37 protein-coding genes and 1 pseudogene are annotated in these 41,490 nt (G+C 63.4%); 26 read left to right on the top strand and 12 right to left on the bottom strand.

Annotated features, from left to right (window positions below; translation table 11 throughout):
• Window positions 1-401: AraC family transcriptional regulator (locus AAHB08_RS19835; RefSeq protein ID WP_342059866.1), on the bottom strand; the 401-nt coding region annotated here is incomplete at its 3' end.
• A gap of 118 nt (window positions 402-519) precedes the next feature.
• On the opposite strand from AAHB08_RS19835, the gene yqhD reads away from it, so the two are divergent.
• The 6 genes from yqhD (at window position 520) to AAHB08_RS19865 (ending at window position 9,785) form a co-directional block, all read left to right on the top strand.
• The gene (yqhD, locus tag AAHB08_RS19840; RefSeq protein WP_342059867.1) at window positions 520-1,683 is read left to right on the top strand and encodes an alcohol dehydrogenase; all 1,164 of its coding nucleotides are present in this window, start codon (window positions 520-522) and stop codon (window positions 1,681-1,683) included.
• Between the two features lie 506 nt (window positions 1,684-2,189).
• Window positions 2,190-3,716, top strand: a complete 1,527-nt coding sequence (gene pntA / locus AAHB08_RS19845; protein ID WP_342059868.1) for a Re/Si-specific NAD(P)(+) transhydrogenase subunit alpha — start codon at window positions 2,190-2,192, stop codon at window positions 3,714-3,716.
• Between the two features lie 11 nt (window positions 3,717-3,727).
• On the top strand, window positions 3,728-5,212 hold the full coding sequence (gene pntB, locus AAHB08_RS19850) for a Re/Si-specific NAD(P)(+) transhydrogenase subunit beta (protein WP_139437938.1): 1,485 nt from the start codon (window positions 3,728-3,730) through the stop codon (window positions 5,210-5,212).
• A gap of 322 nt (window positions 5,213-5,534) precedes the next feature.
• The gene (locus AAHB08_RS19855; RefSeq protein WP_342059869.1) at window positions 5,535-6,827 is read left to right on the top strand and encodes an L-cysteine desulfidase family protein; all 1,293 of its coding nucleotides are present in this window, start codon (window positions 5,535-5,537) and stop codon (window positions 6,825-6,827) included.
• Between the two features lie 156 nt (window positions 6,828-6,983).
• Complete coding sequence (locus AAHB08_RS19860) at window positions 6,984-8,384, top strand: L-cystine transporter (protein ID WP_342059870.1); 1,401 nt, start codon at window positions 6,984-6,986, stop codon at window positions 8,382-8,384.
• A gap of 72 nt (window positions 8,385-8,456) precedes the next feature.
• On the top strand, window positions 8,457-9,785 hold the full coding sequence (locus tag AAHB08_RS19865) for a CoA-disulfide reductase (RefSeq protein ID WP_342059871.1): 1,329 nt from the start codon (window positions 8,457-8,459) through the stop codon (window positions 9,783-9,785).
• 114 nt (window positions 9,786-9,899) lie between these two features.
• Here AAHB08_RS19865 and AAHB08_RS19870 read toward each other — a convergent pair whose 3' ends face one another.
• Entirely contained in the window at window positions 9,900-10,655 is a 756-nt protein-coding gene (locus AAHB08_RS19870) for an outer membrane protein assembly factor BamD (RefSeq protein WP_162852238.1), read from the bottom strand.
• A gap of 116 nt (window positions 10,656-10,771) precedes the next feature.
• Here AAHB08_RS19870 and rluD point away from each other — a divergent pair, with 116 nt between their 5' ends.
• The 4 genes from rluD to AAHB08_RS19890 all read left to right on the top strand — a co-directional run bounded on the left by rluD (window position 10,772) and on the right by AAHB08_RS19890 (window position 16,229).
• On the top strand, window positions 10,772-11,752 hold the full coding sequence (rluD, locus tag AAHB08_RS19875; RefSeq protein ID WP_005324417.1) for a 23S rRNA pseudouridine(1911/1915/1917) synthase RluD: 981 nt from the start codon (window positions 10,772-10,774) through the stop codon (window positions 11,750-11,752).
• Between the two features lie 109 nt (window positions 11,753-11,861).
• The gene (gene pgeF, locus AAHB08_RS19880; protein ID WP_342059872.1) at window positions 11,862-12,599 is read left to right on the top strand and encodes a peptidoglycan editing factor PgeF; all 738 of its coding nucleotides are present in this window, start codon (window positions 11,862-11,864) and stop codon (window positions 12,597-12,599) included.
• A 172-nt stretch (window positions 12,600-12,771) separates the two neighbouring features.
• A complete protein-coding gene (clpB, locus tag AAHB08_RS19885; protein WP_342059873.1) occupies window positions 12,772-15,345 on the top strand; it encodes an ATP-dependent chaperone ClpB in 2,574 nt (857 codons plus the stop codon).
• A 59-nt stretch (window positions 15,346-15,404) separates the two neighbouring features.
• On the top strand, window positions 15,405-16,229 hold the full coding sequence (locus AAHB08_RS19890) for an MBL fold metallo-hydrolase (protein WP_342059874.1): 825 nt from the start codon (window positions 15,405-15,407) through the stop codon (window positions 16,227-16,229).
• Window positions 16,230-16,556: 327 nt separating this feature from the next.
• On the opposite strand, the gene asnA is transcribed toward AAHB08_RS19890, so the two are convergent.
• Complete coding sequence (gene asnA / locus AAHB08_RS19895) at window positions 16,557-17,549, bottom strand: aspartate--ammonia ligase (RefSeq protein ID WP_139437918.1); 993 nt, start codon at window positions 17,547-17,549, stop codon at window positions 16,557-16,559.
• Between the two features lie 153 nt (window positions 17,550-17,702).
• Here asnA and asnC point away from each other — a divergent pair, with 153 nt between their 5' ends.
• Window positions 17,703-18,164 carry a transcriptional regulator AsnC gene (gene asnC, locus AAHB08_RS19900; RefSeq protein ID WP_139437917.1) on the top strand — a complete coding sequence of 154 codons (462 nt, stop codon included), beginning with the start codon at window positions 17,703-17,705 and terminating at the stop codon, window positions 18,162-18,164.
• Between the two features lie 8 nt (window positions 18,165-18,172).
• On the opposite strand, the gene AAHB08_RS19905 is transcribed toward asnC, so the two are convergent.
• Entirely contained in the window at window positions 18,173-18,928 is a 756-nt protein-coding gene (locus AAHB08_RS19905) for a substrate-binding periplasmic protein (protein ID WP_446699553.1), read from the bottom strand.
• Between the two features lie 92 nt (window positions 18,929-19,020).
• Between AAHB08_RS19905 and AAHB08_RS19910 the strand changes: the two are divergent.
• Window positions 19,021-19,498 (top strand): annotated as a pseudogene (locus AAHB08_RS19910) (DUF2301 domain-containing membrane protein).
• Here the strand turns inward: AAHB08_RS19910 and AAHB08_RS19915 are convergent.
• Window positions 19,495-19,899 (bottom strand): CBS domain-containing protein, encoded by a 405-nt coding sequence (locus AAHB08_RS19915; RefSeq protein ID WP_342059876.1) that lies wholly within the window; start codon window positions 19,897-19,899, stop codon window positions 19,495-19,497. The pseudogene AAHB08_RS19910 and the gene AAHB08_RS19915 sit on opposite strands and share 4 nt — an antisense overlap.
• Before the next feature lie 129 nt (window positions 19,900-20,028).
• Between AAHB08_RS19915 and AAHB08_RS19920 the strand changes: the two genes are divergently transcribed.
• Window positions 20,029-20,733, top strand: a complete 705-nt coding sequence (locus AAHB08_RS19920; protein ID WP_342059877.1) for an SDR family oxidoreductase — start codon at window positions 20,029-20,031, stop codon at window positions 20,731-20,733.
• Between the two features lie 71 nt (window positions 20,734-20,804).
• Here the strand turns inward: AAHB08_RS19920 and AAHB08_RS19925 are convergent, their stop codons facing one another.
• A complete protein-coding gene (locus tag AAHB08_RS19925; protein ID WP_342059878.1) occupies window positions 20,805-21,353 on the bottom strand; it encodes a 2-amino-4-hydroxy-6-hydroxymethyldihydropteridine diphosphokinase in 549 nt (182 codons plus the stop codon).
• A gap of 125 nt (window positions 21,354-21,478) precedes the next feature.
• On the opposite strand from AAHB08_RS19925, the gene cydH reads away from it, so the two are divergent.
• From cydH to AAHB08_RS19945, 4 genes are all read left to right on the top strand, one after another.
• Window positions 21,479-21,571 carry a cytochrome bd-I oxidase subunit CydH gene (gene cydH, locus AAHB08_RS19930; RefSeq protein WP_106885551.1) on the top strand — a complete coding sequence of 31 codons (93 nt, stop codon included), beginning with the start codon at window positions 21,479-21,481 and terminating at the stop codon, window positions 21,569-21,571.
• A gap of 102 nt (window positions 21,572-21,673) precedes the next feature.
• Window positions 21,674-23,086 carry a sensor histidine kinase gene (locus AAHB08_RS19935; RefSeq protein WP_342059879.1) on the top strand — a complete coding sequence of 471 codons (1,413 nt, stop codon included), beginning with the start codon at window positions 21,674-21,676 and terminating at the stop codon, window positions 23,084-23,086.
• Window positions 23,087-23,189: 103 nt separating this feature from the next.
• Window positions 23,190-23,699, top strand: coding sequence for a hypothetical protein (locus tag AAHB08_RS19940; protein WP_247627517.1), 510 nt, complete (start codon window positions 23,190-23,192; stop codon window positions 23,697-23,699).
• Between the two features lie 61 nt (window positions 23,700-23,760).
• On the top strand, window positions 23,761-25,041 hold the full coding sequence (locus AAHB08_RS19945; protein ID WP_139437902.1) for a sigma 54-interacting transcriptional regulator: 1,281 nt from the start codon (window positions 23,761-23,763) through the stop codon (window positions 25,039-25,041).
• 43 nt (window positions 25,042-25,084) lie between these two features.
• On the opposite strand, the gene AAHB08_RS19950 is transcribed toward AAHB08_RS19945, so the two are convergent.
• Window positions 25,085-25,567: a DUF1097 domain-containing protein gene (locus AAHB08_RS19950; protein ID WP_247627516.1), complete on the bottom strand. Its 483-nt coding sequence runs from the start codon at window positions 25,565-25,567 to the stop codon at window positions 25,085-25,087.
• A gap of 370 nt (window positions 25,568-25,937) precedes the next feature.
• On the opposite strand from AAHB08_RS19950, the gene msrP reads away from it, so the two are divergent.
• Window positions 25,938-26,942, top strand: coding sequence for a protein-methionine-sulfoxide reductase catalytic subunit MsrP (msrP, locus tag AAHB08_RS19955; RefSeq protein ID WP_342059880.1), 1,005 nt, complete (start codon window positions 25,938-25,940; stop codon window positions 26,940-26,942).
• Between the two features lie 171 nt (window positions 26,943-27,113).
• Window positions 27,114-27,752, top strand: coding sequence for a protein-methionine-sulfoxide reductase heme-binding subunit MsrQ (gene msrQ / locus AAHB08_RS19960; protein ID WP_342059881.1), 639 nt, complete (start codon window positions 27,114-27,116; stop codon window positions 27,750-27,752).
• 45 nt (window positions 27,753-27,797) lie between these two features.
• On the opposite strand, the gene AAHB08_RS19965 is transcribed toward msrQ, so the two are convergent.
• Complete coding sequence (locus AAHB08_RS19965) at window positions 27,798-28,046, bottom strand: PepSY domain-containing protein (protein WP_005332668.1); 249 nt, start codon at window positions 28,044-28,046, stop codon at window positions 27,798-27,800.
• Between the two features lie 63 nt (window positions 28,047-28,109).
• On the opposite strand from AAHB08_RS19965, the gene AAHB08_RS19970 reads away from it, so the two are divergent.
• The 4 genes from AAHB08_RS19970 to AAHB08_RS19985 all read left to right on the top strand — a co-directional run bounded on the left by AAHB08_RS19970 (window position 28,110) and on the right by AAHB08_RS19985 (window position 31,151).
• Complete coding sequence (locus AAHB08_RS19970) at window positions 28,110-28,442, top strand: PepSY domain-containing protein (RefSeq protein ID WP_319917425.1); 333 nt, start codon at window positions 28,110-28,112, stop codon at window positions 28,440-28,442.
• 81 nt (window positions 28,443-28,523) lie between these two features.
• The gene (locus AAHB08_RS19975; protein ID WP_025328630.1) at window positions 28,524-29,180 is read left to right on the top strand and encodes a response regulator transcription factor; all 657 of its coding nucleotides are present in this window, start codon (window positions 28,524-28,526) and stop codon (window positions 29,178-29,180) included.
• A 37-nt stretch (window positions 29,181-29,217) separates the two neighbouring features.
• A complete protein-coding gene (locus AAHB08_RS19980; protein WP_139437893.1) occupies window positions 29,218-30,567 on the top strand; it encodes a sensor histidine kinase in 1,350 nt (449 codons plus the stop codon).
• A gap of 122 nt (window positions 30,568-30,689) precedes the next feature.
• A complete protein-coding gene (locus AAHB08_RS19985; protein WP_139437891.1) occupies window positions 30,690-31,151 on the top strand; it encodes a hypothetical protein in 462 nt (153 codons plus the stop codon).
• A gap of 137 nt (window positions 31,152-31,288) precedes the next feature.
• Here the strand turns inward: AAHB08_RS19985 and torA are convergent, their stop codons facing one another.
• Window positions 31,289-33,769 carry a trimethylamine-N-oxide reductase TorA gene (gene torA, locus AAHB08_RS19990; protein ID WP_342059882.1) on the bottom strand — a complete coding sequence of 827 codons (2,481 nt, stop codon included), beginning with the start codon at window positions 33,767-33,769 and terminating at the stop codon, window positions 31,289-31,291.
• A 22-nt stretch (window positions 33,770-33,791) separates the two neighbouring features.
• Window positions 33,792-34,922 (bottom strand): NapC/NirT family cytochrome c, encoded by a 1,131-nt coding sequence (locus tag AAHB08_RS19995; protein WP_342059883.1) that lies wholly within the window; start codon window positions 34,920-34,922, stop codon window positions 33,792-33,794.
• Window positions 34,923-35,269: 347 nt separating this feature from the next.
• Between AAHB08_RS19995 and AAHB08_RS20000 the strand changes: the two genes are divergently transcribed.
• The gene (locus AAHB08_RS20000; RefSeq protein WP_342059884.1) at window positions 35,270-37,240 is read left to right on the top strand and encodes a DNA topoisomerase III; all 1,971 of its coding nucleotides are present in this window, start codon (window positions 35,270-35,272) and stop codon (window positions 37,238-37,240) included.
• Window positions 37,241-37,320: 80 nt separating this feature from the next.
• Here AAHB08_RS20000 and AAHB08_RS20005 read toward each other — a convergent pair whose 3' ends face one another.
• Both AAHB08_RS20005 and AAHB08_RS20010 read right to left on the bottom strand, forming a co-directional pair.
• Window positions 37,321-38,676, bottom strand: a complete 1,356-nt coding sequence (locus AAHB08_RS20005) for a TrkH family potassium uptake protein (RefSeq protein WP_265435007.1) — start codon at window positions 38,674-38,676, stop codon at window positions 37,321-37,323.
• The gene (locus AAHB08_RS20010; protein ID WP_042650608.1) at window positions 38,673-39,326 is read right to left on the bottom strand and encodes a potassium channel family protein; all 654 of its coding nucleotides are present in this window, start codon (window positions 39,324-39,326) and stop codon (window positions 38,673-38,675) included. Before AAHB08_RS20010 ends, AAHB08_RS20005 begins: the two co-directional genes overlap by 4 nt.
• Before the next feature lie 125 nt (window positions 39,327-39,451).
• On the opposite strand from AAHB08_RS20010, the gene murB reads away from it, so the two are divergent.
• A complete protein-coding gene (gene murB, locus AAHB08_RS20015; protein ID WP_342059885.1) occupies window positions 39,452-40,489 on the top strand; it encodes a UDP-N-acetylmuramate dehydrogenase in 1,038 nt (345 codons plus the stop codon).
• A complete protein-coding gene (birA, locus tag AAHB08_RS20020) occupies window positions 40,486-41,451 on the top strand; it encodes a bifunctional biotin--[acetyl-CoA-carboxylase] ligase/biotin operon repressor BirA (protein WP_265435005.1) in 966 nt (321 codons plus the stop codon). The genes murB and birA overlap by 4 nt, the downstream gene beginning before the upstream one ends.
• Window positions 41,452-41,490 lie beyond the last annotated feature (39 nt).

Consider the following 41,490-nt stretch of genomic DNA (forward strand, 5'->3'; position numbering starts at 1 on the left):
CCCCCCCCCCCCCCCCCCCCCCCCCCCGGGGCGGCATCCCCCATCTCCAGCAGCAGGGCCTGCAGCGCCGCCACGTCGATCTCCACCGAGAGCCCCACCAGGGGGGCTTCGGGGGAGGCGAAGCACTCGCACTCGCAGGGCAGCGGCAGTGTCATCATCAGGTAGTGCTCGGGGTCGTAGCGGAAGGTGAAGTCCGAGAGATAGCCCACCTTGTGCCCCTGCAGGATGATGATCATGCGCGGCCGGTAGAGCACAGGGATGCGGTCGTGGTGCTCGGTGGTGTAGATGAGGTGCACGCCGGGCACGGGGGCGGCGGTGATCCCCGGGTGTGGCGCCAGGGCGGCGAGGCGGCTGGCGAGGGCGGACTGGTGGGTCGCCGCGACGGGCTGATTTGTACTCATTTATCCAGGCTCAGTAGAAATAGGCAAGAAATCGGCAGAAAGCTCCCTTGATGGTAGGTGGTTATAAGAGAAAAATGCAACCCATACCTTACCGACTACGATCATCCCAGGAGATCCCATGAACAACTTCATCCTGTACACCCCCACCAAGGTGCTGTTCGGCAAGGGCCAGGTGGCCCAGCTGCGCGGCCAGATCCCGGCCGACGCCCGTGTCCTCATCACCTACGGCGGCGGCAGCGTGGTGCGCAGCGGCCTGCTGGCGCAGATCCGCAGCGAGCTGGCGGGCCTGACCCTGTTCGAGTTCGGCGGCATAGAGCCCAACCCGGCGTACGAGACCCTGATGGGCGCCGTCGAACTGGCTCGCGCCGAGCAGATCGACTTCCTGCTCGCCGTCGGCGGCGGCTCCGTGCTGGACGGCACCAAGTTCATCGCCGCGGCCGCCCACTACGATCTGGCCAGGGAGCCCTGGCACATCCTCGAGACCGTGGGGGGCGAGGTGGCTTCCGCCATTCCCCTCGGTGCCGTGCTGACCCTGCCGGCCACCGGCTCCGAGATGAACATGGGGGCCGTCATCACCCGCAGGAGCACAGGGGACAAGCAGCACTTCTTCTCCCCCTTCGTGATGCCGCGCTTCGCCGTGCTGGATCCCGTGCTCACCTACACCCTGCCTGCCCGTCAGGTCGCCAATGGCGTGGTGGATGCCTTCATCCACACCCTGGAGCAGTACCTCACCTACCCGGTGGACGCCAAGGTGCAGGATCGCTTCGCCGAAGGGCTGCTGCTGACCCTGATCGAGGAGGGCCCCAAGGCGCTGGTGGAGCCGGAAAATTACGACGTGCGCGCCAACATCATGTGGAGCGCCACCCTGGCGCTCAACGGCCTGATCGGGGCCGGCGTGCCCCAGGACTGGGCCACCCACATGCTGGGTCACGAGCTGACCGCCCTGCACGGCCTGGATCATGCCCAGACCCTGGCGGTGGTGCTGCCCGCCCTGCTGCAGGCCAAGCATGAGCAGAAGCGTGCCAAGCTGCTGCAATACGCCGAGCGGGTCTGGGATCTGCGCAGCGGCAGCGAGGCCGAGCGCATCGACGGCGCGATCAAAGCCACCCGCGACTTCTTCGAGCGGATGGGGGTCAAGACCCGGCTGCGTGACTACGGCCTGGCCGACGCCAATATCGACACCCTGCTGGCCAAGCTCGAAGAGCACGGCATGACGGCGCTCGGGGAGCACGGCGACATCGACCTGGTGCAGAGCCGGCATATTTATGAAGCCGCCTGGTAAGAGGCGAGAGACCAGTTCCGGCCTTGTCCGGGGTTGAATCAGGGGGCCCGCTCCCGCCTTGTGGCGGTGGCGCGGCCCCCGAGTCGTTACAAAACGGTTACTTTTTCCCCTTTCATCTCATCTGATAAGCCAACGGCAGATTTCATAAGAACAAAAAACGCTAAGGTAGAGGCTCGGCAAAACATTTTTTTTGACTGGTTGGATCACTTTTTTCAGCGCATTTTGCTGGTATAAGCCACTAATTTGGTTTGTTTTTTTTAATCATGAGCCGGGATGGGCTGAATTCTGTACCCGCTCGCCCGGGGTCGTGGTTGTAATAAAACTCCAAAATTTGATACTAATCACCTTCGCGCCTGAAAAGCGGGGGCCTGACCATGACAGGAGGTTGAGGTAAAGCCTGCTGATTTTCATAACAAAGGGCCCGTGACCTGCACTTTGATCATGCCTTGTCCCCTCAGACATGAGAGACTGGGCAATGATTGTTTATTAACCATCAGGGAATAGTCATGCAGATTGGAATACCGAGAGAGAGTCTCGCCGGTGAGACCCGGGTCGCAGCGACCCCGGCCACCGTCGAGCAGCTGAAAAAGCTCGGCTTCGAGGTCGCCATCGAGGCCGGTGCCGGCCAGCTGGCCAGCTTCGATGATGCCGCCTTCGAGGCTGCCGGTGCCAGCGTGGTGCCGAGCGTCTGGCAAGCCGACCTTGTCTTCAAGGTCAACGCGCCGACCGATGCCGAGATCGCACAAATTAAGGATGGTGCCACCCTGGTGAGCTTCATCTGGCCTGCCCAGAACCCCGAGCTGGTCAAGAAGCTGTCCGAGCGCAACATCAATGTGATGGCGATGGACATGGTGCCGCGGATCTCCCGTGCCCAGTCCCTCGATGCCCTCTCCTCCATGGCCAACATAGGTGGCTATCGCGCCGTGGTCGAAGCCGCCCACCAGTTCGGTCGCTTCTTCACCGGTCAGATCACCGCCGCCGGCAAGGTTCCGCCCGCCAAGGTGCTGGTGATCGGTGCCGGTGTGGCCGGTCTGGCTGCCATCGGGACTGCCGGTTCCCTCGGCGCCATAGTGCGTGCGTTTGACACCCGCCTGGAAGTGGCCGAGCAGATCGAGTCCATGGGTGGGCAATTCCTCAAGCTGGACTTCGGCGGCGAAGATGGCGCCTCCAGCGACGGTTATGCCAAGGTGATGAGCGAAGAGTTCATCAAGGCCGAGATGGAGCTGTTCGCCCAGCAGGCCAAGGAAGTGGACATCATCATCACCACCGCCCTGATCCCGGGCAAGCCGGCACCCAAGCTGATCACCAAGGAGATGGTGGACAGCATGAAGCCGGGCTCCGTCATCGTGGACATGGCGGCTCAGGCCGGCGGCAACTGCGAATACACGGTACCGGGTGAACTGCATGTCACCGACAACGGCGTCAAGGTGATCGGTTACACCGATCTGCCGGGTCGTCTGCCTGCCCAATCCTCCCAGCTCTACGGCACCAACCTGGTGAACCTGATGAAGCTGATGTGCAAGGAGAAGGACGGCAACGTCGCCATCGACTTCGAAGACGTGGTCCAGCGCAACATGACGGTGATCCAGGCCGGTGAAGTGACCTTCCCGCCCCCCGCCATCTCCGTCTCCGCCGCACCGCAGAAGCCGGCCGCCGCCAAACCGGCAGCCAAGAAGGAAGAGGCCAAGCCCTCCAACAAGAAGTTCGTGTTCGGTGCCCTCGGCATCGCCGCCTTCGGTTGGGTCGCTGCGGTGGCACCTGCCGCCTTCCTCTCCCACTTCACCGTCTTCATCCTGGCCTGCGTGGTCGGTTACTACGTGGTGTGGAACGTCTCTCACGCCCTGCACACGCCGCTGATGTCGGTCACCAATGCCATCTCCGGCATTATCGTGGTCGGTGCCCTGCTGCAGATTGGGCAAGGGTCGACCCTGGTCACCGTATTGGCCTTTATCGCCGTGCTGATTGCCAGTATCAACATCTTCGGTGGCTTCACCGTCACTCAGCGCATGCTGAAGATGTTCCGTAAGGATTAAGGGGGTTTAACGTGTCTCAAGGACTGGTAACAGCATCCTATATCGTTGCCGCCGTGCTCTTCATCCTCAGTCTCGCGGGACTGTCGAAGCAAGAAACGGCCAAGCATGGCAACCTGTTCGGTATCGCGGGGATGGCCATCGCCCTGCTCGCCACCGTCTTCAACCCGGAAACCAGTGGCGTGCACTGGATCATCCTGGCCATGGTCATCGGCGGCGCCATCGGCGTGCGTCTGGCGCTCAAGGTCGAGATGACCGAGATGCCCGAGCTGGTGGCCGTGCTGCACAGCTTCGTGGGCATGGCGGCGGTGCTGGTGGGCTTCAACAGCTTCATCGACTTGCACCCCTCAGCACCCGCTGAGGTGGTCGTCTCCGTCGGCTCCAACCTGGATGCGACCCTGGCTGCGGCCCGGGCGGCGTTCGAGCAGGCGGCCAGCGTCGCCCAGGTCGAGCACCTCTCCGGCGCCATGCTGAACATCCACCTGGTGGAAGTGTTCCTGGGCGTCTTCATCGGTGCCGTGACCTTCACCGGTTCCGTGGTGGCGTTCGGCAAGCTGCGTGGCCTGATCTCTTCCAAGCCGCTGATGCTGCCGCACCGCCACAAGCTGAACCTGCTGGCCGTGGTGGTCTCCATCGCGCTGATGATCCACTTCGTCAACGCCGGTGGCTCCACCTTCGCCCTGCTGCTGATGACCCTGATCGCCTTCGCCTTCGGCTGGCATCTGGTCGCCTCCATCGGCGGCGCCGACATGCCGGTAGTGGTCTCCATGCTGAACTCCTACTCCGGTTGGGCGGCGGCGGCGGCGGGCTTCATGCTCTCCAACGACCTGCTGATCGTGGTGGGTGCCCTGGTGGGTTCCTCCGGTGCCATCCTCTCTTACATCATGTGCAAGGCGATGAACCGCTCCTTCATCTCCGTCATCGCCGGTGGCTTCGGCTCCGACGGTGTGGCCTCCACGGCCGATCAGGAGATGGGCGAATACCGCGAGACCAACGCCGAAGACGTGGCCGACATGCTGAAGAACGCCAGCTCCGTCATCATCACCCCGGGCTACGGCATGGCGGTGGCGCAGGCCCAGTACCCGGTTGCCGAGATCACCCACAAGCTGCGCGAGCGCGGCGTCAAGGTGCGCTTCGGTATCCACCCGGTGGCAGGTCGTCTGCCTGGTCACATGAACGTGCTGCTGGCGGAAGCCAAGGTCCCCTACGACATCGTGCTGGAAATGGACGAGATCAACGAGGACTTCAGCGACACCGACGTGGTGCTGGTGATAGGTGCGAACGACACCGTCAACCCGGCCGCCATGGAAGATCCGGGCAGCCCCATCGCCGGCATGCCGGTGCTGGAAGTGTGGAAGGCGCAGAACGTCATCGGCTTCAAGCGCTCCATGAACACTGGCTACGCTGGCGTTCAGAACCCGCTGTTCTTCAAGGAGAACACCCAGATGCTGTTTGGCGATGCCAAGGCCAGCGTCGAGGCCATCCTGAAGGCGCTCTAAGCGTCGATGGGATGAGACAAGAGGAGGCTTCGGCCTCCTTTTTTATTGCCCGCTTTTCACGGGGGCGGGCAAGACATTGATGACAAAGGGCCTTGGCCGGGAGGGGGGATCCGTTGCCGGCGGCAGGGCAGCAATCCGGTGACGTTGCCCTCGCTGGAAGGCATAATGGCGGCAAAAGGCGAGGGGGCTCAATTTTATTTGAGGCTCGTGCCACTAGAATCAAATAAAGTGACATGGACGGGGTGGCCCGGCGGGCGGCCCTCCAGATAGCACCCATACCCTCATACGATGCCTGCGGCACAGTGAACCAGAGAAACCACAGATGAAAGCACAATGGACCGACTTTATTACTCTGCTCAAGCGTGAAGTGGTGCCGGCCCTGGGCTGCACCGAGCCCATGTCGGTGGCGCTGGCCGCCGCCAACTGCCGCAAGCTGCTGGGGCAGGATCCGACCCGTATCAGCGTCTGGGTCAGCGGCAACCTGTTCAAGAATGGCATGGGGGTCGGGGTCCCCGGCACCGGCATGATAGGCCTGCCGGTCGCCGCCGCCGTCGGCATCACGGGGGGCAACCCGGATGCGGGTCTGGAGGTGCTCAAGACCCTCACCCCGGCCCAGGTGGACGCCGCCAAGGCGCTGCTGCCCATCATCAAGGTGGATGTGAAGGACGTGCCTGACGTCCTCTACGCCGAGGTGCTGGCCGAGGCCGACGGCCACAGCGCCCGGGTGGTGATCTGCACGGATCACACCCGCATCGTGCTGCTGGAGAAGGATGGCGAGGTGCTGATGGAGCAGGACAGTGCCCCCGGGGTGCAGATCCAGCCCGCGAAATCCGACAAGCCCGCCATGACGCTGCGGGAGATAGTGGAATTTGCATTGCAGGCGCCGCTGGCCGAGATCGCGTTCATCCGCGAGGCCGCCACCATGAACCAGGCGCTGGCAGATGAAGGTCTGCAGGGCTATGGCCTGCGCATCGGCAAGATCCTCACCGAGCAGGTGGAGCGCAAGCTGCTCTCGGACGATCTGATGACCCTGGCCATGCGCCTCTCTTCTGCCGCGTCGGACGCGCGCATGGACGGCGCCATGCTGCCCGCCATGTCCAACTCGGGCTCCGGCAACCAGGGCATAGCCGCCACCATGCCGGTGGTCGCCGCCGCCCGCTTCCTCAAGGCCGACGACGAACAGCTGGCCCGGGCGTTGGTGATGAGCCACCTGGTGGCCATCTACATCAAGGCCTACCAGAACAAGCTGTCGGCCCTGTGCGCCGCCAGCACCGCCGCCATGGGCTCGGGCGCCGCCATCACCTGGCTGCTGGGAGGCCAGTTCGAGCAGATCAGCCACTGCATCAACAACATGATTGGCGACGTCTCCGGCATCATCTGCGACGGCGCAGGCAGTGCCTGCTCCATGAAGGTGTCGACCTCCACCTCGGCGGCGGTCAAGTCGTCGCTGATGGCCATCAACAACCTGCACGTGCCCCAGAGCGAGGGCATAGTCTCCGACGACGTGGACCAGACCATAGCGAACCTGGGCCGCCTCTCGAAACAGGGGATGCTGGACACCGACATAGAGATCATCAACATCATGCGGGCCAAGCAGCAGGGCAAGGCTGTCTGATGAGGGGGGCGGCACTGGCCGCCCCCGGTTTTTGCAGATATCGACGTCACCCCGAACGGGGGGCGTGCCGCCACGATGCGGCCGGTTTCGGGGCGAGGTGCAGGGTGCGCCCGTCCATTCATCTTGGGCCTCGCCCGTTTATTTTTGGGGAATATCATGACTCTTAGCGTTATCGGTAATCTGGCCATCCTGGTCATGTTGCTGCTGTTTCTCTACCGCTTGCAGCAGACCCACGTCAGCTTCACCCGCCGCGTCTTCTCGGGGCTGGGGCTCGGAGTCCTGTTCGGCTGGGCCTTGCAACTGCTGTACGGTGTCGGCTCCGAGGTGCTGGTCCAGACCGGCGACTACCTGGATCTGGTCGGCAGCGGCTATGTGAAGCTGCTGCAGATGATCATCATCCCGCTCATCATGGTCTCCATCATAGGCGCCATCCTCAAGCTCTCCGGCGGCAGCGCCCTCGGCAAGATCAGCGCCCTGACCATAGGGGTGCTGATCTTCACCACCATGATCGCCGCCGGGGCCGGGATACTGATGTCCAACCTGTTCGGCCTGAGTGCCGAGGGGCTCACCGCTGGCGCCGCCGAGACCGCCCGTGGCGCGGCCCTGCAGACCAGCCTCGGCAGCGTCGAGAGCATGTCCCTCGCCAAGATGGTGCTGGAGTTCATCCCGGCCAACCCCTTCCTCGACATGACGGGGGCGCGCAAGACCTCCACCATAGCCGTGGTGATCTTCTCCATCTTCATCGGCCTCTCCGCCACCGGCATCGCCCGCAAGCAGCCCGAGATCTTCGCCAGCTTCGAGCGCTTCATGGGGGTCGCCCACGCCATCGTCATGCGGATGGTGACCCTGGTGCTGCGCCTCACTCCCTATGGTGTGCTGGCGCTGATGGCCAAGGTAGTGTCCGGTTCCAACTACGGGGACATCATCAACCTGCTGAACTTCGTGCTGGCCTCTTACGGCGCCATCGCCATCATGTTCCTGGTGCACCTGCTGCTGGTGAGCCTGGTGGGCATTAACCCGCTGCGCTTCCTCAAGAAGATCATGCCGGTGCTGGCCTTCGCCTTCACCTCGCGCACCAGTGCGGGCTCCATCCCCATGAACGTGCAGACCCAGACCCGGGCCCTCGGCATCCCGGCGGGCATCGCCAACTTCGCCGCCTCCTTCGGTGCCACCATAGGCCAGAACGGCTGTGCCGGCATCTACCCGGCCATGCTGGCGGTGATGATAGCGCCGACCGTGGGGGTTGATCCCCTGGATCCCGGCTTCATCATGACGCTCATCGCCATCATCACCGTCAGCTCCTTCGGGGTGGCCGGTGTGGGAGGCGGCGCCACCTTCGCGGCGCTGATCGTGCTCTCCGCCCTGGACTTCCCGGTGGCCCTGGCGGGACTGCTCATCTCCATCGAGCCCCTCATCGACATGGGCCGTACCGCCCTCAACGTCTCCGGCTCCATCACGGCTGGCACCCTCACCAGCCGGCTGATGGGACAGACCGACATGGCCGTCTTCAACGGCGATGCCGAGGTAAGCCTGGACGGGGAAGAGTCCAGGGTCTGACCTGGCCTCATCTTCTGATTTGTGTATGAAAAGGGGAGGCGAAGCCTCCCCTGTCGTGACTGGAGTCAAGCTATGCGTATTGTGATCATCGGTGGCGAAGCCGCCGGTATGAGTGCGGCGGCCAAGGCGCGCCGTCTGGCCAGGGACGCCGAGATTGTGGTGTATGAAGCCTCAGAGGTGATCTCCTTCGGCGCCTGTGGTCTGCCCTACTTCGTGGGGGACGATTTCCAGGAGCCCGGCTACATGGCCGAATTTACCCCGGAGCAGTTCGCCGCCAAGGGGATCGAGGTGAAGATTGGCCACAGGGTGCTGAGTCTGGATGCGGCCGCCCAGACCCTGGTCGTCGAGCACAAGGGCGACAGCTTTACCGATAGCTACGATCGGCTGATGATCGCCACCGGTGCCCGTGAACAGATGCCCCCCATCCCCGGCTTGCAGCTGCAGGGGGTGTTCGGCCTTCGCCGCATGGCCGACGGTCTGGCGCTCAAGGCCGCGGTGCAGGATCCGCGCAGCAAGAAGGCGGTCGTGATCGGCTCCGGCTTTATCGGGCTGGAGGTGGTCGAGGCCCTGGTCCATCAGGGCAAGGAGGTGCGTCTCATCGAGCTGGCCGAGCGGGTCATCCCCGAGGCGTTCGATGGCGAGATCACCCAGCACATCGAGACCGAACTGCGGGAGCAGGGCGTCTCCCTGCATCTCGGCGAGCGGGTCCAGGCCTTGCTCGGTGAAGGTCGGGTAACCGGCGTGCGCACCAACCAGGGTGAGTACGAGGCCGATATCGTCGTGGTCTGCACCGGGGTCAGGCCCAACACCGAGTTCCTGGCCGACAGCGGCATAGCGCGGCTCGGCAACGGCGCCATCAAGGTCGACCGTCAGGGGCGCAGCTCGCTGGCCAATGTCTGGTCGGCGGGGGATTGTGCCAGCGTCTGGCACAGCGTCAAGCAGCAGCAGGTCTATGTGCCGCTCGCCACCATAGCCAACAAGCTGGGGCGCATGGTGGGGGAGAACCTGGCGGGGGCCGAACAGGAATTCCCGGGCACGCTCGGCTCGGCGGCACTCAAGGTGCTGGGACTGGAGGCGGGCCGCACCGGTCTTTCCGAGCAGGAAGCCAAGGCGATGGGCATCGACTATCGCACCGTGGTGATCAAGGACAAGTGCCACACCAACTACTGCCCGGGCCAGTCCGACATCCACGTCAAGCTGGTCTATGAAGCGGGCAGCAAGCGGCTGCTGGGGGGCCAGATCCTGGGGCGCAAGGGGGCGGTACACCGCATCGACGCGCTGGCGGTGGCCATCACCATGGGAGTGACCACGGATCAGCTCGGCATGCTGGACTTCGCCTACGCGCCGCCCTTCTCCCGCACCTGGGACGTGCTTAACGTAGCGGGCAACGTGGCCAAGTAGCTGAATGAAGATGACGGCGCATGCAGGGCGCCGTCATGGGAGGCGCACTCTGCGGGCAGATTGCAGCCATAAAAAAACCGATGCCTTGGCATCGGTTTTTTGTATCCGTCATGCTCAGCCGCGGCCGAGGCGATTGTCCGGGTAGTTCTTGGCCAGCACTTCGCGGGCGTGGCGGGCCAGGGTCGGCATCTTCAGGGTATCGTAGGCGTTGACCATGATCTCCAGTGCCTTCTCTGTCTCCACTGTGTCGGGATAGGTCTCGACCACCAGCTTGGCGCGGTTGGCGGCGGCGATCAGGGCATCACGCTTCACGTAATACTCGGCCACCCCCAGATCGTAGCGGGCGAGGCGGGTCTTCAGACCGACCATGCGGGCACGGGCATCGGCCGCATACTGGCTGTTCGGGTAGTTCTGCAGCAGGGTCTTGAAGTCCTGGAAGGCCTGACGGGCGTAGGAGGGGTCCTTGTCGTCCCGATCGATGCCCAGGAAGTCCTGGAAGAAGTTGTAATCTGCCGCCATGTTGGTCAGACCGCGCATGTAGAACACGTAATCGATGTTCTTGTGCGCCGGGTTGAGGCGGATGAAGCGGTCGATATTGGCGATCGCCTGGGCGGTATCATCCTGCTTGTAGTAGGCGTAGATAAGATCGAGCTGCACCTGGTTGGAGTAGGCGCCGAACGGATAACGAGAGTCCAGCGCTTCCAGCAATTCGATGGCATTCAGGTAGTTGCCTGTGTCCAGTTTGAGACGGGCTTTCTGGTACAGAACTTCCGGCGGTTCGTCGGGAACCTTGGGTTTGGTGCTGGAACAGCCAGTGATCAGCGTAGCGACCAAGGCGAGCGACATCAGCAGGCGAGACTTCTTTCCCATCAACAACATCCGGTCCATTTCCACGAAATTGGCAAAGTATCCGTTATGCTTGGCTAAAAGAAAAGCTAGAATACCCGGATTATTTCGAATTGATACCCCCGCTCAAGAGACCATACATGAGCCAGCATATTGAACTGACAGGCGAATTTCAGGATCACCAATTCGGGCAGCGACTCGACCAGGCCCTGGCCGAATTGTTTCCAGACTACTCCAGAACCCGCATCAAGGAGTGGATTTTACAGGACAGAGTGACCCTGGACGGTCAGGTTGCCAATACCCCGCGCGAGAAAGTGGTGGCCGGGCAGCAGGTACATGTAGATGTCGAGTTGGAAGATGACACCCGCTGGGATGCCCAGAACATCGACCTCAACATCGTCTATGAAGATGAACACATTCTGGTGATCGACAAGCCGGCCGGTCTGGTGGTCCACCCGGGCGCCGGCACGCCGGACGGCACCATACTGAACGCCCTGTTGCACCGCTACCCCGGCATCGCCGAGGTGCCCCGTGCCGGCATAGTGCACCGTCTGGATAAAGACACCACTGGCCTGATGGTGGTTGCCAAGACGATCCCGGCCCAGACCCATCTGGTGGAGGCGCTGCAGGCGCGTCAGATCACCCGTGAATACGAGGCCGTCGCCATAGGTCACATGACCGCAGGCGGCACTGTGGATGCCCCCATCGGTCGTCACCCGACCCAGCGTACCCACATGGCCGTGGTGCCCAATGGCCGTCCTTCCGTGACCCACTACCGGGTGCACGAGAAGTTCCGTGGCCACACCCGTCTGCGTCTGCGTCTGGAAACAGGTCGTACCCACCAGATCCGTGTCCACATGGCGCACATCAAGCATCCGCTGGTGGGGGATCCCGCTTACGGTGGCCGTCTGCGCCTGCTGCGCAATGCGACCCCTGAGCTGACCCTGGCCCTGCGCAACTTCAACCGCCAGGCGCTGCACGCCACCATGCTGAAGCTGGCTCACCCCATCACCGGCGAAGTCATGGAGTGGCACTCTGCCACGCCGCAAGACATGCTGGATCTGATGGAAGTGCTGCGTGCTGATACGCTCGCCAATCCGGACGATTTAGTCTGGAGCTGATGCAATAGGGCCTGCGTCGGTTTCTGCCGTCGTCCGGTCCGAAGAGATGACAAACGGGGTTCCCTTTCAGGAGCCCCGTTTCTATATCCGTGAATGGAAGGAGTCACAGATGAACTGGATTGAACCCGACTGGCCCGCTCCTGGCAATGTCAGGGCCCTGTCGACCACCCGGGATGGTGGCCTGAGCGAAGCGGTCTTCGCCGGTCTCAACCTGGGTGCCCATGTGGGGGACGAGCCTGCGCGGGTCGAAGCCAACCGTGCCCGCCTGCAGCAGGCGGCGCAGATCCCCGGGCCCCTCAACTGGCTCAACCAGGTGCACGGCATCGCAGTCCATAGGGTCGGCAGCGACTATGAAAAGGCGCCGGATGCCGACGCGGCCTGCGCCCACGAGGCCGGGCAGGCCTGCATAGTGATGACGGCCGACTGTCTGCCGGTGCTGTTCTGCGATCGGGCTGGCACAGTGGTGGCTGCCGCTCATGCCGGCTGGCGTGGGCTGAAAGAGGGAGTGCTGGAGGCGAGCATCGCCGCCATGGGCTGCGAACCGGGGGAGATCCTGGCCTGGCTCGGCCCTGCCATCGGCCCCGCGGCCTTTGAAGTGGGGGGCGAGGTGCGCGAGGCCTTTATGGCGGAGCAGGGCGAGGCGGCTGCCGCCTTCGTGCCTTCCAGCCATGAGGGCAAGTGGCTGGCGGATATCTACCAGCTGGCCCGATTGCGTCTGGCCCGCGCCGGTGTGAATGCGGTCTATGGCGGTGAATACTGCACCTTCAGCGACGCTGAACGGTTCTACTCTTATCGCCGCGACGGCCAGACCGGCCGCATGGCCTCCCTTGTCTGGCTGACGCCTTGACGAATCTCCCGCCCTGCATCTTGCAAGGGTGGGGATCCTGCCAGCGCCCCTCGTTGCAGAAAAAATAACCAGGTTCGCCCCTTGAAATAGCCCGTACGGGCCTCATCTTTCATCTCAGAAAGTTATGTTGTTTGCCGCGCAAGCGGCGTGTCTGTTTCAAAGGGGGAGTGCAATGCGCCTCGATCGCCTGACCAGCAAATTCCAAGTCGCTATTTCCGATGCCCAGTCTCTCGCACTGGGTCGTGACCACCAATTCATCGAACCCGTCCACCTGATGACAGCCCTGCTCAATCAGGATGGCGGCTCCATCCGCCCGCTGCTGACCCTGACCGGGATGGACATCAATGCCCTGCGCTCCCGTCTCGGCGAGGAGCTCGACCGCCTGCCCAAGGTGAGCGGCGTCGAAGGGGACGTGCAGCTTTCCAACGGCCTCGGCCGTCTGCTCAATGTCTGTGACAAGCTGGCCCAGCAGCGCAAGGATCAGTTCATCTCGTCCGAGCTGTTCGTGCTGGCAGCCCTCGACGAGAAGGGCAACCTGGGGGAGCTGCTGCGCGCCCAGGGGCTGACCAAGGAAAAAATCGAGCAGGCCATTGACAAGGTGCGTGGCGGCAAGAAGGTGGATGACGCCAACGCCGAGGAGAACCGCCAGGCGCTGGAGAAGTACACCATAGACCTCACCGAGCGGGCCGAACTCGGCAAGCTCGACCCCGTCATCGGGCGGGATGAAGAGATCCGCCGCACCATCCAGGTGTTGCAGCGCCGCACCAAGAACAACCCCGTGCTGATCGGTGCCCCCGGCGTCGGCAAGACCGCCATCGTCGAGGGGCTGGCCCAGCGCATCATCAACGGCGAGGTGCCTGAGGGGCTCAAGAACAAGCGGGTGCTGTCGCTGGACATGGGGGCCCTGGTGGCCGGTGCCAAGTATCGCGGCGAGTTCGAGGAGCGGCTCAAAGCTGTGCTCAGCGATCTCGCCAAGGAGGAGGGCAGCGTCATCCTCTTCGTGGACGAGCTGCACACCATGGTCGGCGCCGGCAAGGGCGAGGGGGCCATGGACGCTGGCAACATGCTCAAACCCGCCCTGGCCCGTGGCGAGCTGCACTGCGTCGGTGCCACCACCCTCGATGAATATCGGCAGTATGTGGAGAAGGATGCCGCCCTGGAGCGCCGTTTCCAGAAGGTGCTGGTGGAGGAGCCCTCGGTGGAGGACACCATCGCCATCCTGCGTGGCCTGAAGGAGCGCTATGAGCTGCACCACCATGTGCAGATCACCGACCCGGCCATCGTGGCGGCGGCCCAGCTATCCCACCGCTACATCGCGGATCGCCAGCTGCCTGACAAGGCCATCGACCTCATCGACGAGGCGGCGGCCAGCATACGGCTGCAGATCGACTCCAAGCCGGAGTCCCTGGACCGCCTCGAGCGGCGCATCATCCAGCTCAAGCTGGAGCAGCAGGCGCTGATGAAGGAGGACGACGACGCCAGCCGCAAGCGGCTCGATCTGCTCAACCATGAGCTGACCGAGAAGGAGCGGGAATACAACGAGCTGGAAGAGGTGTGGAAGGCCGAGAAGGCTGCCCTTGCCGGTACCCAGCACATCAAGGCGGCGTTGGAGCAGGCCCGTCAGGATCTCGAGGTGGCCCGCCGGGCCGGGGATCTCGGCCGCATGTCCGAGCTGCAATATGGCCGCATCCCCGAGCTGGAGAAACAGCTGGATCTCGCGACCCAGGCGGAGATGCAGGAGACCAGCCTGCTGCGCAACCGGGTCACCGATGTGGAGATCGCAGACGTGCTGGCGCGCTGGACCGGGATTCCGGTGGCGCGGATGCTGGAAGGGGAGCGCGACAAGCTGCTGCGGATGGAAGATCAGCTGCACAGCCGGGTGATCGGCCAGGAAGAGGCGGTGGACGCCGTCTCCAACGCCATCCGCCGCTCCCGGGCCGGGCTCTCCGATCCGAACCGCCCCATCGGCTCCTTCCTGTTCCTGGGGCCCACCGGGGTGGGCAAGACAGAGCTGTGCAAGGCGCTGGCGGAGTTCCTGTTCGATACCCAGGACGCCATGGTGCGCATCGACATGTCCGAGTTCATGGAGAAGCACAGCGTGGCCCGTCTGGTGGGGGCGCCTCCGGGATACGTGGGCTACGAGGAGGGGGGTTATCTCACCGAGGCGGTACGCCGTCGCCCCTACTCGGTGATCCTGCTGGACGAGGTGGAGAAGGCGCACCCGGACGTGTTCAACATACTGTTGCAGGTGCTGGACGATGGCCGCCTGACCGATGGTCAGGGCCGCACCGTCGACTTCCGCAACACCGTGGTGATCATGACCTCCAACCTCGGCTCGGATCTCATCCAGGAGCACTACGCCGAGAAGGACTACGAGGAGATGAAGTCCCTGCTGATGGAGCTGCTGACCCGCAGCTTCCGCCCGGAGTTCATCAACCGGATCGACGAGACTGTGGTGTTCCATCCGCTCGGCGAGGATCACATCAAGTCCATCGCCCGGATCCAGCTCAAGAGCCTGATGGGTCGTCTGGAGTCCCAGGGCTTCGAGGTGGAGGTGAGCGAGGAGCTGCTGACCAAGCTGGTCCATGCTGGTTTCGATCCCGTCTACGGGGCGCGTCCCCTCAAGCGGGCCATTCAGCAGAAGGTGGAAAACCCGCTGGCCCAGGCCCTGCTCAGCGGTCGGGTCATCCCCGGCAAGCGGTTGCTGCTGGGTGCCGACAGCAACGGGCTCACCATGACCCAGTGATGGGTTGTCGACTCAAAACGCAGGCCTTGTGCCTGCGTTTTGTTTTCAGGGGGATTGAGATGCTGAAGTTTTCCGTCTTGGTGGATGATGAGGTTCATCTGCTTGGTTGTCTGCCCGAGCGAGGGTTGGCGCTGCTGCTGGAGTGTGACGGCCTCAGGGTGCTGTTCGACAGTGGTCGGGGCCGGGCGCTGCGCCATAACGCCGCCGTGATGGGGGTCGATCTCGGCTCCCTCACCCACGTCGTGCTGTCCCACGGTCATTACGACCATGTGGGTGGCTTAGGCTCCCTGCCCGTCTACCCCGATCCCATCCCGCTGATCGCCTGCCCGGATGTGTTCAATGAGCGGGGCTACTTCCTGCCGTTGCTGCCCCGGCGCTACAACCTCTACCGCCTCTCGGGCGATCTGGATCCGCAACAACTGGCGGCGAGAGGGCTGCTCCCTCACTGTTCGGCCGAGCCGGTCTGGCTGTCCGAGCGGCTGGTGTTCCTGGGATCCATACTGCGACGGGATCAGGCCAGACCCTCCTTGCTGGGTTACATGGTGCGAGGCGGGCGAGTGGAGAAGGATCTTATCAGCGACGACTCGGCGCTGGTCTACAAGAGCGAGCAGGGCCTCATCGTCTTCATCGGCTGCGGCCATGCCGGGGTCGAGAACATAGTGCAGCGGGCCAGGGAGGTGTGTGCCGACGATCGGGTGCACGCCGTCATCGGCGGCCTGCACCTGAAATTTTCCGGCCTGCGGCGGGCGGCGGCGCTGGGGTCCTATCTGCAACGGGAAGGGGTCGGCAGCCTCTTTGCCTGCCACTGTACCGGCAAGCGGAAGGTGGGGCTGCCACGGCAAACCAACATAGGTGCGGGGTTCGCATATGTATTCCCGCCATAAAAAAACGGCAATCCGAGGATTGCCGGGAGGAATGTATTCGATGCGACCTTGCGTGGGTTGAGCGGGTCGCAGGGGCAGGCCCCGGTTTCGCAGAGGGGTATCCAGGATGCCCCTCTCCTTACAGCCTGTCCGGACTGCGCTCTTTCAGTCCGTACCGCCACACACCTTCAGCATCCGGCATGGGTTGCCGGATGCCATCAATCTGCTTACAGCATGCCTGGGACGGCAGCCTTCATCTCGGATGGCCAGACGCCGACCTGTATCTGCGGGTCTATGTGCTCCTCTGTGCCGACCCGAGATGACCCTATGCCCATGACCCTGACCTGCTTACAGCATGCCCGGGATGGCGGCCTTCATCTCGGATGGCCAGACACCTACCTGCACCTGACCTATGTGCTCTTTTTGCAGCAACAGCATGGCCAGACGGGATTGACCTATGCCGCCGCCTATGGTTTGGGGCATCCGTGCGGCCAGCAGGTCCTGGTGCCAGTCGTACTGCAGGCGATCCTCGTCGCCGGTGATGGCGAGCTGGCGGCGCAGGGCCTCTGCGTCCACCCGGATCCCCATGGAGGAGATCTCGAAGCTGTCTTCCAGCACAGGGTTCCACACCAGAATGTCACCGTTTAGACCGGCCAGACCCAGTTCGCTCTCGCTGCTCCAGTCGTCATAGTCCGGGGCGCGCACGTCGTGGCGCTCGCCGTGGGAGAGGGCGCCGCCGATGCCGATCAGGAACACGGCCCCCAGCTCCTTAGCGATGGCGCGCTCGCGCCCCTTGGCGTCGAGATCCGGGTAACGGGTCAGCAGCTCTTCGCTGTGCAGGAACTGGATCTCCGCCGGCAGGAAGGGGGTCAGCTCGTGCTCGGCGCAGACCGCGCGCTCTGTGGCCTTGATGGCGGCCCAGATGCCGCGCACCGTCTCCTGCAGATAGGCCAGATCCCGGCGCTCGCCCGGCATCACCTTCTCCCAGTCCCACTGATCGACGTAGACGGAGTGGATGGGGGTCAGCCTGTCCTCGTCCGGACGCAGAGCCTTCATGTGGGTGTAGATGCCCTCACCCGGGCCGAAACCGAAGCGGCCCAGGGTCTGGCGCTTCCACTTGGCCAGGGAGTGCACCACTTCGTAGCTGTGCTGCGGCAGGGTCTTCACCTTCACTTGCACCGCATTCTCGTGGCCGGAGAGGTTGTCCTGAGTGCCATCACCGACCCGGCTCAGAATGGGGGCTTGCACCTCCATCAGGCCCAGTTGCTGGGCGAGCTGGCGGGAGAACATCTCTTTGACGAAGCTGATCTGTTGTTGGCTGCGAATGTAGTGCTGTTTCATGGGAAATACCTGTTTCAAACCCGTTGGATGTGGCGATTCTTCAACAGATTGCGCACTAAATTCAATATTCGATAATAGAAATAGGCTTTGCGTATTTTTTTGTTCAAAATGTCCGGGATTTTACTGATATATCGTCAACGGGAGTGCAAAAAAGTGTCGGAAAATTATCGGATCGATAATCTCGATCAGGCCATCCTCACCGCCCTGATGGAGAATGCGCGTATTCCTTACGCCGAGCTTGCAAAACAATTGCTGGTCAGCCCGGGCACCATCCATGTGCGGGTGGAGAAGATGAAGCAGGCGGGGATCATCGAGGGGACCCGGGTACAGGTGAACCCCAAGAAGCTGGGTTACGACGTCTGTTGCTTTATCGGCATCAATCTGAAGAGTGCCAAGGATTACCCCTCGGCCTTGGCCAAGTTGCAGGCGCTGGACGAGGTGGTGGAGGCCTACTACACCACGGGCCACTACAGCATCTTCATGAAGGTGATGACCCGCTCCATCGACGAGTTGCAGACCGTGCTGATCCACAAGATCCAGACCATAGACGAGATCCAGTCCACCGAAACCCTGATCTCCCTGCAAAATCCCATTCTGAGAGACGTGAAGCCCTGACCGACTGATCAGGGTGCGATATAGGGGATGCCGTACTTGTGGTAGAGGGCCTTGAGCCGGCCATCCTGTTTCATGTGCAGCAGTTCGGCGTCATAGGCCGCCATCAGGGCCGGGGTGTCGGCATCGGCCCGGGAGCGGGTCCAGACATTGAAGTAGGGGCTGGTCTTGAGGGGTTTTGGAAGGTAGCCGAGCCTGCCCTCCAGCCCCTCTTCTTTTATCTGGGTGAAGGCGGTGACCAGGGACATGGGAACCAGATCGATGCGCCCGGCGATCAGCTTGCGCAGCTGCAACTGGTTGATGGGGATCTCCTGGAAGCGATAGGCCGGGTCGGCCATGGCCGCCGTGAGCGCGGGGGTGTAGGAGAAGTCCCTGGTGACACCGATACGCCAGGGCTTGAGATCGACCAGGCTATCGTAGTGGATCTTCTCCATGTCGGCCTTGCGCACGAAGAAGTGCCAGCTATGGAGCATATGGGCCTGCTTGGGATAGAGCAGATAGGCCTCCCGCTCCGGCTTGTAGGAGTGGCTCAGCAGCAGGTCATAGACGCCGCCCTCGGCGTTGCGGGTGAGTCTGGCACCGGAATCGAGCAGCTCTATCCTGATGGGGACCCGGAGGACGCCAAAGATGGTGGTGACCAGATCCACATCCAGCCCTCGTGGCTGCCCTTTCTCATCCAGCCACTTCAGGGGGGGCTCAAGAAGGCCGCCAATGACCAGCTCCCTGGCCGACAGCCAGCAGGGCAGCAGCAAGCAGAACACGAGCAAGATTCGCAAATCACATCTCCTGAACACTCGGGGCTGGTTTATGCGCAACGGGGTATAGTGACCAGCAGATACCTGACAAGAGACGACCCCGGATGGCAAACCCTGAAGTAGAAAGCGAACTGGATGGCATCGACAGGCTCTCTGTCCGTCTCTATCGTCTCGGTCTGAGTCTGACAGCTTTGCTGCTGTTGTGTCGAGGGGTTGGCTTGCTGGGGGGACCGGTGCCCCTGTCTCCCTCCGTCTGGCTGACCATGCTGGTTCCTGCAGGGGCTGGCCTGGGGCGGCGTGATGCTGGCCGCCTGCGGCGCCCCCGCCATCCTGGTGCTGGGGGCGGCCCTGGCCACCCTCAGTGGCCTGGCGTTCAAGGAGCAGTTCTGTTTCGCCATCCCGGGCATCAGGCTCTTGCCTCTGTTGTTACCCCTGCTGTGGCTGCTGGAGTGGACCCGCTTAGCCTGGGCCATGGCCCTGGTTGCCCTGGCGAGCGGCCTGCTGCTTGGCCTGCTCAGTCTGGCCAAGTGGCGCATGCCCCTGCATTTCGATATCGGCGATCGGGGACGCTATCAGCTCTAGGTGGCCTGGCACTGCTTCATCTGCGCGTTGAGGGCCTGCATCACCTGCCGACGGTTGATGATGCCGATCACCTTGCCCCCTTCCAGCACCGGATAGACCTTGGGCCTGGCCCCCGTCATCTGGCGGGCGAGATCCAGGATGCTGTCGTCCGGGCTGACGAACAGCGGGGTGCGGCTCATCAGTTCCTCCACCCTGGTGCGGCTGTCGCAGTGATAGCTGCCGGTGAGCAGGCTGGGGATGCAGTCCTGCTCGGAGAGGAATCCGATCAGCCGTTTCTGGCCATCCAGCACCGGCAGGCCGCTCGCGTCAGCCTGATGGAGTCTGTCGAGGGCCTCGGCCAAGCCGAGTTGCGGGCTGAGGAAGTGGGTCAGGCGACTCATGTGATTGCGGATCTGCAGCATCTGGGTGGCTCCAAAAGGGTTAAAGTGGTGTCACTATGTCCGCTGGACGGCGGACGGGGCCAATGGCTTGTGCCGTGGAGATTGATAGGCAGGGCCCCGGGTCGGCAAGCACTGACAAAAGGAGAGGTTATGCGTGCATTGGTAACGGGCTGTGGCCGTCGGCTGGGATTCTACCTGTGCGAACAGCTGGTGGCCACAGGCTGGCAGGTGACGGGCAGCTATCGCAGCGAGCGGCCCGAGTTGGCCCGCTTGCGGGATCTGGGGGTGGAGCTGGTGCAGGCGGATTTCGCCCTGGAAGGGGATGTGGCCCGCCTTGTTACGGCGCTGGGTGCCCATGACGATCTGGCATTGATCATCCACAACGCTTCGGCCTTTGAGCCGCAGGCCGGTGAGCCGGCGGCGCAGCTGGCGCAGTTCGAGCAATTTTATCGGGTGCATATGGCGGCCCCTTTCCAGCTGAACCGGGCCCTGGCCCCCAAGCTGGCAGGCAATCCCAACGCCAGCATCATCCACATCACCGACATCTACATCCACGCACCGGCGCCCCAGTTCGCCGCCTATGTGGCCACCAAGGCGGGGGCCCATTCGCTGGCCATGAGCTTTGCCCGGGAGCTGGCACCCGAGGTGCGGGTCAACACCATAGAGCCCGGCCCCATACTGTTCCTCGATGAACATGGGGACGCCTGGCGCCAGCAGGTGCTGGCCCGGACGCCGCTGGCGAGGGAGGGGGGGCTGGAGCCCATCTGGCAGGCCGTCAGGCTCTTGATGGCAAACGACTATATGACGGGAGCCAGCATCCGGGTGGACGGTGGCCGGGCCCTCGCCGTCATCTAGATGTCATGGGAGGGCGATGGCGCGGGGTCGGCGGTGGCCTGTCCGGGCGCTCGCCGCCCTGTGCCGGGTGACTAGTGGTGGCGAATGGTCGCCTGATGGGCAGGCAGGTCCGGGTGCACGGCGGCCAGCTCCTGACGCTGTTCGGCGGGTTGGCGCAGGGTCACGGGCTGCTGGCCGAAGTTCAGCGGCGCAAACACCTTGCTGGTCTGCATACGCAGCGTCACCTTCTGGGCGCCGACCCGCCCTCTCTCATACATCTCGGCCAGCAGATCCCCGAGATAGGCATCCACCCCGACCCCGGCGAAGGCATCCCTCTCGTGGCTGGCCAGGATGTCGATGTCGAGGGGCCTGTCCGTCACCTTGCACAGGGGATTGCCGCGATCCCGCCCATGGGCCAGCTCCATGGTGACGAATTCGGCTTTCAGCTGGGCGGCGGAGAGCTCGCTCTGGACGACGAACAGGCAGTTGAGAAAGTCATGGCGCGACTGCATTCCCACCGGTTTGGTCTGGATCACCGAACTCAGACGCAGCTGGCCGAAGCGGGCCAGCAGCTCTTCCACGGCCTGGCTGACGTGTTGGGTGGGGTCTAGGTTGGATCCAATGCTGCAGAGGTAAAACATGGTTGCCATTCCTTGGGTTGGGCTCGTCTGAAATATATACGCAGCTCACGGTTATCGGATTTACTATGAATTAACATGCCGTTATCTGTTGTGATCCAACTCTGATTGGCAGAAAGGAGGTTCATATGAGTGTGGAAATGAAGTGGGCGCTGTTGACCGCCTCAGGTGCCCTGGCAGTGATCCTGATAATCTGCCTGGCGTCCGTCGGTCTGGCGTGAACCCGGACCCCGAGTGCAATCAAACCGGCCCCCTGGCCGGTTTTGCTTTTTCATGGAGTGCGGATATGCTGGCCCACCCATGACGAATCGAGACAGCAGAAGATGACCAAGGTTCGGCCCCGTTCCCTGCTCCAGGTGGTATTGATGGGCTTCGTGCTGGTGCTGATGCCCCTGGGGGGCATGATCTGGCACGACAGCCAGGCACTCTCCCATCTGGGTCAGCTGACCAGCGACGAGATGGAGCGCGCGGTGCGGGATACCCGCCGGGCGACCCTGCTCACCACCCAGGCCATCGATCTGGAGCGCACCTTGCGCCGCTATGCGGTGCTAGGGGACGAACGCATCCTCGGCAGCTATCAGCAGCAGCTGGCCCGCTATCGCGAGCTGCTCGCCACCCATCGGCAGTCCATCCCGGATGCCGCCGCCTACACGGATCTCGAGGCCACCCTGGCCTGGCTGGATGGCTTGCAGGATCTGCGCAAGGCCAGAGAGGAGGCGACCAGCCCCAAGTTCACCCGGTTCAATGAGCTCAACCAGCAACTGGAAGTGGTCACCCGCAGCCAGGTCGATGAGCATGTGGCGGGCATGCGGGCGGCCATCGCCGAACTGAGGAAGGAGATCTGGTGGGTGAGCGGTTTCGTGGCGGGGCTCAGCCTGTTGCTGGTGCTGCTGTTTACCTACCTCATCATCCACCCCGTGCGTCAGATTGAGTCGCGGATCCTGAGTCTGGGAGCCGGTGTCGAGCCGGACAAGCGCCCGGTGGATGGCCCCGCCGAACTGGTGCTGCTGGGAGAGCGGATTGGCTGGCTGCACGACAAGCTCAAGGAGCTGGAACAGCAGAAGTACCAGTTCCTGCGCCACGTCTCCCACGAGCTGAAGACCCCTCTCGCCGTGCTGCGGGAGGGGGCGGATCTGCTCTCCGAACAGCTGGTGGGGCCGCTCAATGGGGATCAGCAGGAGATCTGCCAGATGCTGGAGGAGAACAGCCGCCGGCTGCAGACCCTGATCGAGCGCCTGCTCGATTTCAACCGCCTCAGCCAGCAGGAGGTGTTCAGCCTGACGGCGGTGCCGTTGACCCCCCTGTTGTCAGAATTGTCTGCAGAATACCGGCTGGCGCTGGAATCCAAACAAATCAGTGTACACTTGCCGCCCGAGCCCATCAGCCTGCAGGCCGAGCCCTATCGTCTGCGACTCATCCTCGACAACCTGTTTTCCAACGCGGTCAGTTATGGCGCCAAGGGTGGCCAGATCTGGATCCGTGCCGGCCAGGATGCCAACGGCAGCTGGCTGGAGGTGGCCAACGAAGGGCCCGTCATCCCGCCAGACGAGCGGGAGCGGATCTTCGAGCCCTTCGAGCAGGGCAGCATAGTGCGTCAGGGGTTGTTGAAAGGATCCGGAATGGGCCTCTCCATTGCCCGCGAGTCGGCGATGAGTCTGGGGGGCGAGCTTAAATTAATAGAGGATAAACAGGCCGATGTCTGTTTCCGGCTGGATTTGAACGTGCGGCCAAGCTGACGGGCGCGGTGGCCACCCCGCAGGTGCGGCGGCGCCTTGACACAGAATATGAGAGGAACGGGCAGGTGCCTGTTCCCCACCAGGATCTGAAGTGACATTCAAGATGAAACGATTCGTTGTACCCGTATTGATGATGAGCCTGCTCGCAGGCTGCTCCCTGCTGCCATCGCGCAGCCTGACAGAGCCCTCCGAGCAGGTTCTCGCCAAGCGGATGGAGTTCGCCAACAAAGAGATGCAGGTGCGCCTGCAATACTCCGACTGGCTGCTGGCCAGCCGTCCCCAGCAGCGGGCGCAGGAGCGCGAGCGGCTGGCCGGTGCCACCGATCTCGAGAGCCGGGTCAGCCTGGCCATGGTCAACACCCATCCGTCCGAGTCGGTGGCGAGCCGCCGGGCCGGGTTGGACAAGCTCAAGGCCCTGCTGCCCGAGCTCGGCCTGGATGCCCAGGCCTTCCTGCGCAGCTGGATAGCCCTCGGCGAGGAGCTGCTGGCCCGTGACAGTCGCCGCGACGATCAGAGCCAGGAGGTGCAGCGTCTGCGCCGCCAGATAGAGCAACTCTCCGCCATCGACGAACAGCTCAACCAGCGCAAGCTCAATGGGGGCGCCCAGCCATGACGTGCCGAGGGCGTGCAAGGCAGGGAACAACAACAGGTCTTCAGGGTAAAGGGGTGAGAGCATGAGTCGCATTCTGCTGGTGGACGACGATGCCAGCCTGCTCAAGCTGATGAGCATGCGCCTGCGTAGTCAGGGTTACGAGGTGGATACAGCCGACAGTGCCGAGGGGGCGCTGGACAGGTTGCGCCAGCAGCGGGCCGATCTGGTGCTGAGCGACCTGCGGATGGGGGGCATGGACGGACTGGCGCTGTTCGAGCGGATCCAGTCCCAGTGGCTCGGCATGCCGGTCATCATCATGACCGCCCATGGCACCATCCCCGACGCCATCCAGGCGACCCGTTCCGGGGTGTTCAGCTTTCTCACCAAGCCCATCGACAAGGACGAGCTGCTGGTCACCATAGAGCACGCCCTGAGTCTGACCCGCCCGAAACAGCAGCATGAGTGGCAATCCCTCATCCAGACCCGCAACCCCCAGATGGAGCAGTTGCTGATCCAGGCGAGCAGCATCGCCGCCATGGAGGTGCCCGTGCTGATCCTGGGCCCTTCGGGCTCCGGCAAGGGGGTGATGACCCAGGCGCTGCATCAGGCAAGCCGTCGCCGTGACCAGCCGCTGCACACCATCAATTGTGCCGCGCTGCCCTGGCCTGTGCTGGACTTGCAGCTGTTTGGCGAGGATGGACAGTCCGGCCTGTTCGAGCAGGCCAAGGGGGCGACCCTCTTCCTCGACGAGATAGGGAATCTGTCTGAGTCGTTGCAGGCCAAGTTGCTGCAGGTGCTGGCGGAATATGGTCAGGGCACCCCCGAGGTGAGAGTCATCAGCTCCAGCCATCAGGATCTGGTCACTGCCATGGAGGAGGGGCGTTTTCGGGAGGATCTCTTCTACCGCCTCAACGTGGCCAACATCACCTTGCCGCCCCTCAGTGCCCGCAGCGAGGATATCCCCCTGCTGGCGCGCCAGGCGCTGGACGACTATCGCAGTCGTCACGACAACTGCGCCGCCCTCGGCTTTTCGCCGGAGGCGCTGGCCCTGCTGGCGGCGGCGGCCTGGCCCGGCAACGTCCGTCAGCTCTATGGGGTGGTGGAGCAGCTCGCCAGCCTCTGCTGCAGCCCGGTGATCGGCGCCGCCATGGTTGAATCGGCCCTGAGCGGTGGCGTCGGCGGCATTCCCTCGTTCAACGAGGCGCGCGCCGAGTTCGAGAAGGAGTATCTGATCCGGCTGCTGCGCACCACGGAAGGGAATGTGACCCTGGCGGCCAACATGGCGGGAAGAAACCGCACCGATTTCTACAAGTTATTGAATCGGCACGGTATCGAGGCGGCAAACTTCAAATCGAAGGGATAAGCGAGGCGGGGGCGACCGGTCAGCGACTTGCCGCTCCCCTTGTTCAGGCCGGATCGGTCACGCCGGTGCTTGCCTGGGCCTTCCGGGTTTTGTGGGAGAGCCAGAGGCCGCTCGCCTTCATCAGGTAGCCAAAGAGCGCGCCTATCACCAGGGAGGGCAGGATGAGCCGCCACTCCCCCGCCGCCCCGAAGGTGGCGCAGCAACCGGCGAAGGTGCCGGGAATGTAGCCCAGCCACTGCTGCCTGGCTTGCACGCACATCAGGGTTGCCACCACACCCGTCATCAGATAGCCCGCCATGCCGGCCCCCCACCAACCTTCGCCGTGGATCAGCAGCAGTGCCCACAGCATGCCGCTGGCATTGCACAGCAGGGTCTGCAGCAGCGCCTTGTAACCGCCGCTCGAGGCGAAATAGCTGGTACAACCGAGGAAGCCGACCCAGGAGATGAGGCCAAGGGCGGCGGCCAGTCCGCCCCAGACGGCGGAGAGGATCCCGGTCGTGATGGCGATGGCGATCAATGGGCTCATGGCATGACTCTCAGTGGTTGAATTCGGAAAAGGAGGCAGCCTACCCTTCGGCAAGGGGGCGGCAAGCAGGGGCCGGATTGTGTGTGATCTCCGTCACTCTTTTCAACTCGGGAATACGCTTGCGCTCGCGAAAAAAATTCATTGGAGGCGTCCTTGGCCTTCGACCATAGTTAGAGGCCCTGTCCTGCTCATGGAGTGAGTCTGATGGTGCCAAACGTGATAGTCCCCCTGCTGGTATTCATTCTGCTGTTCCTGGTCGGCACCATGGCCAAGGCGCTGCCTCTTTACCAGCCCATGTAAATTTGTGTGAAATAAAACTCGGCCGGGGCGGGTCTTATGGTTGTCAGCCTCATCGCCCCGGGAGTTTTTCATGTTGATCAAGCGCCGTTCCTCTCATCACCTCACCGAACAGGATGTCACGCCGGAAGCCGTCTATCAGGATCGCCGACTCATTCTGAAAGGACTGGGACTGAGTGCCGCCACCCTGGCATTTCCCACCCAGGCCAGCCTGCTGGATCTCTTCTCCACCGAGGAGTCGACCCCGGCACCTGCCACCAAACCACTCAATTACAAGGCTGCGACCCGGCAGGACGGATTGACTCTGACGCCGCTGGAGAAGGCGACCAGCCACAACAACTTCTATGAGCTCGGCACCGACAAGGGGGATCCGGCCCGCAACGCCCACTACCTCAAACCCGAGCCCTGGACGCTCAAGGTGGAGGGGGAGGTGGCCAACCCCTTTACCCTGGATGTGTGGGATCTCATCAACAAGAGTACCCTGGAGGAGCGGATCTACCGGCTGCGCTGCGTGGAGGCCTGGTCCATGGTGCTGCCCTGGAGCGGCATCCCGCTGGCGGATTTGATCCGCCGTGCCGAGCCCAACAGTCGCGCCAAGTTCGTGGCGTTCGAGACCCTCTATGATCCCGAGCAGCTGCCGGGACAGGCCTCCCGCTCCCTCGGCGGCGGTATCGATTATCCCTATGTGGAGGGCTTGCGCCTCGACGAGGCGATGCACCCGCTCGCCTTCCTGGCGATGGGGCTCTACGGCAAGACGCTGCCCGCCCAGAACGGGGCGCCCATCCGGCTGGTGGTGCCCTGGAAGTACGGCTTCAAGAGCATCAAGAGCATAGTCTCCATCCGTCTGGTGGAGGAGATGCCTCCCACCACCTGGAACCTCTTGGCACCGAATGAATATGGTTTCTATGCCAACGTCAATCCCGAAGTGGATCATCCGCGCTGGAGCCAGGCCAGCGAGCGTTTCATCGGCGAGGGAGGCATCTTCGGCGCCAAGCGCCAGCCGACCCTGATGTTCAACGGCTATGGCGACGAGGTGGCCTCCCTCTATCAGGGGATGGATCTGCGCAAATGGTATTGAGAACCCGTGCACGATCTTGCTGCGAGGCCGTGATCAAGGCTCATGTGCTGCTCGGAATCCTCACGTATATCTATACGCTCCGGTTCCTGCGCTGCTCTTTACCTTGCTGACGACCTCTCGCGACAGATCGTGAGCAGGTTCTGAGAACGGACATAGGAGGAGATTGAATTCATGGCTCTGAGACTGACCACGCGCCATATCACCCTGCTGCGGGCCCTGGTACATCTGGGGGCGCTGGGGTGCCTGCTCTGGCTGGGCTATGCGGTGCCGGCCGGGTTGCTGGGGGGGGATCCGGTGCAAGGGCTGACCCACTACCTCGGCAAGGGGGCACTGCACCTGCTGCTGCTCACCCTGCTGGTGTCGCCGCTGGCCAAACGCTGGCGCCAGGGGCAGCTCATCAAGCTGCGCCGCCCCCTCGGGCTCTGGTGCGCGACCTGGGCCGGTTTGCATTTCATGGTGTGGCTGGGGCTGGATCTGCAGTTCGACTGGGGGCTGATCGGCGGCGAGCTGGTGAAGCGCAGCTACATAGTGGTGGGCATGGTGGCGCTGTTTTTGCTGCTGGCGCTCAGCATCACCTCGATCCCGGCCCTGCTGCGGGCCATGGGGCCAAGCTGGCAGAAGCTGCACAACTGGATCTATGCGGTGGCCCTGCTGGTGCCGGTGCACTACTGGTGGTCGGTCAAGAGTGGCTGGCAGGAGCCCCTCATCTACCTGTTGCTGGCGGGGGGGCTGTTGTGGCCGCGGCGGGAGAAGCTGCTGCGCCCCTGGCGCCAGCGCCGGCAGCAACGTCAGAAACTGAAAGAGGCGTGACTGGCCACGCCCTCATCCCCGCGCAGCGCACCTGGCAAAAGAGGCCTAATCGGCCTCTTTTTTGGTGATCTCTCCGCTGTAGGCATCGACCTGCAGCTGCACTCGCCTATCGTCGGCATCCAGGGTTTCCACCTCGAATTTGTCCCCTTCCAGCTCGACTTCCCGAATGTCGTGGTACCCTTGTGCCAGCAACAGCTTGACCAGGGCCGGCATGTCGAGACGCGCCTGAGCCGCCCAGCCAAGGGTGGAAAAAAGGCAGAGGATCAGCAGGATACTGCGTGGGATCATATTCATTCCGGATTCATGGCTGGCACACTATAAACGGCATTATGTTAGGTTTTGAGAGATGAATCACCCATGAATAGCGCGCTGCCCCTGCTTGGATTGCTGCTGCCGATGCTGTCCCAGGCGGCCCAGCCGAACGAGGCCTTGCTGCAACAGGCGGTCAGCGAGGGGCGGATCCGGCCTTTTCATGAGTTGATGGAGGTGGCTTCCCGCCTGCCGGTGCGCGTACTGCGCGTCGATCTGGGGGAGGAGGACGGGGTCTGGCTCTACGAGCTTCGGCTCATCGACGACGAGAACAGCGTCATCAAGGTGGGCTATCGCGCCGACAACCTGGAGATGGTGTGGCTCAAGGGTCATCATCTGGAGCGCCTGTTCGAGCCTCGCCCGCCCCCGGAAGAGGAGTGATCCGCCGCATGCTCCCCGCCTTGATGACTCGTCCCCCAATCGCCGCCGCGACAGGCGCAACTCTGCTTTGGATACCCATTTATGCGAATTCTGATAGTTGAAGATGAAAAGATCCTGGCGGGCCAGCTGGCGGAACAGCTGCGCCTGTCCGGGTTTGTGACCGATCTCTGCCACGATGGCAACGAGGCGGGTTTTCTCGGCGAGACCGAGCCCTACGACGCCATCATCCTGGATCTCGGCCTGCCGGGTCGCGATGGCCTGAGCGTGCTCAAGGAGTGGCGCAGCAAGGGGATAGACACACCTGTGCTGGTACTGACTGCCCGTGGCCAGCTGCACGAGAAGATAGAAGGGCTCAACGCCGGGGCCGATGACTACCTCACCAAGCCGTTCCAGGTCGCCGAGCTGGTGGCCCGGGTACAGGCCCTGGTGCGGCGGGCGGCGGGCAACGCCAGCTCCATCCTGGAGATTGGCGGGGTGCGGCTCGACATGGCGGCGTCTCAGGTATGGTACGAAGGGACCCCCATCAAGCTCACCGCCCACGAGTTCCGGGTGCTGGGTTATCTGATGCAGCACAGGGGCAAGGTGGTGTCCCGCAGCGAGCTGATCGACCACATCTATGCCCAGGATTTCGATCGCGACTCCAACACGGTCGAGGTATTCATCGGCCGGATCCGCAAGAAGACCCACGCCGATCTGATCGAGACGGTGCGCGGCCTCGGCTACCGGATCAACGAGTGAGACGGGCGTTGATGCCAGCACGGCTGGGGGGCGGTGAATGAGGCTGGTGCGTACCCTGAGGGGACGGTTGGTGGCCATAGCACTGGTCTGGTGCGGGCTCTTCCTGTTCGCCACCGGCTTCAGCCTGCAGACCATGATGCGCAACTACTGGCAGGAGGCGGAAGCCGACGGCCTGCGGTTGCAGCTCTACGATCTGCTCTCCCGCCTCGAGATCCAGCCCGACGGCCTGCCCGTGGTCACCGAGCCCATGGCGGACCCCCGTTTCCGCCAGCCCTATTCCGGCTATTACTGGCAGCTTGAGCTGGGGGATGCCGTGGTCAGCCGCTCCCGCTCCCTGTGGGATGTGCACCTGAGCGCCCACGGCCTGAAGTCGGCCTTCGGGGATCCGGATCTCTTCGTCGGCAAGGGGCCCAACAAGGAGCCCTTGCTGATCATGACCCGCACTGTGCTGCTGCCGGGCTCTGACAAGGTGTTTACCCTGGTGATGGCCAAGGACAGCAGCGCCCTGACCCAGACCCTGAAGAAGACCCGGATCAGCCTCTTCCTCGGTCTCGGCTTCGCGGCCGCCGGTCTGGTGCTGGGCTTCATGTTCCAGATCGTCTACGGCCTGAGGCCGCTCCACCTGCTGCGCCGCGAGCTGGGCCGGGTCCATCAGGGCCATCAGGAGGGGTTCAGGCTGCGCTATCCGTTGGAGATCCAGCCGCTGGTGGAAGACATCAACCGCCTGCTGCACCACTACGGCGAGCTGCTGCAGCGAGCCCGCTCCCACACCGGCAACCTGGCTCACGCCCTCAAGACGCCGCTCAGCATAATGCGCAATCAGGTGGCCCAGCTGCCCCCCGAGGATCAGGCCGCCATCGGCGAGCAGCTCGACCAGATCCAGCGCCACATCGACTATCACCTCGGCAAGGCACGGGTCACCGGGGCCGCCAAGATCCTCGGGGTCTCGACCCCGGTGCGGGCGCGGGTGGAGTACATCTGTCGCGCCTTCTCCCGTCTCTACCCGGGTAAGACGGTGGACCTGCAGGTGCCGGCCAACCTGGCGGTCGGGGTGGAGGAGCAGGACTTTGACGAGATGGTGGGCAACCTGCTGGAGAACGCCTTCAAGTGGTCCGCCAGCGAGCTGCGCATCTCCAGCGCCGAGCTGGGGGGCTGGATCACCCTGCGTATCGAGGACGACGGCCCCGGCATGAGCGAGGATCAGATCGCCAAGGCGGTGCTGCGCGGGGTGCGCCTCGACGAGAAGGTGCCGGGATCCGGGCTCGGCCTCAACATAGTCTCAGACCTGGCCGAAGCCTATCGTGGCAGCCTCATCATGGGGCGCGCAGAGCTGGGAGGGCTTGCCGCCTCCCTCTCCCTGCCCAAGGTGGCCAGGGTAGACGGTTAGCACACGTATGAGCGAGGCGGCCCGGCATGGGCCGCTCGGGCCCGGGTCGTCCTCCGAGGTAGCATGGGGGGCGCACCAGGCATAAGATAGAGTCCTTAATTCAAGTGGTAGGAAGGGTAGCAATGACTGACGATCCATGGGCGCTGTGCCATCTCGATGATTCGTTCGATGCCTCCGTGCTGGGTACCAAGGGGGCCCAGATCCAGTGGTTTGAGGACAGGGAGTCCCTGATCCAGTTCCTGCTGGAGGACTTTGTCGATCTGCTGGCCGATGTGGGCGAGCTGGACGAGGATCAGACCGAGAGCGCCCGCGAGCGCTTCACCCTGCTGGTGGAGCAGAGTCAGGACGATCGCACCCTGATGGATGCCATCAACGATCTCGCCTCCGGCCTGCGCCGCATCGCCTGGCTGGGGCCGCTCTCCGAGCTTGCCGAGATCAGCGACGACTTCGCGAGCGGCCTGCGCGCCTTCTTCTGGACCCAGTATGATGGGGATGAGGATGACCCCGAAGCCTGGGTGCCGGAAGAGCTCTGGCCCCAGCTCGTCGAGTGTGCGGAAGAGTACATGGTTGAGGGAGACTTCTGATCTATCTTGGCTGCGCTCTGGCGGCAAGGCGGTGGAGTGTACGGAAGAGTACATGATTGAGGGAGACTTCTGAGTCACATCGGAAACCACGATAAAAAAACGGCGCCTTATGGCGCCGTTTTTGTGTTCACCCGGGATCAGGCGTTGGCCGGTACCTCATGGGCTGTGTTGACGAGATCTGGCCCGCTGTATTTCTCGATCTGCAACTGGGCCATGTGACCGCAGTTGCCTTGCGCCAGGCTGGAAGAGCCCTCGTCGAAGGTGAGGCAGTTGACGTTGCCGTTCTTGCAGATGGCGCCCACCTCGCCCGGCTTGGCCGGATCGAACCAGGCTCCTTCGCAGATCCGCACCACGCCGGGGCGAATGTCTTTCGAGAGCAGCGCCCCCACCAGGATCTGGCCGCGCTCGTTGAAGGCGCGCACCAGGTCCCCGTCCTGGATGCCGCGGCTCTTGGCGTCGTCCGGGTGGATCAGTATGGCCTCCCGATCGGCGATGGCGAACTTGTCCCGCAGGGGGGTGTTGTCCAGCTGGGAGTGCAGCCGCTGGGTCGGGTGGGAGGTGTTGAGCGACAGCGGATAGCGCGCCGCCACCTCGCTCTTGACCCACTCCTTGGGCTCATACCACTTGGGGTGACCGGCGCAGTCGGCATAGCCCATGCCGGCTACCGTGTTGGAGAAGATCTCTATCTTGCCGGACGGGGTGCCGAGCGGGTTGAGCAGCGGGTTCTCGCGAAAATCGGCGTGACGGATCCACTGGCGGTTCGCCTCCGGGATCGGGAAACGGATGTAGTTGTTGGATTCCCAGAACATGCTGAACGGCGGCAGCGCGACCCGGGCACCCCGGGCCTGGGCGGCCATGCCGTCGTACATCTGCTTGAGCCACAGCATCTCGTCCTTGCCCTCGGTATAGGCCTCCTGCAGGCCCAGCTTGGCGGCGATGGCGCTGAAGATGTCAAAGTCGTTGCGGGCCTCATGCTGGGGCGGCACGCACTGGTGCATGGGGAACACATAGCGCTGGGAGTAGTCGCCCCCCATCTCCAGATCGTTGCGCTCGTAGCTGGTGGTGACCGGCAGCACTATGTCGGCGTGCTTGGCGGTGGCGGTCCAGTAGGGCTCGTGGACTATCACGGTCTGCGGCTTGCGCCAGGCCTGCAGCAGGTTGTTGGTGTCCTGGTGGTGGTGGAAGGGGTTGCCCCCCGCCACGTAGACCAGCTTGATGTCCGGATAGGTCACCTTGCGGCCGTTGAAGTCGATGGTCTTGCCGGGATTGGCGAGGCAGTCGGCGATGCGCGCCACCGGAATGGGGGCCGGGCTGTTCTTGGGGGCGTTGCCGGCGGAGATGCCCGCCAGAATGCCGCCCTTGGCGGTGGGGCTGCCACCGGAGGAGTAGTGATAGCTGAAGCCGTAGCCGCCCCCCGGCAGGCCGATCTGGCCCAGCATGGCCGCCAGGGTGACCAGCATCCAGTTGGGCTGCTCCCCGTGGTGCTGCCGCTGCATGCCCCAGCCGGCCATGATCATGGTGCGCTTGGCCGCCATGTCGAGGGCCAGCTGGCGAATCACCTTGGCCTCGACGCCGCAGACGGTGCTCGCCCACTCGGCGCTCTTGGGCTGACCGTCGTCCTGGCCGAGCAGGTAGGCGAGGAACTTGTCGAAGCCGACGGCGTAGCGATCGAGGAAGGCCTGATCGTGCTTCTTCTCGCTATAGAGGGTGTGGGCCACCCCCAGCATCATGGCCACGTCTGTGTAGGCGTTGGGGGCTATCCACTCGGCGTTGGCCAGCTTGGCGGTCTCGTTGTAGACGGGGTCGATGCTGATGACCCGGGTGCCTTTCTCTTTCAGCGCCTTGAAGCCTGCCTGACCCTCGTGATCCGGCATGTTCCAGCTGTTCTTCAGGGTGACCTGAGCGTTGACCCCCCAGAGCACCACCAGTTCGGCGTGCTCCACCACGTTCGGCCAGGCGGTCTGCTGCTCGTACACCTCGATGGAGCCCATCACGTGGGACATGATCACCTGGGCCGCGCCGGTGGAGTAGTCCCCGGCATAGCCGGTGAAGCCCCCGGCGAGGTTCATCAGGCGGTGCAGCAGGGTGCGGCTGTTGTGGAACATGCCCACACTCTTCCAGCCGTAGGAACCGGCGTGGATCGCCTGAGGGCCGACGTCGCGCTGGACCCGCTGGATCTCGCCGGCCACCAGTTCGATGGCCTGCTCCCAGCTCACCCGCACCCACTCGTCAGCGCCGCGCAGCTCGGGCTTGGCGCCCGGGCCGTGCTCCAGCCAGCTCTTGCGTACCATGGGGTACTTGATGCGGTTCTTGGCATGGACCTGGAACGGCGCCATGTCGATGAGGTCGTTCGGTGCCGGATCATCGGCCACCGGCTGGACCCGCACCATGCGGCCATCGGCGACTATGGCCTCGAAGGCTCCCCAGTGGGCGCCGGTCAGTATGCCCTTCTGGGCGGGGACCAGGGTGGGGAACTGCTCCAGCGCCGTACTGATGGCCTGGGCCAGGGCGTGTTTCGGGAACAGGGCACCGAGCAGGGGCAGGGCGGCACAGGCCCCCATGCCCTTGAGCAGGCTGCGGCGGGACAGATTGGTCTGTTGATCATTGAAAAAAGTCATATCGAATTCCTCTGTTCCAGCCTTAGTGTGCCGCGTTCATGTCACTGGCGTGTTTCTGCACGTATTGGGTCAGCATGCGAGCCTGCTCCGGGGTGAGGGAGGTACGGGACTCCATGCCCTTGATGACGCCTATCCACTGGTTGGCATTGAAGTGATCCAGCGCGGTCAGACCGTGGCAGCCGGTACAGTTGTTGGACATCAGGGTGGAGGCGTATTGCCACAGCTTGCCCTGATCGCCGATGAGCTGGTTCTGATCCACCCAGGCGGTCAGCTTGACCTGATGCCAGGTGAGGTTGGTGGCGCTGTCGGTCTCGCTCTTGCCGGTGACCAGCGCCTGCTTGGCGGCATCGCCGACCAGCACGCTCAGGATGCGCTTGCCGGGGGCGGCGTAGAACACCTCGCTCACCCCGTCCTGCTGCCAGCCCTCGATCTGCACCTGGGCGCGGCCGTTGTCGTTGGCCAGGATCTCGACCTGGGTTGACGGCATCAGGGTGCCCTCGTCCGTGGTGGCCTTGGCATCGAGGAACAGGGGGGTGGTGGCGATGGCGTAACGGGTGGTGACGCTGGCCGGGGTCTGGGCCGCGGCGGCAGCCAGTTCACTGGCACCGGCGGCAGCCAGACCGCTCATGTCAGGCATGATGTGGGCGACGCCGCGGTGGCAGTCGATGCAGGTCTGGCCCTCCTTGATGGCGACCGGGTGCTCGGCCCGGGCATTGGGGCGCTGGGCCAGGATGTCCATGGCGGCGTAGCTGTGGCAGCTGCGGCAGGTGGCGGAGTCGTTGGCCTTGAGCTGATCCCAGACCGTCTGGGCCATGCGCAGCTTTTGGGCCTCGTATTTTTCGGGAGTGTCGAGTGTGCCGATCGCCTCGTGATAGATGTCCTTCACGGCGCGGATCTTGGTCCAGAGGTAGGAGGCGGGCTCATTGGGAATGTGGCAGTCGGCGCACTCTGCGCGGATCCCCTTCACGTTCTGGAAGTGGACGCTGCCCTGATACTCGGCGAGCGGTGTCTGCATGGAGTGACAGGAGACGCAGAATTCGGTGGAGCTGGTCTTGTGCAGCACTGTGACTGTCACTCCCAGTGCCGCGACGCCCAGCAGGGCTCCGAGCAGCAGGAGCCAGAACCAGGTCTTTCTCAACATTTTTCCAAGCATGGCGCAGTGTCCTTCGAATCTGGTATTACCAATATAGTAGTAGTCTTGGTGGGTGAGGGGTTGACCTCGGTTATGCTTTTTATTCTTTAAATTGGTTTTTTTTGGTTTTAAGTTTCACCAAAACACCTTTGTTTGAATTTAAATCAAATTCAGAGGGTTAACTCTGTCAGTTTAGCCTTATTTGGCTCTCTTTTTGTCATCATATCCGCACTAATCATGCTGGAAACGGCGCTGTCGCGACGTTTTGCGCTCCAGTGCGACGCTCTGGTTCTGAATGGGCCTGTGTTGGGCTTTATGAAAGGCTCGATATATACTGTTTGCATATACAGTGATCAGGTTTGTCAGTCATGCGACTCTTTATTGCCGAAAAGCCCAGCCTTGGCCGCGCCATCGCCGATGTTCTGCCCAAGCCCCACAAGAAGGGGGAGGGCTTCATCGAGACGGCGCAGGGAGACGTGGTGACCTGGTGTATCGGCCACCTGCTGGAGCAGGCGGAGCCCGATGCCTATGATGCCGCCTACAAGCAGTGGCGCATGGAGCAGCTCCCCATAGTGCCGAGCCAGTGGCAGCTGGTGGCCAAGCCCAAGACCAGGAGCCAGCTTGCCGTGATCAAGCGGCTCATCAAGCAGGCCGACTGCGTGGTCAATGCCGGTGACCCGGACAGGGAAGGGCAGCTGCTGGTGGACGAGGTGATCGACTTCCTCGGCTACCCCAAACTCAAGCCGGTGCAGCGCTGCCTCATCAGCGATCTCAATCCCCCCGCGGTGCGCCGCGCCCTCGATAAACTCAGAGACAACAAGGAGTTCGTGCCGCTGGCGGTGTCGGCGCTGGCCCGCAGTCGGGCCGACTGGCTCTACGGCATCAACATGACCCGCGCCTATACCCTGCTCGGGCGCAAGGCCGGTTGCAGCGAGCTGCTCTCGGTCGGTCGGGTGCAGACACCGTTGCTGGGGCTGGTGGTGCGGCGGGATCTCGAGATAGACGCCTTCGTCCCCAAACCCTTCTACGAGGTGTTGGCCCATGTGGTGACGGAGCGCAACGAAAGGTTCGGCGCCAAGTGGCTGCCCTCCGAGGCCTGTGCGCCCTGGCAGGACGAGGAGGGACGGGTGCTCAACCGGGCACTGGCCGCCAAGGTGATGGAGCGGATCCAGGGCCTGCCAGCCCGGGTGGAGGAGGTGGAGGAGCAAGCCCGGAAACAGGCGGCGCCACTGCCTTACAACCTCTCCAGCCTGCAGATCGATGCCGCCAAGCGGTTCGGCATGGACGCCAAGCGGGTGCTGGATGTCTGCCAGAGCCTCTACGAGCGCCACAAGCTCATCACCTACCCCAGATCCGACAGCCGTTATCTGCCAAGCGATCACTTCAACCGGGCGCCCCAGGTGCGGGATGCCATCGCCGCCACGGCCCCGACGCTGGCCAGCGCCGTGGCCGAGGCGGACGGCAAGATCCGCAGCAAGGCGTGGAATGACGGCAAGGTGGATGCCCATCACGCCATCATCCCCACCGAGAAGCATGGCAACCTGGCCAGCCTCTCCGCCGACGAGGGCAAGCTCTATGGCCTGGTCGCCCGCCAGTACCTGCTGCAGTTCTATCCCCCGTTCGAGTACAACGACAGCCGGGTGTTGCTGCGTATCGCGGGCGGCCTGTTCCAGGCCAAGGCGCGGCGCATCCTCAAGGCGGGCTGGAAGGCGTTGCTCGGGGTCGAGGAGGACGATGAGGAGGAGGCCGGCACCCTGCCTGCGCTGCGAGAAGGGGATCAACTGTCGTGCGAGCGGGGCGAGCTGCTGGAGAAGATGACCCAGGCGCCCAAGGCATTCACCGACGCTACCCTGCTGGCCGCCATGACGGGCATAGCCCGCCATGTACAGGATCCCGAGATCCGCAAGATCCTGCGCGAGACCGATGGCCTGGGCACCGAGGCAACCCGGGCCGGCATCATAGACCTGCTGTTCAAGCGGCGCTTCCTGGTGCGGCAGGGCAAGAGCATCAAGGCGACCCCGACCGGACGGGCCCTGATCCAGGCCTTGCCTGCCACCGCCACCACGCCGGACATGACGGCGCTGTGGGAGCAGCACCTGGGCCGGATCGCCGAGCGTCACGCGAGTTACCAGCAATTTATGGGGCCGCTGACGGATCAGTTGCATGCCTTGATCGAGGGTGCCAGGCAGGATTCGGGGGCAAGTTTCAGCGCCCTGCCCAGGGAGGCGCCGGGGGCCAGCAAGCGGCGCTTCAGCCGCAAGCGCTCGGCGGCCAGTGGCACAGGTGCGGCGCCCCGCAAGGGGGCGGGCAAGCGCCCGGCCAGAAGCAAGGCGGCCTGAGTGACCCGGGATCATGGCGGCGACTTGAGGCGCAAAAGCGAGAGGGGCTCTGGGCCCCTCTCGCTTTATCTGGCATTCGATCAGCCGGTGTAGACGTTCTCTTCCGGGTAGCGGATCCGGGTCTCGCTCGGTCTGGAGAGCATGATGGCCAGGGTCAGCGGGCCGAGACGGCCGCAGATCATCACCAGCACCAGGATGAGCTTGCCCGGTTCGCTCAGGGAGGCGGTGATGCCGGTCGAGAGGCCGACGGTGGCAAAGGCCGAGACCGTCTCGAACATGATCTTGTCGAAGGGCTGTGACTCGGTGAGCATCAACAGGAACATGGCCAGCATCAGCACCATGGTACTGACGATGATGATGGCCAGGGAGCGGGTCACTATCTGGGGTGACAGGGTACGGCCGAAGGCGGTGACGTGGGGTCGCTTGGTCAGAAAGGCCCTGGTGGCCAGCAACACCACGGCGAAGGTAGTGACCTTGATGCCGCCACCGGTCGAGGTGGTACCGGCGCCGATGAACATCAACATCATCATGAACAGCAGGGAGGCGGGCACCATCTGGCCTATGTCCACAGTGTTGAAGCCAGCCGTGCGCGCCGTGGCGGACTGGAAGAAGGCCGCCAGCAGCTGGCCGCCAGGCCCGGCGTTGCCGAGGGTGGCGGGATTGTTGTGTTCCAGCAGCCAGAACATCAGGGTGCCAAGCAGCAGCAGGGCGGGGGTCATCAGCAGCATCAGCTTGCTGTGCAGCTTCAGCTTGCGCCAGCGATGGTTGCGCGCCAGGTCGACGATGACGGTAAAACCTATCCCGCCGAGGATGAGCAGGGCCGGTATGGTCAGGCTGATGATGGGGTCGTCTCTGTAGTCGATGAGGTTGTTGGCAAACAGCGAGAAACCGGCGTTGTTGAAGGCAGAGACCGCGTGGAAAAAGCTGACGTAGAGACCATGGCTCCACCCCATCTCCGGCACCCAGCGAATGGCCATGATGGCGGTGCCGATCAACTGGGCTATCAGGGCGAACAGCACTATGCGCTTCACCAGCTGGATGATGTTGACCGAGCCCTCCTGGCCAAGCGCCTCCTTCGCCAGTATCTGCTGGCGCAGACCGACCCGCTTGCTGAACATGGCGATGAGCAGCAGGGTCATGGTCATCTGGCCCAGGCCCCCTATCTCCATCAGCATCAGCAGTATGATCTGCCCTTGCAGGGTAAAGGCGGTGCCGGTATCCACCACCCCGAGTCCGGTCACACTGATGGCCGAGGTCGCGGTGAACAGGGCATTGATGAAGGTGACCTCGCCCTTGTGGCTCGAGGGCTGCACCAGAAACAGGGTACCGACCAGCAGGATGATGAGAAAGCTGCCCAGGATCAGCCTGGCTTCACTCCAGCGGGATTCGGTATCCCGATGCAGGGCGAAGGCGTAGTTGCTGCGCCAGTTGATCATAGGGTGTCGAGCCAGTGATCGATGGCGTGCTTGTTGCCGGCCAGGATCAGGATGTCACCGAGTTGCAGCTCCATCTTGCCGGTCAGCACGTTGTGCAGCACCTCGCCGCGCTTGATGGCCAGCAACTGGAAGTCGTTCTGTTGCAGCAGATTGAGATCGGCCAGGGTGCGACCGTTCTGTTGCAGACCGATCACGAACTCGGTCAGCACCATCTCGTGCCCCAGCTCCAGGTAGTCGAACAGGCGGTTGTCCAGCATGCTCTGGGCGACCCGGCGCCCCATGTCCCACTCCGGGTTGATCACCTTGTCGGCCCCCACCTTTTGCAGGATCTTGGCGTGGAACTTGTCGCGCGCCTTGACCCACACCTTCTTCACCCCCGCCTCCTTCAGCACCAGCGTGGTGAGAATGCTGGTTTCGAGGTTGTCGCCGATGGCCACGAAGACGATGTCGAAATTGGCCAGTCCCAGCTCGGCGACCGTGGCCTCATCGGTGGCATCGGCGACGATGACGTGATTGCACAGAGTCGCGATCTGGCGGGTCTTGCTCTCGTCGATATCGATGGCCAGCACCTCGGCATTCTGCAACTGCAGCTCTTCACACAGTGCGCTGCCGAACAGGCCGAGGCCGATGACGGCGAATTGATTGTTCATTCATGCTTCCTCAACGGGCTGAAGGGCTTACTTTACTCCAGCGGTTTGAGTCCGAACAGTACCCGGGTTTTTCGTCCCGGGGGATCTGGGGTAAACTGCGCCCTTGTCCTTGTCGGAACACGCAGATGAAACTCACTCCCCATGCCCCCCTGTCGGCCCTCAATACCCTGGGCCTGGACGCACACTGCCTCTGGCTGGCCGAAGTGGCCAGGCTGGATGATCTTTGCCAGTTGCGGGCCGATCCGGAGCTGAGCGTCTTGCCGCGCCTGGTGCTGGGTGGTGGGAGCAACATCTTGTTCTGCAATGATTTTGCCGGTCTGGTCGTGCTCAATCGAATGAAAGGCATCGAACTGCAGGATGACGACAGCCACTGGTTGCTGCACGTGGCGGCGGGGGAGGAGTGGCACCAGCTGGTGTGCCATGCCCTGCAACAGGGCTGGCACGGGCTGGAGAACCTGGCGCTGATCCCGGGCACAGTCGGTGCGGCCCCGGTGCAGAACATAGGCGCCTACGGGGTCGAGCTGGCCCGGTTCTGTGCCTATGTGGAGGCATTCAACTGGCAGAGCGGCGAGGTGGAGCGCATAGCGGCGGCCGACTGCCGGTTCGGCTATCGCGACAGCATCTTCAAGCACGATTATCAGGACACCCACTTCATCACCGCCGTTGGCTTGCGCCTGCCCAAGGTCTGGCAGCCCGTGATCGGTTATGGCCCCCTGGCGGCCCTCGGCGAGCACCCTGGTGCGCAGGCCATCTTCGACACCGTCTGCGCCACCCGCATGGCCAAGTTGCCGGATCCCGCGGTGCTCGGCAACGCGGGCAGCTTCTTCAAGAACCCCGTGGTGCCGGCCTCGGTGGCGGATGCACTCAAGGGGCAATACCCGCAGATGCCCTGCTATCCGGCCGGGGAAGGGCAGGCCAAGCTGGCGGCGGGCTGGCTCATCGATCAGTGCGGGCTCAAGGGGTTTGCCATCGGCCGCGCCGCCGTCCACCAGGAGCAGGCGCTGGTGCTGGTCAACCTCGGGGGCGCCAGTGCCATGGAGCTCATCGCCCTGGCGGCCCATGTGCGTGACAGTGTTGAGCACAAGTTCGGCGTGGTGCTGGAGCACGAGGTGCGCTTCATGGGGCTCACCGGCGAGACCTGGCTCGACGAGGTGCTGGCATGACCCTCACCCCCGTCAGGCAGACCCTGATCACCCTGCTCAGCGACGGCCAGTTTCACTCCGGCGAACAGCTGGGGGAGCAGCTCGGCATCAGTAGGGCGGCGGTGAGCAAGCACATGGCCGCCCTCAAGGAGCTGGGGCTGGATCTGTTCAGCCTGACTGGCAAGGGGTACCGCCTGGCCGTCCCCATGGCACTCTATGACGAGGCGCAACTGCAGGCCCTGGCCCCCATGGCGCCGGTGCACTGCTTCTCGGTGATCGACTCCACCAACCAGTATCTGTTTGAGCGGGTCAACCAGCTGAGCTCCGGCGAGAGTTGCCTGGCGGAGTGCCAGACCGCCGGTCGGGGGCGCCGTGGCAAGCCCTGGGTCTCGCCGTTCGGTTGCCAGCTGATCCTCAGCATGTACTGGCGGCTCGAGCAGGGCATGGCGGCCGCCATGGGGCTGAGTCTGGCGGTGGGGGTGGCCGTGGTGGAGGCGCTGGAATCCCTCGGCTACCCCGGGGTGGAGCTCAAATGGCCGAACGACCTCTATTACCAGGGCCGCAAGCTGGCGGGCATACTGGTGGAGATGAGCGGCAGTGCCGGCGCCAGCTGCCACCTGGTGATCGGGGTCGGCCTCAATCTGGCGATGCCGAGCCAGCAGGGGGAGAAGATCGATCAGGCCTGGTCAGAGCTGCGCCACGTTCAGCCCGAACTGGTGGATCGCAACCAGCTGGCGGCCTGCGTACTCCTGCACCTGCAAGAGGCCATGCAGACCTTCGAGCAGAGCGGTCTGGCGAGCTTCGTCGAGAGCTGGAACCGGCTCGACTACTTTGCCGGCCAACCGGTGAAGTTGCTGATGGGGGAGCAGGTGATCCGCGGCATCGCCCGGGGTATCGACGATCGCGGTGCCCTGCGGCTGGAGACGGACGAGGGGATCAGGCTCTACCTGGGGGGGGAGATCTCCCTGCGCCGGGGGGATTGAGCGAGAGCGGCTCATGAGAATCCAACGGAAGAGGGGGGC

It is taken from the genome of Aeromonas sp. OTU364, assembly GCF_038440395.1.
GTDB lineage: Bacteria > Pseudomonadota > Gammaproteobacteria > Enterobacterales > Aeromonadaceae > Aeromonas.

Bases quoted from the DNA above. Each gene is read 5' to 3' on its own strand.
- msrP (WP_342059880.1), top strand. From the start codon at position 25,938: ATGTTGATCAAGCGCCGTTCCTCTCATCACCTCACCGAACAGGATGTC.
- rluD (WP_005324417.1), top strand. From the start codon at position 10,772: ATGAGCCAGCATATTGAACTGACAGGCGAATTTCAGGATCACCAATTC.
- AAHB08_RS20010 (WP_042650608.1), bottom strand. From the start codon at position 39,326: ATGAACAATCAATTCGCCGTCATCGGCCTCGGCCTGTTCGGCAGCGCA.
- birA (WP_265435005.1), top strand. From the start codon at position 40,486: ATGACCCTCACCCCCGTCAGGCAGACCCTGATCACCCTGCTCAGCGAC.
- torA (WP_342059882.1), bottom strand. From the start codon at position 33,769: ATGACTTTTTTCAATGATCAACAGACCAATCTGTCCCGCCGCAGCCTG.
- cydH (WP_106885551.1), top strand. From the start codon at position 21,479: ATGAGTGTGGAAATGAAGTGGGCGCTGTTGACCGCCTCAGGTGCCCTG.
- AAHB08_RS19935 (WP_342059879.1), top strand. From the start codon at position 21,674: ATGACCAAGGTTCGGCCCCGTTCCCTGCTCCAGGTGGTATTGATGGGC.
- AAHB08_RS19980 (WP_139437893.1), top strand. From the start codon at position 29,218: ATGAGGCTGGTGCGTACCCTGAGGGGACGGTTGGTGGCCATAGCACTG.
- pgeF (WP_342059872.1), top strand. From the start codon at position 11,862: ATGAACTGGATTGAACCCGACTGGCCCGCTCCTGGCAATGTCAGGGCC.
- pntA (WP_342059868.1), top strand. From the start codon at position 2,190: ATGCAGATTGGAATACCGAGAGAGAGTCTCGCCGGTGAGACCCGGGTC.
- AAHB08_RS20005 (WP_265435007.1), bottom strand. From the start codon at position 38,676: ATGATCAACTGGCGCAGCAACTACGCCTTCGCCCTGCATCGGGATACC.
- AAHB08_RS19945 (WP_139437902.1), top strand. From the start codon at position 23,761: ATGAGTCGCATTCTGCTGGTGGACGACGATGCCAGCCTGCTCAAGCTG.
- asnA (WP_139437918.1), bottom strand. From the start codon at position 17,549: ATGAAACAGCACTACATTCGCAGCCAACAACAGATCAGCTTCGTCAAA.
- AAHB08_RS19985 (WP_139437891.1), top strand. From the start codon at position 30,690: ATGACTGACGATCCATGGGCGCTGTGCCATCTCGATGATTCGTTCGAT.
- AAHB08_RS19855 (WP_342059869.1), top strand. From the start codon at position 5,535: ATGAAAGCACAATGGACCGACTTTATTACTCTGCTCAAGCGTGAAGTG.
- AAHB08_RS19995 (WP_342059883.1), bottom strand. From the start codon at position 34,922: ATGCTTGGAAAAATGTTGAGAAAGACCTGGTTCTGGCTCCTGCTGCTC.
- AAHB08_RS20000 (WP_342059884.1), top strand. From the start codon at position 35,270: ATGCGACTCTTTATTGCCGAAAAGCCCAGCCTTGGCCGCGCCATCGCC.
- AAHB08_RS19950 (WP_247627516.1), bottom strand. From the start codon at position 25,567: ATGAGCCCATTGATCGCCATCGCCATCACGACCGGGATCCTCTCCGCC.
- AAHB08_RS19975 (WP_025328630.1), top strand. From the start codon at position 28,524: ATGCGAATTCTGATAGTTGAAGATGAAAAGATCCTGGCGGGCCAGCTG.
- msrQ (WP_342059881.1), top strand. From the start codon at position 27,114: ATGGCTCTGAGACTGACCACGCGCCATATCACCCTGCTGCGGGCCCTG.
- clpB (WP_342059873.1), top strand. From the start codon at position 12,772: ATGCGCCTCGATCGCCTGACCAGCAAATTCCAAGTCGCTATTTCCGAT.
- AAHB08_RS19970 (WP_319917425.1), top strand. From the start codon at position 28,110: ATGAATAGCGCGCTGCCCCTGCTTGGATTGCTGCTGCCGATGCTGTCC.
- AAHB08_RS19870 (WP_162852238.1), bottom strand. From the start codon at position 10,655: ATGGGAAAGAAGTCTCGCCTGCTGATGTCGCTCGCCTTGGTCGCTACG.
- AAHB08_RS19925 (WP_342059878.1), bottom strand. From the start codon at position 21,353: ATGTTTTACCTCTGCAGCATTGGATCCAACCTAGACCCCACCCAACAC.
- AAHB08_RS19890 (WP_342059874.1), top strand. From the start codon at position 15,405: ATGCTGAAGTTTTCCGTCTTGGTGGATGATGAGGTTCATCTGCTTGGT.
- murB (WP_342059885.1), top strand. From the start codon at position 39,452: ATGAAACTCACTCCCCATGCCCCCCTGTCGGCCCTCAATACCCTGGGC.
- AAHB08_RS19860 (WP_342059870.1), top strand. From the start codon at position 6,984: ATGACTCTTAGCGTTATCGGTAATCTGGCCATCCTGGTCATGTTGCTG.
- AAHB08_RS19965 (WP_005332668.1), bottom strand. From the start codon at position 28,046: ATGAATATGATCCCACGCAGTATCCTGCTGATCCTCTGCCTTTTTTCC.
- yqhD (WP_342059867.1), top strand. From the start codon at position 520: ATGAACAACTTCATCCTGTACACCCCCACCAAGGTGCTGTTCGGCAAG.
- AAHB08_RS19940 (WP_247627517.1), top strand. From the start codon at position 23,190: ATGAAACGATTCGTTGTACCCGTATTGATGATGAGCCTGCTCGCAGGC.
- AAHB08_RS19920 (WP_342059877.1), top strand. From the start codon at position 20,029: ATGCGTGCATTGGTAACGGGCTGTGGCCGTCGGCTGGGATTCTACCTG.
- AAHB08_RS19915 (WP_342059876.1), bottom strand. From the start codon at position 19,899: ATGCTGCAGATCCGCAATCACATGAGTCGCCTGACCCACTTCCTCAGC.
- AAHB08_RS19865 (WP_342059871.1), top strand. From the start codon at position 8,457: ATGCGTATTGTGATCATCGGTGGCGAAGCCGCCGGTATGAGTGCGGCG.